Consider the following 55,272-nt stretch of genomic DNA (forward strand, 5'->3'; position numbering starts at 1 on the left):
GGCGTACTTCGATGCGAACGACCAGCCGGTGGGCGATCCCGCGCTCGACCGGTGCAGCAAACGGATCAGCGGCTGTGAATGCCGCTTCGGCGTCAACGAGCCGCTTAGTTTCGGCGGCTTCCTCAGCGACACCCTTTCCTGATGAACGAAGAGACGAAGAAAGCGATCGCGGATCACGCGCTCGCGGAACACCCGCGCGAGTCGTGCGGGCTCGTCGTGTTGCACGACGGGCTCGAGCGCTACGTTCCGTGTCGCAACCTTTCGGCCGCGCCCGGCGAGCACTTCGTGATGTCGCCCGAAGACTATGCGCTGGCCGAGGACATGGGTCCTATCGCCGCGGTCGTGCATTCGCATCCGGGCGCCCCGGCCCGGCCCAGCATGGCCGACAAGGCGATGGCCGAGAAGAGCGGCGTCAACACGTGGGTAATCGTTTCGGTGGGCGTCCAGCTTGACGGAACCATCGCCGTCGAAGGCTGGTGCGAGTTCGGTCCGAGCGGCTACGTCGCGCCGCTCATCGGCCGCGAGTGGGCGCACGGAACGCTCGACTGCTACAGCATCGTGCGGGACTGGTACCGGCTCGAGCGCGGCATCGACCTCCCGGACTTCGAGCGGGCGGATCGCTGGTGGGAGGACGGCGCGTCGAGCCTCTACATGGATCACTTCGCCGAGGCGGGCTTCGTCGACGTCGGTCAGGACGCCGACCTACAGCCGGGCGACGTGTTGCTGATGCAGATCCGCAGCAAGAACGATGTCCCGAACCACGCGGGCGTCTATCTCGGCGGCGGGGTGATGCTGCACCACATGCACGGCCGTCTGTCGGGACGCACGGTGTGGGGCGGCATGTGGGCGCACGCGCTGCGCACGGTGCTTCGTTACAAGGGAGAAGCGGCATGACCGAGAAGCTCCGCACGATTCGGCTGTATGGCGTGCTCGGCGCTCGCTTCGGCCGCGTGCATACGCTCGCGGTGTCGTCGACGGCCGAGGCGGTGCGCGCCCTCGGCGTGCTGCTGCCGGGCTTCCGCAAATTCATGCTGTGCGCGAAGGACAGTGGCCTGACGTTCGCTGTCTTCAACGGGCGCCGAAACCTGGCAGAGGAAGCACTCGAGCATCCTGTTGGCGATGAGGAAATTCGCATCGCGCCGGTCCTCATCGGCAGCAAGTCGGGCGGCCTGTTTCAGACCATCCTCGGCGCCGCGCTTATTGCTGTCGCGGTCGTCAACCCTGCCAGTTTCTTGACCGCGCCCGCGGCGGCGTCGCTGCTCGGATTGGGCGCGTCGATGGCGCTTGGGGGCGTCGTGCAGATGCTCAGCCCGCAGACGAGCGGGCTCGCGAGTTCGAGCGGCGACAACGGCACATCCTATTACTTCAACGGCCCAGTCAACAGCACTGCGCAAGGCGACGCGGTTCCGATCGTCTACGGTCGCATGCGGGTCGGGTCGAAGCGCATCAGCGGTGGAATTTACGCAGAGGATCAGGCCTGACATGCGCATTCAAGGTGCAAAAGGTGGCGGATCGGCAAGCACGCCGACGGAGTCGCCGGACAGTCTGCACTCGACCGCCTATGCGAAAGTGCTCGACGTCGTCTCTGAGGGTCCCATTGTCGGACTGGTCAACGGCCTGCAGTCCGTCTTCCTCGATGACACGCCCATCCAGAACAGCGACGGATCGACCAACTTCACGAACTACACCGTCGACTCGCGTCTGGGCACGCAGGATCAGACCTATATGGCCGGCTTCCCGGCCGTCGAGAACGAAGTAGCCGTTAGCGTCGCGCTCACGTCGGATACGCCGTGGGTCCATCAGATCAAGAACACGCAGCTGACGGCCGCGAGAATTCGCTTCGGCGTTCCAGCGCTTCAGCAGTCAAATGCAACGACCGGCGACGTCACCGGTTACCGGATCGAATACGCAATCGACGTAGCGACGGACGGCGGGGCATACGCGCAGGTGCTTGACGGCGCATTCGACGGCAAGACGACGTCGCTTTACGAGCGCAGTGTGCGCATCGAGCTTCCGGCTGCGACGACAGGCTGGCTCGTGCGAGTCCGGCGCATCACGCCGAACGCACACAGTTCGCTGATCGCTGATACGGTGAACATCGAGGCGATCACCGAGATCATTGACCGCAAACTGCGCTATCCGATGAGCGCGCTCGTTGGTCTCTCGTTCGATGCGCAGTCGTTCAGTTCCGTGCCGACCTGCTCATACGACATCAAGGGCGTCATCGTGCGGGTGCCGACGAATTACGACGCCGACCTTCGGACGTACGCCGGCACGTGGGACGGAACCTTCAAGACGGCGTGGACTGACAACCCGGCGTGGATCTTCTACGACCTGGTGCTGAACGGCCGCTACGGGCTCGGCAAGCTCGTCGATGCGTCGATGCTCGACAAGTGGAACCTGTATCAGATCTCGCAGTATTGCGACGTGATGGTATCGGACGGGAAGGGCGGGCAGGAGCCGCGATTCACCTGCAATGCCGTGATCCAGTCGCGCGCGGATGCCTACAAGGTCCTGCAGGATCTCGCGACGGTATTCCGTGGCATTGCCTACTGGGGGCCGGGTCAGGTCGTCGCGAACGCTGACATGCCGCAGGATCCCGAGTACGTCTACACGGCTGCGAACGTCGTCAATGGCGCCTTCGAATACGTTGGCTCCGCGCGCAAGACGCGCTACACCACCGCGTTGATCAGTTGGAACGACCCGGCAAACAGCTATCAGCAGGCCGTCGAGTACGTGCCAGACGAAGACGGCATGGCGCGCTATGGCGTGATGAAGGCCGAGATCACGGCGTTCGGCACGACTTCACAGGGGCAGGCGCATCGGCTCGGCCTGTGGACGCTCTTGACGAGCCGGTACGAAACGAACACGGTCTCCTTCCAGGTCGGTCTCGATGGCACGCTCTGTCCGCCAGGCACGGTTATCGCCGTGGCCGACCCGGCGAAGGCAGGGCGGCGCACCGGTGGCCGGATCCGCGCGGCAGCCGGGCGCGTCGTCACGCTCGACAAGGCGCCGTCGATCGCCGCCGGCGACACGCTGACCGTCATCCTGCCGACCGGGCTGGCGCAGAAACGGACCGTTCAGAGCGTGGCAGGCGATGCCGTCACTGTTTCCGATGTCTTCACGACGCCGCCGACAGCGGGCGCCATCTGGATGGTGGAGAGCGCTGACCTCGCGTCGCAGCTGTTCCGCGTCGTGAGCGTGCAGGAATCGGACGACGACGGCCAGATCACCTACACGATCAACGCGACGCAGTACGAGCCCGGAAAGTACGCGGCGATCGACAACGGCGCTGCCATTCAGGTACGCCCGATCACCGTCATCCCGCCGTCGGTGCAGCCGCCGCCGGCGAACGTGCGCGTGTCGACCTACTCGGTGGTCGATCAAGGCATCTCGAAGACCATCATGGTCATCGCGTGGGACGCCGCCTCGAATGCAGTGAACTACCTCCCCGAGTGGCGCAAGGACAACGGCGACTGGGTCTCGGCAAACCAGACTGGCGGCCTGCAGGTTGAGGTGAGCGGCATCTACCAGGGCACGTATCTGGCGCGCGTGCGCGCGCAGAACGCCCTGGGCGTGACGTCCATCCCGGCGTACGGCGTCGAAACCCAGTTGACGGGGAAGACGAGCCCGCCGCCGGCGCTGGTGTCGCTCACGACGACCACGCAGGTCTTCGCCATCCAACTGGACTGGGCTTTCCCGGCCGACGGCTCCGCGGGGGACACGGCATACACGGACGTCTGGTACAGCAAGACGAACGATCGCGACACCGCGACCCGCCTTTCGCTCTATCCGTATCCGCAGGCTCGCGCGAATCTGATGGGGCTCGCTGCGGGCCAGTCGTTCTATTTCTGGGCGCGCCTGGTCGACACGACAGGCAACATCGGGCCGTGGTATCCGACCACGGCGCAGGGCGTGCTGGGGCAAAGCAGCAGCGACGCGACGGAGATCCTCTCGTATCTGACTGGCCAGATCACGGCCACGCAGCTCGCACAGGATCTGCTGTCCGACATCCAGGCAATTCCTGATCTTCAGCAGACTGTCGAGGAGACCGCGGCCGCGATCACGCAGGAGTCGCAGACCCGCTCGGATGCGGATAGCGCGCTGTCCGAGCGCCTCGACGTCGTCAGCGCGCAGGTGCTGTTGCCCCCGCTGGCGGGAAGCACCGGTGACTACGCAGGTTCGACGCAGATCTACGCAGGCGTGTGGTCCGAGCAGAGCGCGCGCGCTGAGGCGGACCTTGCCCTTGCGAAGAACGTCGAGACAGTAACGGCGCAAATCACGTCGAACAATTCGACGCTGATCGCCGCAATTCAAACAGAGACACAGGCGCGCGTCGACGCTGACAGTGCGCAAGCGTCGCAGATCACGACGATCCAGTCGACGGCGAACGGTGCGCAGGCGCTCGCGCAGACCGCATCGAACTCGTACGCGGACATCAACGGCCGCGTTGCGGCGTCGTATCAGATCAAGACGCAGATCACCGCGAATGGCCGCACGTACATCGCCGGAATCGGCGTGGGCGTCGACAACACGAGCGGCACCGTCGAATCGCAGGTGCTCGTCGCTGCGAGCCGCTTCGCAGTGCTCGACCCGAACGGATCGGCGGTCAGCGCGCCGTTTGTGATCCAAGGCGGCCAGACGTTCCTCAATCAGGCGTTCATCGGCACCGGCTGGATCACCAACGCGATGATTGGCGACACAATCCAGAGCAACAACTTCGTGTCCGGGCAGCAGGGCTGGCAGATTAACAAGGCGGGCTCGTTCGAGATCAACGGCACCGGCGGCGGCGGCCGCAATCTGCTCAACGCGAACGGCCAACAGGTCTATGACCCGGCAGGCACGCTGCGCGTGCGGCTTGGATACATCCCCTGATGGCCTACGGACTTGAGTGCTACGACTCAGCCGGTAACCCCGTGCTGAAGGTCACGGATCGCATCACGCGGTTCGCTGGGCAGTTCGACACCGGCACGGCGTCAGGATCGCTCTCTGTGCCGGTGTTCTCGAACGGAACGCCCTGGTTCACCGTTCGCGACATTGATCCGTTCTCGCAGTCGACCGTGCCGCCGTCCGTGTCGATCAGCGGAAGCACGATCAGTTGGACGTTTCCGGCGACCTCCTATCCGAACCGGTCGGTCCGTGTGCTGTATGGGGTGTTTTGATGGCTGACTTCGGCCTGCAGGTGCTGAATGCGTCGGGCAACGTCCAGATCGACAGCACCTTCAAGAATCTGGGTCTGCGCGAGAAGGGCACGGTTGTTTCCGGCGGTTCGCCGTCGGGTGGCACTGGTTGGTATCTCGCGACGCTCACCGTGAGCGCGGGCATCAGCCCGCTGATCGCGTGGCGCTCGTCCGGCAAGTGCTATCTCCGCTACTCGACGGTCTCTGGAAGCAGCATCACCTACTACTTCCATTGCCAGGGCGCCGGTGTGAGCGTGCAGTACTGGATCTTCGACGATCTGGCGACTGCAACGCTGTCCGGGAACTATGGGCTGCAGGTCTTCAACAGCGCGGGCGGGCTCGTCTTCGACTCGCGCACGAAGTACATGCGGGTGGTTGATACGCTGAGTTCGCCCGGCGGCCTATCGGGTGAGCCGATGGACACGGGCATCACGCGCAGCTACGCGGGGACGCCGGCTGTGGTGCAAGGACAGCTGCGCTACATCGTCCAGAACAACGGCACGGGAACGGGCAATCCCGTCACTGTCATCAGCGTTTTGACCCTGCCGGCGGTGTCGTTCTCGGGGTCCAGTGTCACGTGGAAAACAGACAACCCAGCGACATCAACCTTCACCGGGCAAACGGTCCCTGAGAGCCAGATGCACCTGCCATACGATTATCTGGTTCTCGACGTCTCGAACATCTAGGAGAGCAGCACATGGCAATCATCATCGACTACGTCACGCCCGGCACTGGCGCGACGGCGGCCTATCACGTCGTGCAACAGGTGACCATCGACTATCGCAATGCGCGCAGCGCCGCGCAGCTCGAGTCGTTCGTGAGCAAGGAGACGTACGACGACGGTAAGCAACCGGTGTTCAGCCAGTCGATCGAGTTCGCTGAACTGCCGACGGATGGCGTCGCCCCGCGCGCGTATGCCGAGCAGAAGATCGTCGCGGCAGCCGATGACAAGACGTCGCCGACCGCGGCGCGGCAGTACTTCATCGGCGCCCAGATCGCCGAGTAAGAGCAGGCCAAATAGGAGCGAGCCGCCTTCGGGCGGCTTTTTTATGCCCGGACGACCGGCGTGAGTACGAGGAACGACATGTCTTTGCCTGAATGGTCACAGAACACGGGAATGGGCGCGCTTGGCGCGCTGGCGTTCCGGTGGATCTGGCAGGAGGTGCGGAGCCGCCGCAAAGACATTCAGATCGATCAGTCAGAGGCGCTCGCCCTCAAAAACATGAGGGACGAAATCGCGCGTCTGACGGAGCGTATCGATTCGCTGGAGAAGAAGCTCGACGAGCGCGATGTGGAAGTCGAAGCCGAGCGGAAGCTCCGGCGCATCGCGGAGAACGAGCTCGACCAGGAGAAGCGGCGCAGTGCCGCGCTCGAGGATCGAATCGCTGAACTGGAGAGCGAAATTGCCAAATCTTAGTCAGTGGTGGCGCGCGAGCAAACTGCTCATCGCCGTTTGCCTGCTGGTGCTCGTCGCCGGCTTCGCGGGCGCGCAATGGCAGTCACGCGCGGATGCGGACGAGCGGGCCGTGCTGATCAGTCGGTTTCCGACCGTTCGCGCGGACGAACGCAGGGCATGCGAGCGCGAGTTCACTGCCAAGGTTGCCGGGCTCGAAGGGATGAATCAGCAGGCGACCCAGGCGCTGAGCGACATCCGCGCCCAGATGGAAGACACGCACGAGGTCGTCGCGTACACGCTGCGCTTCCTCGGCGACCGCGCGAAGGTGACCGACGCGCGGCAGGCGGCGCTAATCAAGCAGGCCCGGCAGGCCGCGGCGGCCGCCACGGTTGCGGCACAGAAAACCGAAGCCGTCGAGCAGAAGGTCACGGTCGCGACCGCGAAGGCTGTCGAGGCCGCGAGCACGGCGAAGGCCGTCGACAAGAAGCTGGACACCGCCGTGCAGCCGCCGCTGCCGCCGCAGCCGTGGGTAGGAAACCGCCGCTGATCTTCTCGTTATCGGTATTTCGATAACGGCAACAGTTACCACTCCGCCCGGCCGCGCGCCGGGCTTTTTCATTTCTGGAGGGCACATGCCTCTCATCCCATTCACCCGCTGGCGGCTGACGCTGGCCACCGGGTGGCAGAAGCTGCACACGAAGGGAACCGTCATCGCGGGCGCCGCGTTCACTGCGCTCGCCGGCGCAGGCCCGCTCATCTCGCAGGCGTGGTCCGGCATGCCGCGCGAACTGCGCGACGTGATCCCGCAGAACGTGCAGCAGTGGATCGCATACACGATCTTCGGGCTGACGTTCATCGCCATCCGTTACACGTCGGTGCATCGCGCGCCGAAGGAGGCCGGCGATGGAACTCAGTGACGTCATCCGCGCGGCGGTCGCGCCGGCACTCGCGATCTTGCCGTATCAGATGGACACCGGCGAAGCGCGCGTCATGCTGCTGAGCATCGGGCTGCAGGAATCGCGCTTCGCGACGCGGCAGCAGATGGGCGGCGGCCCGGCGCGCGGCTTCTGGCAGTGCGAGCAGGGCACGCAGGCGAGCCGCGGCGGAATCTGGGGCTTCTATCTGCATCCGTCGAGCCGGTATTGGCTGAGCGTGCTCTGCAAGGCGCGCGGCGTTGCCTTCGATCCGGTTGCGATCTACGGCGCGCTCGACAAGGACGACGTGCTCGCCGCCGGCGTCGCGCGGCTCGGCCTCTTTACTGATCCGAAACGGCTGCCGGAGATCGACGACGCAGTCGGATCGTGGGCGCTGTACCAGCGCGTCTGGCGCCCTGGCAAACCGAAGCCCGAAACGTGGCCCGCGCTCCACGCGCAGGCCGTCGTGGCTGTCACCGGAGAAATCGCATGATCGAACTCGTGATGAAGCTTGGGCCGTGGATCGGCATGGGCCTCGCCGCGGCGTGGGCGTTGTTCACGCACATGAGCGCCAAGACGAAGGTGGTGGACGCTCAGCTGCAGGCGCAGGCCGGCGTGGCGGCCGCGAAGGCGATGCAACAGGTGGCAGAAGACAACCTCAACGCGCGCAAGACGGCCGATGTACAGGCGGACGCCGATGTGGCAAAGACTGCGGCCACGGCCGCGCAGGAGCGAACCGATGTGGAAAACTCTCAAGCTGCTCTCGACGACGCTGCTGCTCGCGCTGAGCTTCTCAAGCTGCTCCACGGCTCCGGCGCCGACAACCCCGGTTCAGGTCAAGGAAGTGCCGGGACCGACCCGGGTCGTGGATAACTCCTGCCTGTACTTCAAGCCAGAGACGCCGAGCGATGCCGACGTCATGGCGATGTCGCGGCCTTTTCTCGACCAGGTGACCGCGAACCTGAAGATGGGCGCCAAACACTGCGGCTGGAAGCTGGGCGAGAAATGAAAAAGCCCGGCGCGCGGCTGGGCAAGCCGTAAAAAAGGGCCCGCCACGAGGGCGGGCGTTAGTTCCCGCGAGCTCAGGGACAAGTGAGCCCACCTGCAGTCTCCGACAAGAGATATGTGCGGTATGTTTGGATGGCCGCAGATAGCGCGAGGCGAACTGCCAATAAAGTTTGTAGGTCGCGGACCTGCGTCTTTTTGGCGAAGCAGCTCCTGCTTCAACCTTCGAACCGATCCAGTACTGGCCCCGACCGTCCGGCCTAACAATGATGTCGGTCCGATCATAGATAACAGCCGTTGACGTCTCTGTGGGTGGACAGAATCTAGACTATGATTCTGTTTCCCAAGGCGAATGGAGCGGGTATGTCTAAAGCACCAGCTGGACCGTGCGAGGCTGCACTCGTCGCTGAGACAACGGCGGACGGCATGCTGTTCTTCCTGACGAATCGAGACAAAGAGTTTTTTGCTCGCTTTGTGCGGTCAGAATCTGACGGCCTATGGACGTTTATGTTGATGAGCCGAGGTGGGAAAGTCGGGACGTTTGGCTACCGGCCTCCCTCGCTCGTCCTTTCCGTCGAGGGCGTTGTAAGAGTTTTCAATAAAACCCCGCACGGGCAGGAATTTCTTCATAAGGCGTCGCGGGAAGCGTTGGCGGCATCGCTTCGGGCTGCGCCAGGCAGTCTGGACCTGTCGCGGCACGACAGCGCTCCTTGATCGCCCCGTCGGGCCCACCAGTGCGCTCGGGCGAATAGTCACGGCAGATGGAATTTGTGAGATGCGGAATTTGTAATGGCTTATGGACGTTCAAGCACGGATTACGTCATATCACCCCGGGGACGACGGGCCACAGGGCAAACATCGGTTCGAGTTCGAAGTCAGCGATTCTCAAAACGAGCCATTTCTGAATTCGATTACTCTCCAAACAGCGCAAATGCTGGCGACGGAGTTGATTTTAACGACAGCGTTCGGGCAGATGCTTGCGGCGATAGTGAATACCGGAGAGGGATACTTCGAAGCGTTGGTTGGGCGGATATTCAGGCACCTCTAGGGAACGCGTAGGAGGGTGAATTTGTCGCTGCCTAATGCTGTTGGGCATGGATCGCATAGCTCGTACGAATCTTGCGGAGTCGTATGCAGACCATGACCGCCTGTACAGGCTACTTCAAAATGCCTACCCGCTCTCGTTATCGCCGAAATCGCCGACCGAAACCGGCCTCGCTGAATTATGAAAATATGATGGAGGCTACAGTCCTCAATCGACAGAGGGTCTTCGAGGAGCGGACGCAAATGTATGACGTGTTAATCATCATCGGTGTTGGGATTGCCATGCTGGGCTTGCCATCGGTCTTCCTGATGTTTTGGATTCTCGGTACGTGAAGCCGAAACGTAATCGAAAATAGGCATTCAGAGGCGTAGGGGAGCGCGTTGCTATGCCGACAACGCGGTCACAAGAACGTGACGATACTCGCAGCGACATCCGAGCCCTTCCTTAACTGGCATCGATGAGACGAGGGTCGCCGCAAAAATCGACTGATAGCTTGTGGCCCGCGTTGGCGAGAAAGTCGCTAGTGCAGTCCACCAAAATTATTCAGTTATAAACACCTCCACTCTCGGAGGGCCAGCGAGTTGGAACGAGTGGATGCGGCAAGCACGAACATCCATCAATAGCTGTTCGATCACGTCGGACTGATCCAGTCGCCCCTCAACTTCGACAACGCGCCGGCCTTGCGCCTCTTTGCGCAACTCACGCTGCAATTGCAGCAGCCGACTGAGCGCGCGACGGCGCGTCATGAAGATCCGTTCCATTTAAGCGAATCCTTACAATTCGCTAAGATATTATCATTGATGTATCCCCTTTAATGTAGCCCCGTCAGAGGTCAGCAAAGCCGCACAGCCCTGCCGTGCGTTCGCGCTTTGCGTTGAGCCTAACAAGTCTAAATTTAAAAAGCGCTCTCGTAAGATCGTACAATTCTTGCTATGAAGGGAGTACTGACAACAATCGCCCATCCAGGCCGCACGGATATGGCTGTTCGTTCTCGCTATCGTCGCTTCCGTCGATCGAAGCCAGCGTCCATGAATTACGACAACATTGTTGAGGCCTCGGTCCTCGCCCGCCAACAGGCTTTCGAAGCAAAGATGCAGAAGTACGACCTATTCATTCTTTCGGGAGTCGGCATTGCCATACTGGGACTTCCAGCCGCGCTCTTTCTGGTCTGGCTTGTGACGGAGTAGGGCAGATGCAACTTTACGAAGTGCACGAGGGGGCAACTACATGGTGACGAAATTCCGCCGCCGTGAAGCGGACCGTGCCTCTCTTACCTACGACCGCCTCGTGATGGATCCGACGCTGGAACGATGGAAAGCGTTCGAGCAGCGACTACATGGATTCGATGTTGCAATCATCATCGGCTTAGGGATCGCTGTGCTTGGTTTGCCGGCCGTGTTTTTGATCCTGTGGGTTCTCCGTACCTAACGTAGGTGGAGAGAAACGTGGCTCAAGCGTCAGCGGCTCAGCGCCAACTCCAGTTCGTCCCGATGCTTCTCGACATACTCTCGAGCCCATCTCACGGACTCATACTCCACCGCCAGGCTGGAGCCCGCGATGATGGGGCTAACGAGTGAAGTCCTTGGTATCTCGCCGGAGTGCTGATAATCATTGATGCGCGAGAAGTGAAGGATGCAATGCCATCCGTAGGCTTTTTGCTCCGGAACGCATTCGACAAAGTAGGCACCGGCTTTATACATGGACGGTCTCCGATGTAAGTGGAGTGCGTCCAGCAATCGTCGCACCGAAGCTACGCTTCGTCGCGATGCCTACGATTTGGCACGTCGCCGACCGCCGGCTGGAAGACGCCGAGCTCGGGCCGCCCCGCGTAGAGCGGGCACCACGTCGACGTCGCCGCCATCCCTACCCCTTCCGAATTACTGTATGGATGTACAGTATTGCGCTAAGCGCTACAAAAGCGCTTCGGCCGTTATCCTAATGGTTTCCGTCGTGGATCGCGTGTTTAAAACTACACGTAAGTATCTGATTCTATTCGAACGAAACGGTCATATTTTGTTCCTTTAGAAACGAGCAAAAGGGTCGGTAAATGCCTAATTGAATTGCTTTTTTCTTCGATTGTGAGGACATACACCGGCGGCACGACGATCAACGCGGGCGGCATTGCACTGGGCGCTACCGGCAGTCTCGCTCCGACAGGCGCGATCGATCTCGCGGGAACGGGCGCATCGCTCGATCTGAGCAACGCAGGCGGTGCGCAGACAATCGGCGCGTTGAGCGGCGTCGGCGGGACGTCGGTGCTGCTGGGCGCGAACCCGTTGACCTTCGGCGACGCCACCAACGCCACCTTCGGCGGCACGATCAGCGGCACGGCCGGCGTGACCAAGAACGGCACAGGCACCGAAACGCTGACCGGCGCCAACACCTTCACCGGCGGCACGACGATCAACGCCGGAACACTCGCGCTGGGCGCAGGCGGCAGTCTGGCCGCGACCGGCGCGCTGAATCTCGCCGCGAACACCGGCTTCGACATCAGCGGCGCCAGCGGACCGCAGACCGTCGGCGCGTTGAACGGCGCGGCGGGTTCGGCTATCGGCCTGGGCAACAACACACTCGCATTCGGCGACGTCGCCAACGGCACCTTCGCGGGCACGATCAACGGCGCGGGCGGCATCGTCAAGAACGGCGCGGGCACCGAAACGCTCACCGCCGCCAACACCTTCACCGGCGGCACGACCATCAACGCCGGAACGCTCGCACTGGGCGCGGGCGGCAGCCTGTCGCCGACCGGCATCGTCGATCTGGTGAACGCGGGCGCGGCGCTCGACGTGAGCGGCGCCACGACGGCGCCGGCAATCGGCTCGCTCGCGGGCGCGGCCGGCACCAACGTGACGCTCGGCGCCAACACGCTGCAACTCGGCGACGCGAACAACGCCACCTTCGGCGGCACGATCTCCGGCACCGGCGGCCTGGTCAAGACGGGCGCGGGCACCGAAACCCTCACCGGCGCCAACACCTTCACCGGCGGCGCGACGATCAATGCAGGCACGCTCGCGCTGGGCGCGGGCGGCAGCCTCACGCCGACAACCTCGGTGACGCTGACCGGCCCCGGCGCGGGCTTCGACATCGGCGGGGCGAGCGGACCGCAGACGATCGGCGCGCTGAACGGCGTGAGCGGCTCCGTCGTGGGCCTCGGCAACAACACGCTCACGTTCGGCACCGCCGCCGACGGCACCTTCGCCGGAGCAATCGACGGCGCGGGCGGCATCGTCAAGAACGGCGCGGGCACGCAGACGCTGACCGGCGCGAACACCTTCACCGGCGGCACGACGGTCAATGCCGGCACCATCGCGGTCGGCGCGGGCGGCAGCCTGGCATCGACCGGCGCGGTGAATCTCGCGAACGCCGGCACCGCGCTCGATGTGAGCGGCGCAGGCGCGCCGCAGACCATCGGCGCGCTGAGCGGCGTCGGCGGCACCTCGGTCGCACTCGGCGGCAATACGCTGACCTTCGGCGATGCCGGCGACGCCACCTTCAACGGCACGATCGGCGGGACGGGCGGCATCGTCAAGCAAGGCACGGGCACGGAAACGCTCACCGCGGCGCAGACCTTCACGGGCGGCGCCAACATCGGCGCAGGCAGGCTGGTGCTCGCGGGCGCGGGCGACCTCGCCGCGGGCAGCGCGGTCAATCTGTCGGGTACCGGCGCCGATCTCGACCTGAGCGCCGCGAACGGCCCGCGTACGATCGGCGCGCTGAGCGGCGTCGGCGGCACTGCGGTCACGCTCGGCAACACCGCGCTGACGCTCGGCGACGCCAACAGCACCACTTTCGGCGGCGCGATCAACGGCACCGGCGGCGTCACCAAGGACGGGAGCGGCACGCTCACGCTCACCGGCGGCAACACCTTCACCGGCGGCACCACCGTGAACGCGGGCACCATTGCGGTCGGCGCGGGCGGCAGCCTGGCATCGACCGGCGCGGTCAACCTCGCGAACGCCGGCACCGCGCTCGATGTCAGCGGCGCGGACACGCCGCAAACCATCGGCGCGCTGAGCGGCGTGGGCGGCACCTCGGTCGCGCTGGGCGGCAACACGCTGGCCTTCGGCGATGCGGGCAACACCACCTTCGGCGGCACGATCGGCGGGACGGGCGGCATCGTCAAGCAAGGCAGCGGCACGCAGACGCTCACGGGCGCGCAGACCTTCACCGGCAACACGACGATCAACGCCGGCACGCTCGCACTCGGCGCAGGCGGCTCGCTGGACAGCGCGAGCATCGTCGATATCGGCCAGCCCGGCGCAACGCTCGACGTAAGCGGCGCCAGCACGAATCCGACGCTCGGCGGGCTCTCGGGCGTCGCGGGCGGCAGCGTGCTGTTGGGCTCGCACAGCCTGAATCTCGCGGTCAACGGCAATTCGGTCTACGGCGGCACCATCAGCGGCACGGGCGGCATCGTGAAGACAGGCACGGGCTCGCAGACGCTCGACGGCGCCAATACCTTCACCGGCGGCACCTCTCTCGCGGGCGGCACGCTCGTGCTCGGCAATACCGGCGCGCTCGGCTCCGGCGGCCTCAGCGTCGATGCCCCGTCGACGCTGGATACCTCCACGGCGCTCACCATCGGCAACGCGGTCACGCTGAACACGGGCGCGACCTTCGGCGGCAGCAACGATCTCACGCTGACCTCGCCGGTGACGGGCGGCGGCGGCATCACCAAGGACGGCGCCGCCAACCTGACCCTCGCCGGCAACAACAGCTACGGCGGCGGCACCACGCTCAACAGCGGCTCGATCACCGCGAACACCGGCACCGCGCTCGGCAGCGGCATTGTCACGCTCAACGGCGGCACGCTCAACACGGGCACCACGCAAGTAGCGATCTCGACCCTCAACGGCGTGTCCGGATCGGCGGTCAACGTGGGCACGGGTGGCATCGCGGTGGGCGGCGGCGACTACGGCGGCACCATCGGCGGCGCGGGCGGCGTGACCAAGACGAGTCCCGGCACGCTCACGCTCACCGGCGAGAACACCTACACGGGCGGCACGACCATCAACAGCGGCACGCTGCAAGTGGGCAACGGCGGCACCAGCGGCAGCATCACCGGTCCAATCAACAACAACGGTTCGCTGGTGTTCAACAGCTCGGGCAACGTGACCTATGGCGGCAGCATCAGCGGCAGCGGCACGGTGACGAAGGTCGGCGACGGCACGCTGTCGCTGACCGGCAACAACACGAGCACTGGCCCGGTGGCGGTGGGCGGCGGCACGCTCGACGTCGCCGGCGCGATGCCCGCCGCACCCGTGACGGTCGGTTCGGGCGGCACGGTGTCGGGCAGCGGCACGGTCGGCAGCGTCGTGGTCCACGACGGCGGCACGGCTGCCGCGACGACGCCCGGACAGGCGCTCAACGTCGCCGGCAACGTCACCTTCGAACCCGGCTCGAACTACAACGTCGGCGCGAATCCGCAGCAGCAGAGCGGCAAGATCCTGGCGGGCGGCACGACGACGATCCAGGGCGGCACCGTCAACGTGCAGGCAGGCGGCGGCAAGTGGGGGCTCGACAACAACTACACCATCCTCACCTCGCAGGGCGGCGTGAACGGGACCTTCACCAACGCGACGTCGAACCTGGTGTTCCTCACGCCGACGCTCGGCTACGACGCCAACAACGTGTATCTGTCGCTGGTGCCGAACGGCGTGCTGTTCCCGTCGATCGCGGCGACGCCGAACCAGCGCGCGGCGGCCACGGCCATCGCCCAGCTCGGCGTCGGCAATCCGGTGTTCGACGCCATCTTCCTGTCCGATGCGCCGAGCGCCCGCTGGGGCTTCGCGACGCTCGCGGGCGAGATCTACGCAAGCACGCGCAGCATGCTGGTCGACGACAGCCGCCTCTTGCGCGACGCCGTCACCGACCGTCTGCGCCGCGGCCTCTCGCCGGAGGACGGACCGCTGGCGGCGCTGTCGTCATCGCAAGGCGCGATGTGCGACGACACCTCGACGAACGCGGCCGGCACGACGCATCGCGGCTCCAGCGCGGCCTGCGCCGAGCGCGCGCCGTGGCGGCCGACGGTCTGGGCGCAGGGCTATGGCGCGCATGACCGGCTGAACGGCCCGAGCGGCGTATCCGATGTGACGCAGACCACCAGCGGCTTCTTCGCCGGCGTCGATACGGCGGTGAACGATCACTGGCGCGTGGGCGCGGCGGCGGGCTTCGGTCACGGCTCGATCAGCGACGACCTCAACGCCAGCGCTTCGGTGGACAGCTATCACCTTGCGCTGTACGGCGGTGCGCAGTACGGCCCGCTGGGCGTGCGCATGGGTGGCGGCTACTCGTGGAATCATGCGGACACGGATCGCACGATCGGCTTCTCGGGCTTCAACGCGAAGGAAAGCTCGGGTCAGACGACCAGGATCGGACAGGTCTTCGGCGAGGTGGGTTATGGCATCGCGGCGGGACCGGTCGCGGTGGAACCGTTCGCCGCGCTCGCTTACGTGAACGTGTCTTCGGACGGCTTCGAAGAGAGCGGGCCGGCCGCGCTCAAGGGCGACTCCGACAATCAGGGCATCACCTATTCGACGCTCGGCGCACGGGCCGCATGGCGCTTCTATCCCGGCGCACGCGGCATGCTGACTGCACGTGCGATGGCCGGCTGGCGGCATGCGATGGGCGATACCACGCCGGTCTCGCGTGTGGCGTTCGTCGCGGGCGGCAGCGCGTTCGACGTGACTGGCGTGCCGATCGCGCGGGATGCCGCTGTGGTGGAACTGGGCGTGGATGCCGCGATCACGAAGAACCTGAGCTTTGGCGTGCAGTACTCCGGCCAGTATGGCGGCGGTGCGCAGGATCACACGCTGACGGGGAATTTGCAGTGGAAGTTCTGATGAGCGGCGCGCCCTGGGTCTCGCGAGGGCGCGCTGTGTCGAGCCTGGCTTTTCTTCGGGAAGCCCAGCTGGCAGGCGCGCTTGCCCTACAGCGCCACTTCCGGCGGCGCCTGCCGGAAGAACTTCGTGATCCAGCACAGGTAAGCGATCCCCACCACGAACCAGACTGCGCCGAGCACGAGCGCCCGCGTTTCCAGGCTCGCGAGCAGCCAGATATCGGCGATGGCGCCAATGGCCGGAAACACCAGTCCGCCCAGCATGCCGATACGGCGTTCGCCATGATTCCCTGACAGCCAGATGCGGATCACGCAGAGATTGACGGCCGTGAACGCGAGGAACGCGCCGAAGTTGATGAACGACGTCGATGTCGCGACATCCATCTTCAACGCGATCAAGCCGACCACGCCCGCAATCGCGATGTTGAACGCCGGCGTCTTGAAGCGCGGATGCACGAACCCGAAGATGCGTCGTGGCAGGATCTCGTCGCGTCCCATCGCATACAGCAGGCGGCCGACGCTCGCTTGCGCCGAAATGCCCGAAGCGAACTGCGCGAGAATCAGCCCTGCGAGGAACACGCTCACGAAGAGATCGCCGCCGATCATCTTCGCGACCTCGAACGCCGCCGAATCCGTATCCTTGAATTCGACGCCGGGGTGCGCGAGCTGCATCGTCCAGGCGGCAATCACGAAGATGGCGCCGCCGATCAACGCAATCAGCACGATGGCGCGCGGCATGTTCTTCTTCGGTTCGATGGTTTCCTCCGTGAGCGTGGACACCGCGTCGAAGCCGAGATACGAATAGGCGGCAATCGCGGCGCCCGCCATCGTCACGCCGAGCGGCACATGCGGCTTGAAGAACGGCTCGGCCATCGCGATGCCGCCCGGCCCGGCAACCGCTGCGGCGTAATGCCAGCAGAGCGCGACGAACAGCGCGACGATCACGAGCTGCACGATCATCAGCACGATGTTGAAGCGCGCCGCCAGTTCGATGCCGACGATGTTCAGTCCGCTCGTCAGCACGATGAACGCGACGATCCACACCCACGACGGCACATGCGGGAACGCGGCGTTGAGATAGGCCGCGCCGATCAGCCAGATCACCATCGGCAGGAAGAAATAGTCGAGCAGCGTCGCCCAGCCGATCATGAAGCCGAGATGCGCGTTGAAGGTCTTGCGCGTGTAGGTGTAGGCCGAGCCCGCCACCGGAAAGAGCCGTGCGAGCTTGCCATAGCTCAGGGCCGTGAAGACGATCGCGATGAGTGCGAGCAGATAGGCGAGGGCGGCCGTGTCGCCGCTGGCTTTGGCGAGCACGCCATAGGTGCCGTACACGATCAGCGGCGCCATGTAGGCCAGGCCGAACAGCAGCACCGACGGCAAGCCGAGCGTGCGTTTCAGATGCGTGGGTTCGGAAGATGAAGTCTGCATGGTGTCTCCTGGCCGCGGCGGCGGCCGGTGGTGTTGTGATTCTGTGATTCGACCAGCGTGTCGTGCGGTCAGCCTGCTTTGCGGGCGCGCGCGTCGATCAACAGCGAACGGGTGCCGTCGGCTTCCTGGACGGCTGTCAGACCAAGCGCAACGCGCGCGTCATGGTGGTAGTTGTAGTGCTCGCGGCTGGCTTCGAGTCGCTTCAGGTCGATGTCCGTTTTCGTCACGGTCTCCGCGCCGCCCAGTTCGACGACGGTTTCGCCGAAAGGATCGATGAGCGCGGACAAGCCGGGGAACGTCAACGCTTCATCGCCCGAGCCGCAGCGATTGACCATGAGCGCGAACATCTGGTTTTCCATCGCGCGCGCGGCGATGGCGCGGCGATGCACCGGACCGAACGGATCCATGTTGCCGTTCGTCACGAGCAACAGGTCCGCATCCAGCGCGCCAATCGCACGCGCGGTCTCGGGAAACTCGATGTCGTAGCAGATCAGCAGGCCCACTGTGAGGCCGTTCCACATGCAGGTGGAGAAGCGGTCGCCCGGCGTGTAGATGCCAATGTCCGACGCCCACAAATGCGTCTTGCGATAACGCAGCGCAATCTCGCCGTGTTCGTCGATGAGGACTGTCGTGTTGTGCAAACGCGCGCCTTCGCGCTCTGTGAATCCCACCGCTGCGGCCACGCGGCGTTGACGTGCGGCGTCGCGCACCGCGGTCAACGCGGGGCCGTCGAGCGCCTGCGCCAATTGCGCCACGTTCTCGCGCACCGGAAAGCCCGACAGCGTGGTCTCGGGAAACACGATCAGCTTCGTGCCGCCGGAGGTGTCGGCGTTCGAGATCGTCTGCACGACCTTGCGCGTGTTGTGCGCGAGATCGCCGTCGATCAGTTGCAGTTGCGCCAGCTCCACTTGCATTGCCCGTCTCCTTTCATATCCCTTTCAGACGCGCTGAACACGCCGGATGCGTCGCGCCATGTGATGATTCGCGCCTGGACTGCCGGCGTCACGGCCGATTATCAAGGTAATATTTTTGGCGAGAAATTACCCATCCGGGGTACCCCACAGGAGCACTGCATGGAGCTGGAATGGCGGGATCTCGCCTTTCACCGGGAGATCGGCTCGGCCATCGAGGCCCTCGACGGCCCGCAATTCTGGGCGCGTCTAACACGCGTGCTGGAACGGCACGTAGCCTTCGACAGCTGGGTCGCATTGCGCTTCCTGCGCGATGACTTGCCGCACGTGCTGGCCGAGCAGGCCTTGCCCGACGGCAAGATCGACGTATTGTTCCAGCACTATCTGTCGGCGATGTATCAGCTCGATCCGTTCTATCTCGCCGCCTTCGAGATGCGTCAGTCGGGCTTCTACACGCTCGCCGACGTCGCGCCCGACAACTTCCGCATGACCGAGTATTACCAGCGCTACTTCAAGCGCAATATCGTCGGCGATGAAGTGCATTTCAACGTGTACATCGGGCAGAACGAGACGATGGGTCTGTCGCTGGGCAAGACGAGCCGGTATGACGATCGCGAGACCGCGCTGCTCACGCTCTATGCGCCGTGGGTGCTGGCGCTGATGCAGCAGCGCGTGCGCTTCGAGCGAGAAGCGGCGCACGAGGCGCATGCGCCCGTGGAAGGCGATGACCAGCACATGGCCGCGCGCTTCGGCACGCTGGGCAGCCGGAGTGGGCGAAGCGTGCTGACGGCGCGCGAGACTGAAGTGGCGATGCTGATCCTGCGCGGCTTTTCCTCACGCGCGATCTCCGAGAAACTGGCGATCTCGTTTGAAACCGTGCGGGCGCACAAGAAGCATATCTACGCGAAGCTCGGCGTGAATTCACAGTCCGAGCTCTTTGCGATGTTCTACGAGTCCGACATGGATGCGAAGTGAGTCTCGATGAATAACCCCTTGCACACGACACCCGTCGCGCAGGCGCAGTTGCGCCTGCAACAGGCGCGCCGCCTGCTCGCGATTGCCCAGACGGGACTTCACTATGCCACCGGCGATTTCGACCGCGAGCGCTATGAGGAAATCGCGCAGATCGCGCATGCGCAACTCGCGGAGCTGGCGTCGATGGACACGCAGCACGTCGCGCAACTCTTCGCCTTCGCGTCTGGTTATGCCAATCCGAAGCTCGACGTGCGCTGTGCCGTATTCGATGACGAAGGGCGCATTCTGTTGGTGCGCGAGCTTGCGGATGGCAGGTGGTCTCTGCCGGGCGGATGGGCTGATATCGGTGTATCGCCGGCTGCGAACGCGGCCAAGGAAGCGCGCGAGGAGAGCGGCTTCACCGTCGATATCGTGCGCCTGCTTGCCGTGTGGGACATGAATGCGCATGCGCACCCGCCGTCCGTGTTCCATATCTGGAAGCTGGTGTTTCTCGGGCGGATTGCGCAGGCCGGCGACATCATCGGCAGCGAGACGAACGAGACCGGGTTCTTCCCGCTCGATGCCCTGCCGCCGCTCTCGCTGGGTCGCATCCTGCCCGAGCAGATCAGGCGGCTCGATGCATTGCGCCGCAGCGATCAGGTGGACTTCGACTGAAGCGCCTGCGCGCCCGGACCCACTCTGTGGATGTTGGCGGCGTACACCCAGTCGCGGGCGTGGTGCGCGATGAAATCAATGAATGCGGGCGGGCCGCTGCAATAGATCTGCGTGTTGGCGCGTGCGGGACTGAGCGCATGCGTACACGCTTGTTCGAAGAGCGCATGAGGCAGATCCACATGACGATGCACCTTGCCGTGATGACGCAGGGCGTCGATCTCGTCGTGCTGCGCGCTGCGGTCCGCGGACTGCAGGAAATGATGCAGCTCGAAGCGTTGTCCGGCCACGGCGAGCCGCCGTGCAATGCCCGCTATCGTCCGGGTGCTCGTGCCGCCCGCAAACAGGATGGAGCGCGTGTGCTGCTCCGGAATTGCGGATGTGCCTGCCGGACCGGCGATGACGGGACTGAGGTTGTCGCGCATGTCTTCTCCATGAATCGTTCGTTGGTGTGCCACGAATCGAGGCGGCATCGACGGCAATGCGCCTTCTGACCGAGAGTAGGTGCAGGCCGCGACGGCAACAAGGCGCTCGGCCGAATGTCTGTCATATAGGCATGCTGATAAGCGGACCCCGCGTTTCATCTGACCGAATAGGTCCAGTGCGGCGTCCGGTCAAGCGCTAAAAACCGTGCGTTTTCGCTTCATCGGTCCGTGAAGTCTGCCTACACTACGTGCTTAGGCTCACGTCCAGGGGAAGCGATCATGTCTCTTCAGACACATGGCTATGACGTCCTGCACAATCCGCGCTTGAATCACGGGACGGCGTTCACGCTCGAAGAACGCAAGACCTGGCGCATCGAAGGGCTGTTGCCGCCCGGAGTCAGCTCGCTCGAATTGCAGATTGCGCGCACGCATGCCGAGCTGTCGCAACTCGATAGCGACCTGCAGCGCTACCTGTTTCTCTCCGACATGCAGGCCCGCAACGAAACACTCTTCTATGCGTTGCTGATGTCCGATCCGGCCAGCTACATGCCGATCGTCTACACGCCGACAGTCGGGGAAGCATGTCAGAAGTTCGATCAGATCTTCAGGGCTACGCGCGGCCTCTACCTTCCGATCCATGCGCGCGGCCGCGTGAGGGAGTTGCTGGGCAACTGGCCGGAAACGGACGTTCGGTTCATCGTCGTGACGGATGGCGAGCGCATCCTGGGGCTCGGCGATCTGGGTGTCGGCGGCATGGGCATTCCGATCGGCAAGCTGGCGCTGTACACCGCCTGCGCAGGCGTGCCGCCGATGCATTGCCTGCCCGTCATGCTGGATGTCGGCACGAACAACCAGACATTGCTCGAAGACCCGCTTTATCTCGGCCTGCGGCAGGAACGCGTACGTGGCGCCGACTACGATGCGTTTCTTGACGAATTTGTGAACGCGGTCCAGGACGCGTATCCGAAGTGCTGCATCCAGTGGGAGGACTTCGCGAACTTCAACGCCGTGCCGTTGCTGGCGCGCTACAAGGACCGGGTCTGCACCTATAACGACGACATCCAGGGCACCGCGGCCGTCGCGCTGGCCGGCATCTATGGCGCACTGCGCATCTCCGGACAGAAGCTGACCGAACAGCGCTTCCTGTTCCTCGGCGGCGGATCGGCGGCGACAGGTATTGCCGAACTCGTCAGCGAAGCCATGGCGCTCGAAGGCCTGGACATCGACGCGGCCCGGGCGCGCAACAGCCTCTTCGACATCAACGGACTGATGGTCCGCTCGCGCACGGATCTCGCGGCGTTCCAGCAGCCCTTCGCGATCGATCACGAACCGCTCGACAGCTTCGTCGACGCAGTGCGCGCGCTCAAACCTACCGGCATCATCGGCGTGAGCACGGTGCCCAAACTGTTCAACCAGCCGGTTATCGAAGCAATGAGCGAGATCAACGAACGCCCGATCATCTTCCCCTATTCGAATCCGACTTCGCGTTCCGAGTGCACTGCCGAGGAAGCGTATCGCTGGTCGAAAGGGCAGGCGATTTTCGCGAGCGGCAGCCCGTTCGGACCGGTCGAGATCGAAGGACGGCAGTTCGTGCCGGGACAGGGCAACAACGTGTACATCTTTCCCGCGATGGGCATGGCGGTCTTCGCCACCGAAGCGACGCGGGTGACCGAAGACATGTTCATCGTCGCGGCGAAGGCGGTCGCCGAGCAGGTCAGCGATGAAAGTCTCGGCAAGGGCTTGATCTACCCGCCGCAGAGCGGAATCTTCGAGGCGTCGATGCACGTGGCCGCCAAGGTGGCGGAATACATCTTCGAGCAGGGACTCGCGCGTGTGAAGCGGCCGGACGATCTGCTGGCCCACATGAAAGCGGTTGCCTATGTGCCGGCGTATCGGCCGCTGTTGTAGGGATTCACCGCGCCGCAAACGCAACGAGCGACCGCCAGGGTCGCTCGTTGCGTTTCGAACTACGCGGGATCTGCGGATCCCGCGTCATGCATTACATCGGGTGGGATGCAACGAAGTTCTTGTAGGCCGTGTAAGCCGGCTTTTGCGTCTTGCCGTCGCCGCGCAGCAGGCCGAAGTTGCCTTCGCTGTCGTCATACAGTTCGAACTGCTGGATCGACTGGATGTTGTACTTCGACGCCACGCTCTGGAACTGCGCCATCATCGTGTTGCCCGACATGTAGTTCGCGATCTGCTGATCCGAGCCGTAGTTCGGACGGACGCCGAACTCGTTGATCCAGATGGGACGGCCAAGCGACTTGAGCACGGCCAGCATGTCGTAGCAACCCGAACCGCCGCATGCGTGCGTCATGTCGCCCTGATCCGAGTACCAGTGCCACGCGGTGATGTCCCAGCTGACGGTCGGGTGACCGTGCGTGCCGTCCGGCTGCGAACCGTCGAGCAGCATCTGGAAGAACGAGTAGTGCAGCCAGGTGCCGTTGATGATGATCTTCGCCGAGCTGTTCACCGACTTCACACCTGCGATCAGGCCGCGATACACGCCACGCGCGACGACGAACGGCTGGTTCTTGTAGTGCTTCCAGTTGGTGCCGTCGACATTGCCGTTGAGCGCCTGCGCTTCGAGTTCGTTGGCGACTTCGTAGTATTGCCAGTTGTAGGTCTGCGCGACCTGGCGGCCCAGCGTATAGCCCGCGTTGTAGGCGTCCTGCTCGTTGTTGTAGTTGGCGCCGAGCATCAGCACCGGATAGACCGTCACGCCGCCGGCGGCCATCGTCTGCGTCATCTTCGCGACGACTGCGGCCGATGCCACGTTGTACACGTCGTTACGATAGATCTTCGCGCCGAGGTCCTTCAGCTGTGCAAGCTGGGTTGCGACCGGCGTGCCGTCGTAGGCGCCGCCGTTGGTGTTGCGGCCATTCACGCCGTAGAAGATGGACGAGCTGGTCGCAGCCTTTGCGGTGGATTCAGGCAGGTCGCTGGCCTTGGCGGTGGCGGCTGCGTCGAGGGCGGAATCACCGCCGCCGCCGCATGCGGCGAGCAGAACGCTGGTGAGGACGGCGGTCGCGACGGCCGTGATCTTGCGTGCGGAGAAAACGTTGAAGCGGCGAACGGAGGTTTGGTTACGAGTCGTCATTGCGATCAGCAGGGCTAATGGGTGAGCGCAACGATCGTGAATTCATACACGCTTGATGGACCTGTCTGTGCGCAATTCGAAACTGCTTTGAATCGCATCCATCCGTTCTCATCGTTGAGATGACATTGATTAGTCATCCGGAAGATAAGCGCACCAGTCCTGTCAGCCGCGCTCATTGCGCTGGCGGACGGTGGGGTGCGACACGGATTTTTTACCGACAAGATCCAGTGCGTGACACGACTAGCGCTCTGGATGGCAGAGTCGAGCAAATGAAAGGGTCATTCGCCCGGTTAAGCCTCGTGAAATAACATCAGATCATTTTCAAGGCTACGTCGACGGAACTGGTACAACGTTTGCGCGTGTCCGGTAAAAAAAGCCGATTTCTCGGAGGTTCTGTCCCGGTTCAGCAAGCATTGCCGAAAACCTGATCAACGGAACGAACTTTATCTTCTTATGAGATGAATGTAAACGCTTGTCTCAGTAAAAAAATCTTTTGTCGTACTTGGGATGCAGCAAGAATTGCAGTGACATGCAAAACGTTCACCGTAGAAACCCTGATCGCGAACGCGCGTGCGAAATGCAAGGAGTATTGAATAAAATTTACCGGGTAGAAATTGCGACCAGCCTCTCTCGCTATCGGCGTCGTTGGTTATCGCATAACAGGTATTCGAGCATCCCCAACACGCCAGTACTAAGCTCGGAATTCGTCGTTTCGCAAACCGCGAATCGACTACGGCAGCGCCATCGAAACTGGCGTGCTCAGCATGATCTCCCTCCTGCTCGAAAGCTCCGGCATGGCCGAATTCATCTCGGCCGTGTGCCGGGTCGCGTTCGTCCGTCCGGGTGACATCAACGCTGAATCCGCTTGCCTCGCGGCGCAGACAATAACGAAGAAATGGCGGGAGACAGGAATGGTCGATAACAAGGATATCCGGCGCGTCGCATGGTCGAGCGCGATCGGCGCGACGCTCGAGTGGTACGACTTCTTCATATTCGGATCGGCGGCGGCGCTGATCTTCAACAAGCTGTTCTTCCCGGCCTTCGACCCCGTCGCGGGCACCATCGCTTCGCTGGCGACCTTTGCGGTCGGCTTCATTGCGCGTCCGCTGGGCGGTATCGTGTTCGGTCATTTCGGCGATCGCATCGGCCGCAAGGCGATGCTCGTCATGAGCCTCACGATGATGGGCGGCGTGACCTTCCTCATCGGCCTGTTGCCGACGTATGCGCAAGTCGGCGTTGCCGCGCCGATCCTGCTGACGGTGATGCGCTTCCTGCAAGGCTTCGCCGTCGGCGGCGAATGGGGCGGCGCCACGCTGATGGTGATCGAACATGCGCCGGCGAAGAAGCGGGGTGCGTTCGGCAGCTGGCCTCAGTGCGGCATTCCCGCCGCGTTGTTGTTGTCGACAGGCGTCATGGCCCTCACCACGGCGATGTTCTCGAGCGAGCAATTCGCCGCGTGGGGATGGCGCATTCCATTTCTCGTGAGCGGTGTGCTGGTGGTGTTCGGCATCGTGCTCCGGCGCAGCGTCTCCGAATCACCCAGCTTCAGGAAGCTGCAGAAGGCCAATGCGAAGGATCGTCTGCCCATCGCAACCGTGCTCCGGACCGAGAAGCGCAAGACGCTTTGCCTGCTGGCCGCGCAAGCAGCGGAGAACACGAGTTTCTATGCCATCGCGGTCTACTCGCTGGTGTATCTGACGCAGGATCTGCACGTGCCGCGACCGCTCGCCTTGCGCGCGCTGATGATCGGCGCGTTACTGCAAACCGTCACGCAACCGATCTTCGGCGCGCTCTCGGATCGCATCGGCCGCAAGCGGGTTTATATGGGCGGCATGATTTTCATCGGCCTGTTCATCTTTCCCTTCTATGCCATGCTTCATACGGCCAGCTATCCGATGATCGTCGCGGCCATTTCGATTGCGCTGATCGGACAGGGCAGCACGCAAGCCACGCAGCCCAGCCTGATGGGCGAACAGTTCCACGCGGCGATCCGCTATAGCGGCGTGTCGGTGGCGTATCAGTTCGCCACCGTCGTGTGGAGCGGTCCCACGCCGATTCTCGCCGCGTTGATGGTGGGCTGGGCGGGCAGCTACTGGCCGCTTGCGGCGTATATCGCGCTGGCTTCCGTCATCTCGGTGATCGGCATCACGCAACTGCGCGAGGCCGCCGGTCAGGAACTGGGCGCGGCGGAACCCGCGGCCGTCGAGGACGACGCCGTGCAACGCGAAGCCGCCGCTGCGTGAGCACAACCTTCATCAGGAGACAACCCACATGATTCGATTCAGGATCGGCAAGATCACGGCGACGCTCGTCGAAGAGATGGTGGATCACTCGTTCAACTTCCTGAAGTTCTTTCCGCTGGCGACCGAAGAGGCGCTCGCCGAAAATCTCTCGTGGATGACGCCGGGCCACTATGACGCGGCCTCGGGGCGCCTGTTGCTCAGCATGCATTCATGGCTCCTCGATACCGGCAAGCACAAGATCCTCATCGACGGCTGCGTCGGCAATGGCAAGGACCGGCCCGGCCGGCCCGACTGGTGCGGACTCGACACGCCGTTTCTCGATCGGCTCGCTGCCGCCGGCGCGACGCCCGAAGAGATCGACTATGTGCTCTGCACGCATCTGCATGCCGATCACATCGGCTGGAACACGCGGCTCGTCGGCGGGCGCTGGGTGCCTACGTTCGCGAACGCGAAGTATGTGTTCTCGCGGCGCGAGCACGCCTTCTGGGAAGCGAAGTGCGCAGCCGACGCAGGCAAGGGCGGCCCGCATCTGATCGCGTATCAGGACAGCGTGCTGCCGGTGATCGAAGCGGGGCAGGCGATGATCGTCGACGACTACGCCGAGCTCGCCGGTTGCCTCACGCTCGAACCGGCGCCGGGACACACGCCGGGGCATGTGGCGATCTGGGTCAAGTCTGACGATGCACGCGCCGTGATGACTGGCGACATCATCCATCACCCGGTGCAGGTCCGGTATCCGCAATGGAGCTGCTTTGGCTGTATCGATCCGGTGCAGTCGGCGCAGACACGCGAGCGGGTCTTGCAGGCAACCTGCGAGCATCGCGCATTGCTATTGCCCGGGCATTTCATGGCGCCGCATGCGGGCTATATCGACGAGGCGCGCAACGGCTTCGCGCTGCGCTGGGCCGAACCGGAAGCCTGATGAATGCTAATGCGCGTCGATGAACGCGACGACATCGGCCAGCACCGGAGAGGGCTTGCCCGGTTTGGCCGAGAATGACTCGACGATCGTCACGTGCCCGAGCCCCGGGTACTTCTTCAACTCCACCTTGTCGTGATGCGCGCGCAGGACATCGGCGAAGCGGTCGCTGTTGCGCGGATCGACATCCTTGTCGTCGGTGCCGGCAGCGAGGAACATCGGCGGCTCGTTGCCGTCGACGAAGGCAATCGGAAGCGCCTGTGAACGCAACGCGGCAGGGAAGATCTCGTCCATGTGCGGGTCCGTCGTCGGAATGACGGCGTACGGTCCCGCCAGTCCGATCATGCCGGCAAGCGAGCGATTCGAGAGCCCATGCGCCGCCAGATAGCGCGGATCGGTTGCGAGCATCGACGCCATGTGTGCGCCGGACGAATGTCCCATGACGAACAGGCGCTGCGGATCGCCGCCGAATTCATGCGCGTGATCGTGCGCCCAGCGTACAGCCGTGGCGGGATCATCGAGGAAGCTGGGAAAGACCGTGTCCGGATACAGGCGATAGTCCGCCGCGACGGTCACGACGCCATGTGCGGCGAGCGCCTGCGCCACGCCATGCGAGTCCGAGCGATGGCCGCTCTGCCACGCGCCGCCATAGAAGTACACGACGATGGGCCGCTTTGAACCGGCATCGGCGGCCGGGGCGTATAGATCGAGCCGCTGGCGGCGCGCGGCGCCATAAGGGATGCCGCCCGCTTCGTCGTGTTCGCGCGCACGCGGGGCGATGACGCCCACTGCGCAGGCGGCCAATGCCGCGGAGATGAATCGTCGTCTGGTGATGACACGCATGGTGCTGTCGACCCGCAATGGTTCCGGTACAGCCGTCATTAGACGATGTCTCGCGCGGCGCTGTACGTGCGCAAGACATCGCTCACACAATATGTCCGGATCGGAAGGAGGATCGAAGCGCCCGATACGCGCACAGTGTTAGGTATCGCACCGAAGCGTGGCGCGTGAGGCAAAAAACGACAAGTCCCGGTGGACGGCTGCGCGCCGTGCACCGGGACTCTGCTCACATGAAGCTCAGGCTTAGTGCGATGCCTGAACAGCCGCCTTCATGGTCGCGTAGATGGCCTTCTTCTGGCCGCTGTTGGTGAGGATGCCGTAGTCGCCGGTGGGATCGTCATAGAGCTCGTACCACTGGAAGCCCACCACGCCATACGTGTTACGCGCCGCGTACAGCTCAGGAATCGTCTTCGTGATGTAGGCCTGCGCCTGCTGTGTCGTGAAGTCGAAGTTCACGCCGATTTCCGTAAACATGATCGGCAGGTTATAGGCGTCGTGAAGGATCTTCAGCACGTTGTAGTTGGTGCCGTCCTTGCCCCAGGTGTTCTGCGGATCAAGGCCGTCCGAATACCAGTGCAGCTGGATGATGTCGGTCTTCACCTTCGGATGCCCGGTTGAACCGTCCGGCTGAACGCCCGTCAGCATGCCCTTGTACCAGCCCAGATAGAGGAAACCCGCCGATGCCGTCGCGATGACCTTCGTCTGTCCCGCCGTATCGACCGAACGCCAGCCGTCGTAGTAACCACGCAGCGCGCCGCGCCAGATCGGCCAGGTCGTGTTGTCGTAGTCGGAGACATTGACGCCGTCGTTCGCGATGCGCTTGTTGTGAACGTCGAGATCGTATTCGTTACCGAACTCCACCACCGGCACGCCCTTCAGCTTCGTCGCCGCGTAGGCCGCCATGTTGTAGGCGTAGGTGTAGGCGCTCGATTCCGTCGGCGTCTTGCCGTTCAAGGTCGGATCGTCCCAAGGGTAGGCGTCGATCAGCGGCATCACCGTGACACTCGAACCGAGACCGGGGATGACTTTCTCCGCCAGCGTATCGATCTGATCGTAGCCGTGCACGTCCTGACGAATGCCGGTGAGACCGAGGTCGACCATCGTCGCTGCCTGGGTGCTCAGCGGAGTCTGCGAATAGACGCCGCCGTAAGCGTAATGCTCGTTGACGCCGAAGAAGGGCATGCCCGGCGCGCCCGACGTGGACGTGCCCGTGGACGCCGCGGTTGTCGACGATGCGCTCGACGGCGCCGATGCGGCCGTCGAAGACGATGCAGGCGAAGAGGCTGCGGTCGAACCCGAGGCCGAGCCCGTAGTGGTGCCTGACGTGGTGCCCGTCGATGAACCCGTGGACGTGGCGGGACGCGGGTCCGCCGACACGACCCAGGTGTTGTTCTGCCAGACCCACCATAGCTTGTTCACGTTCTGCTGATAGATCTTGCCCGCGTACCAGAGCAGCGCGATCACGTCCTGCGAGAAGCCGGCTTTCACATTCGCGCGATAGATGACGCCGCTTTTCACGGTCCACACGGCGCCGCTGGAGTCATTGAGCGACGTGGCGGGCGGAATGACGGTGCCGCTCACGGAAGCGGGATGCCGGTTGATATCGATGACCGTGGCGGGATCAGCGCTGTTGGCGACGCTCGACGGACCACCGTTGTCACTCCCGCCACCGCAGGCTGACAAGATAAGCGCACCTAAGCAGTACGCATAAGCACTCGTACGGAGATTTTTCATTTCTTTTAGATCCGGAAATCGTTGATTGGAATCGCCGGAGAAAAATGTCCCCACTGCTTTCGAATGGCCATTCGAAGCAGTCGGAAAAGTGGCGATCGGGCTAGACGTTCGCGGGAGAAATGCGATGCGAAACGCGCTTCAGTCGGTTTGTTGGCGACTTGAAGAAATGTTACACAGCTGAATCAAGATGAGTATGACGTAAGAAGTAACTTCTTGTAACCAAAATGGACGACGCGAAAAAATTGCATGTCATTCCATAATATGAATGCAATTGGATGCCGCGCAGGGGCTTGCAATACGGCTTTTGAGTCGTCCCCGATATCTTTTATATTGGTTATACAAAAGAGGATGAGCGAATGCGGTAAATCTGGCAATGGCGGTTTTGTATCGCCGAAGAAACATGCTTGTGAAACTTTGACGACAACCATCACTTCTTTTGGCAGGTAATCGCGCCAGGCCAATATGCTGGCCATCTGTCGATTTACCCTTCGATGAAACGTCGTCGATATATCTCCAACCTGTCCTGAGAAGAGGAAATCACCATGGCTACCGGAACCGTTCAATTGCACCGCGTCTTGCGCACTCCGCCGGAACGCGTTTATCGCGCGTTTCTTGAACCCGACGCCATCGCGAAATGGCTGCCGCCCTATGGCTTCACCTGCCGGGTTCATCAACTGGATGCGCGTGTCGGCGGGACGCACAAGATGTCGTTTCATCAATTCGGCACGAGCAACGGCCATTCATTCGGCGGCGAGTATCTGGAACTCGTGCCGAACGAAAAGCTTTGCTATACCGACCGTTTCGACGACGCCAACCTGCCTGGCGAAATGCGCGTCACGGTGACCTTGCGACAGGTGTCGTGCGGGACCGAACTGAGGATCGTGCAGGAGGGCATTCCGGAAGCGATCCCGGTGGAGATGTGTTATCTCGGCTGGCAGGAATCGCTGCTGCAACTGGCGAGACTGGTCGAGCCGCAGATTCCGGAGTGACAAGCGCGTATTCCGATTGATGTCGCGGGTGGCGGTTTTTATTCGAGGGCGTCAGCGGGTTACGATGCGTGAACCTGTCAAAGGTGAACGCAGGCAGGCCCGCCTGTGGCACAACGAGAAACCGCAGCCATGCAAACGAACCGGATCGTCCTGACGCTGTACATGGACGAAGAAACCGCGGCCGCATCGGTCACGGCGAGTCTCTTGCACCGGCTCCAGCGTTCGGTCGATCACATCGTGATCGAGCGAAGCGTTGCGACAGGCGAGCCGTCGCGCACGGCAACCATGCTCGTTGCCGTGCTCGGCCCGCGGGACATCATGGAGTTCGCTCATCAGCTGCACGACTGGCTCGCCCGCAACGGGTCCGCCGAAATCGCGATCGGCGCGAATCCGATCACGCCATGCCGGGGGCTGACCACCGGGCAATTGCACATGCTTCTCGCGAGTGCCGTCGAGGACGAGCACGCGCCGCGCTAAGGCATCCGGCATTCATCTCCAGTAGCCGACACCATAGCGCGGTCCCCACCAGCCCGGATGTCCCCAGTACCCGACCGCGACAGGCGGCGCATAGACAGGCGGCGGCGCGTAATAGGCGGGTGGCGGCGCATATACGGTCGCCGGAGCGTAGGGCGCATAGGGAACGTAAGGAGACACGGGCACGACCGCCGGCGCCATCACGACAGGCGCGACTGGCATGCCGATACTCATCCCGACGAAGACATGCGCCTGAGCCGCGCTGATGCACCCAAGGCTCAGCACCGTGGCGGCGATCACATAACCGGTCTTCTTCATGATGGTTCTCCTCAGAACGCGGTGCGGCTTGAGTGCGCATCGGTTGAGGATGATTCTCGGCGTCGTGAATGAGCGGCGAATTAGGGCAGTGCGCGGCCTTCGCGCAGCCTGTGCGGCATCGTGCAGTCAAGCCGAAAGCCTGTTTCGATGGCGCGCATCGCATTTGACGAGTCAGCTTTCCTACTATGACCAAGCAGGCCTGAAGTGCATGAAGAAGCGTATTCAACACAACAACCTCTTCCAAGGAAAGCCATGAAGCCAGCCTATGTTCTGATGACCCTGACGTGTGCCCTTGCCGCTCAATCGGTGTTTGCGGACGACCAACCCGTCGCGCCCATGAAGATGACCTGCGAGCAATTCACCCAGCTCGATGACGCCTATCGCCCCGCGCTCGTCTACTGGGTCGCGGGCGTGGACAAGCTCGGCATCAAGGAAACGGACAGAGTCGTGGTCGATACGGCGCATCCGGTCGGCGAGATCGTCGCCACGGAATGCAAGAAGGATCCGAACGCGCCGTTCGTGAAAAAAGTGCGGTCGATGATCAAATCCAACCAGATCTCGCTCTTCGACCATCACTGAAGATCTGCGGCGGGCATCGCGGCATGGCCGCGATGCCTTTGCACTTCATGACTCGAGCGGCACGGCACTGACGCACTTGAGTTCGTCGAGACAGACGCTGGACTTGACGCCGCTCACGCCGGGAATGCGCATCAACGTGTCGAGCAGGAATTCCGACAGTCCCTTGAGATCCCGCGCGATCACCTTCAGCATGTAGTCCACGTCGCCGGCCACGGCGAAGCACTCCTGGATCTCGGCCAGCCGGCTGACCACGCCTTTGAATTTGGCCAGATCGCGCACGTGGCCACGCTCCATCGTCACCTGAATGAAGGCCACCACGCCGAAGCCGAGCATCTGGGCATCCAGACGCGTTTCATAGCCCCTGATGACGCCCAGCTCCTCGAGGCGTCGATGTCGCCTGAGTGTCTGCGCGGGTGAGAGACTGATGGCTTCGGCCAGTTCGAGATTGGAAATGCGCCCGCGCGCCTGGAGCATGGCGAGCAGGCGCAGGTCGATGCGATCGATCTCGATGGTCTGCAATTTTCTTTCTCCCCTGGAGCAAACGATGAAACGTGCATGCACGAAAACCGGCTGCGACGCTGCAAATGCGAAATCATAGCGTGCCGCCGCCCGGCGCCGGACCCACGCCGCTCGATGCCCTGCTGAATGAAATCGTGCGGCGCTACCGGCTGACGGAGATCGGTCCGACGTCGTGGCCGCTCGACGCAGCGCAACCGGCGACGACGCTCGCCCTCGACATCGAGCGCGCGCGTGAGGCGAGCGCACGCGGCGAGGCGCCCGACGCCGCCTGTCGTCTGCGTTTCCTGCATACGCTTGCGCGCCTGATCGGCGATGCCATGCATCCCGATTCCGGCGATGCCGCATTCCAGGCCCTGGTGCTGCGCCATTGCTCGGCCTGGGTGGGCGAATACGCGTCGCTTTCGGCGCAGGCCGCTCAGGACCGCAGACGGATCCGCACGGAAGTGGCGGCAATCGCGCATCCGGCGAAGCTGGACCGTACGCCGGCGGGTGTCCGGCGAACCTTGCTGGCGCACCTGCATGCGGCAGCTTCAGTCGCGCGTCCAGCCGAATTGCAGGACGCCGTGAAGGCGTTGCTGGACCTTCCCGACGTCGCCGCCGACGCTTCCTTGCACGAGGCGCTGGCGCGTCTCCAGCGTGGTGCCCCGCTCGAACGGCTCTTCCGTCTCGAAACGCTGGAGCAGGATGAGCGCGTGCGCCGCTACCGCGCGCTGTGGGACCGCCAGGGGCCGGCGCCGGGCAGCGACGAGGCGGCCGCACGCGGCGCGCGATCGCGAGCGCGCGGGGCGAGCGCGGAGGCGTCGGCGGCGGACGCCCTGCGCGCGCTGGCACGGCGGCTCAATCATCTGGAAGCGGGGAGGGCGGAGTATGGCGTCGTGACCTCCCTGCGCGTGCCGGCCACGATTCCCGGCAGCGCGGCGCACGCCAAGAGCGAGTGGGATGCCGTGCTGTTGCGGCGCGCAGCGCCGGGCGCGGCGGCTTCGGCCTGGGATGTGTGTCTGCTGGTGGAGGCGAAATCCTCCGTCGATGCCGCCGCGACCGATTTCCCGCGGCTGCTGCGCGGCGTGCGGCTGCTCGCGTGCGCCGAAGCGGACATCGAGTACGCCTTTGGTGCGCGGGAGGGCGAAGTGCGCCTGCGCGGCGCGTCGCTGGCAGCGTTGCGCACGGATGAAGCCGCATTGAGGCGTTCAATCCTGTATTGTTGCGATGCGCCCGCGGAGCCTGCGCCGCGCCTGCTGAACGCGGCGGGCCGCATGCAACTCCTGACCGCTCCGGCGAGTCTGAGCTTTGCGGCGCGGCTGGACGAAGGCTTCCTGGCGGAACCCGCCGAACTGGAACCTGTATGGAAGGAGTTGCTGTCCTCGCCCCGCTGGGCTACCGTGCTGAATCAGTACCCGATACTGCGTCAGGTCCGGGAGTTGATGGTTCATCCGCATGATCTGCTTGCCGTGGCAGGCGCTGCGGCCGGCGGCCGCTGATTGCGGCACGCCGGGCGGCGATAATGCCGTATTGCCGATGAACCGGCCACCCGATACGCACCAACTGAAGGCATGTGGACTGCTGGGCTTCATGTATTTCACCGTAAGCGCCAGCAAGGCCATTCCTGTTTAATTACCGATCGAGCTTGCCATGTCAGAAGCTGTTACAAATCCGCAAAATGATTTCCTGAACGCGTTGCGCAAAGAGCGCAAGCGCGTCGCTATTTTTCTTGTCAACGGGATCAAGCTGACGGGCCACATCCAGTCGTTCGATCCTTACATGGTCTATCTCAGCTCGACAGCCGGCGCGCAATCCATCTACAAGCACGCCATTTCCACCATCAGCGAAGATCACGACCGTCCGCATCGCACGGATCGCCCCGAGCGCCGTCCGCACGGGCCGGCCCGCTGAGCGGCGCGGCTGCTTCCTGGCTTTGCATCCCTTCCCGTTGCGCTGACCGCGTCGCGAGCCCCGATTGCCGGGGCTCGACCGAACGCGCGTTCCAGTGCACGATCTCGCGCCGGATCCGGCGCGATACAATTTCCTTTCTCGAAACAGGCCGCGGATGAAATTCTGATCGCTGAGTCAGGGTTTGTCTGTGTCCGTTAGGAAATCATATTGTGCGGCAGGAAATCTACACTGATTCCCCTGAAACGGACGGCGCGCGCTTCGGCATCGCCGTGTCAGGTTCAACCGCATAACGAGGGAGAGGGCACGTGGCATTGCAAGAAGACGGCACGCTCAAACGCGGCCTGAAAAATCGTCATATTCAGTTGATCGCGCTCGGCGGGGCGATCGGCACCGGATTGTTTCTCGGCATTGCGCAGACCATCAGGACGGCGGGTCCGTCGGTGCTGCTCGGTTATGCCATTGCCGGCATCGTTGCGTTTTTCATCATGCGCCAGCTGGGAGAAATGGTGGTCGAGGAACCCGTCGCCGGTTCGTTCAGCCATTTCGCCGACAAGTACTGCGGCCAGTACGCAGGCTTCCTGTCAGGCTGGAACTACTGGGTGCTCTACATTCTCGTGTCGATGGCCGAGCTTTCCGCCGTCGGCATCTACGTCCAGTACTGGTGGCCGGGCATGCCCACGTGGATCTCGGCGCTCGTCTGCTTCTGCGTCATCAACGCCATCAACCTCACGAGCGTGAAGTCGTACGGGGAACTGGAGTTCTGGTTCGCGATCGTGAAGGTGGTCGCGATCGTCGGGATGATCGGCTTCGGCGGCTATCTGCTGCTTTCCGGCAGCGCAGGCCCGGAGGCCAGTGTGTCGAACCTGTGGCGCCACGGCGGTTTCTTCCCGAACGGCGTCTCGGGGCTCGTGATGGCGATGGCCGTCATCATGTTCTCGTTCGGCGGACTGGAACTCGTGGGCATCACGGCGGCGGAGGCGGACGATCCGTCGCACACCATTCCGCGCGCCACCAATCAGGTCATCTACCGCATTCTCATTTTCTACGTGGGCGCACTCGGCGTGCTGCTGTCGCTATATCCGTGGCAGAAGGTGGTGACCGGCGGCAGCCCGTTCGTGCTGATCTTCCACGCGATGAACAGCAATCTCGTCGCGCACGTGCTCAATGCCGTTGTGCTGACGGCGGCGCTCTCGGTCTACAACAGCGGCGTGTACTGCAACAGCCGGATGCTCTACGGCCTCGCGCAGCAGGGCAATGCGCCGCGCGCGCTGCTGCGGGTCAACGCGCGCGGCATTCCGCTCGCCGCGCTCGGCGTCTCGGCGCTCGCGACGGCCGTCTGCGTGCTGATCAACTACCTGATGCCGGGCAAGGCGTTCGAACTGCTGATGGGCCTCGTGGTGTCCGCGCTGATCATCAACTGGGCGATGATCAGCCTGATTCACCTGCGGTTCCGTCGTGCGAAGGCGCGCGCCGGCGAAACGACCACGTTCCGCAGCCTCGGCTATCCGCTGACCAATTATCTGTGTCTCGCGTTCCTCGCCGGGATTCTCGTCGTGATGTGCATGATTCCCGACTTGCGCATGTCGGTTTATCTGATTCCCGTGTGGCTCGCGGCGCTCGGCGTGGGCTATGTCGTGCGGAACCGGCGGACGCGGACGGGGCTGGCGGTGTCGCGCTGAAGCTTCATTCGCGCAGGCCCATGGCGCGCAGCAGCGCGTCGATCTGCCCGAACGCGTCCTGCTGCCACTGGTCCGGCGTGCGGTCGCCCAGCGCTCGCGTATCTTCGACGAAGCGCCTCACGCAGGTCGGGCCGTGCGCCTCGAAGGACGCGAATTTGTCGGCGATGTGAGCGAAGCCCCGCGCGCCGCTCGCATGCTCCAGCAGCGGCCGGCACTCGGCTGCCAGCGCCTCGATGCCGCCGGCATAGTTGCGCACGCAATAGTAGATGTCGTACGCATCCTTCTGCTTGTAGCGGCCCGCGAGCGCATGGCCTTTCATGGCCAGCAACGCCGGGATGGAACAGACGGCAATCTCCACGCGGTTCGTGCCGCCGTTCGGCATCGGTCCCGCCACCGCCACCAGTTGATAGAAGCGCATGGCCAGGTCGGCGCCGTCGGCGCGCTGCACGGCGAAGTCGCTGATCAGCGGCGGCACGTTCTTGACGATCTCGGCATCGCGCGGCATCAGAAAATCGACGATGACGTCGATCGCTTCCCCGCCGTCGCGCACGGCAACCTGCCGCACCAGCTGGAAGCGCCGCAGCCCGGCGCGCTGGCTGTAGCCATGACCTTGCAGCGTGCCGACGAGCGTGGCGTATTCGCCGTCGCCGAGCGCTTCCGCATCGAGCCCGACATCCACGTCGAGCGTGCCGACGTGCGGCATGTCCTCGTTGGCCAGCAGCAGCCACGGCACTGCGCCGCCGATGATGGCGAATTTGCCCTTGAAGCTGCCGAGGATCTGACCCATTTCGATCAGCACGGACTTGACGGCGGCGGTGGTGCGGTCGTCGTAGTCGGCGGCCGATTGCGGTTCTTGGGGAGGTGTCATCGGGACCATGGAAGTTTTTCCTGGCGCAGGTGGTCGGCGGCCTCCGCGCCGCGTTCGCCGGCAATGGAGAGGTCGAGCCAGGTCTGGACGGGGCTGGTGCAGATGGCGCCCGGCGCGGGCTCGATGGTATCGGCCAGCAGCGCCGGATCCTTCGGCAGAAGGATGCTCACGTTTTCGCCCTTCAGGACCGGCGCCAGCTTGAGCGCGGCTTGCAGCGTGCGCAGGCCGTCGTCATCGGCGAAAAAATAATGGGTGCCGGTGCGGCCGTAGGGCGCCAGCCATTGCGCCGCCGAGAAGGAGGCGAAGGCCGCATGCCCGGAAGCGTCCGGGGCGCGCAGTGCATTGCGGGCTGCGTCTTCGAGCGCGCTGCCGTGCAGCGGCGTATAGAAGCGCAGCAGTTCGCCGGCCGGCGCGGTGTAGCTGTCGCGCCATGCGTCCAGCAGGGCGGCCGGCGCACAGAGCACGAGTCCGTCGTCCGAGGTGCGCGCCCATTCGCGGTCGAGCAGGCCGTTGCGGACATTGCTGACATGCCCGAGGCTGACGCCCGACAGGTCCGCCAGGTCGCTGACGCGCCACGCTCGCTCCGGCTCGCGCAGCATGACCCGCAACACTTGCGCGGATTTCGGCCTGAACAGGGACTTGAGTTCGCGTTGTTCCGCCTGCGGCTTGTCCGCCACGATGCGTTCGATGAAGACGTTGCCGAACGCTATCCGGGTGTTGCCCTGCAGGTCCAGATAGCCTGCGTGTTCCTCGCTGCACATCTGCCTGACTGCGGGCGAAATATACGGGGCGATGAACACAGGTGTGGCGCCCGGCGGATGGCGCGCGACATGACGGCGCAACTCCAGCAGCGCGGCGCGCGCGTAGCGCGGTTGACCGCTCGGCTTGAGCACGCAGATGAGCGAGTGCCGTTGGTCATTCGCCGTGATCCGGAAGATGAGGTCCGGTTTCCAGTCGTCGAACTCGGAAACCGTGTCGATGCCTTCAACCCTGAGCACGGGGACGCGCGCGAGCACGTCCCGCAAGGCCGATTCGGCTTGCTGCAGACTGGGAGCGGATTCTCCGGTGGGAAGGGGGTCTTTCATCAAATAGCTTGGTTTCAGCATTTGTTGAAAGTACCATATTTACTGAAAATCAGCCAGTTTTCACTGTTTTGGCTAGTTTCAACATTTGCTGAAATCAGCCAATTTACTGAAATTCAGGTGCAAGGCCTATTGTCGCTCGTGGGTGGGTTGGCCTGACACGCGCCGTTTCGCCCGCACGAAGCCGCGGCGCGCGCACTCAATGAATCGACGAAGGGTGTTTCGCGAGCGCGGTCACCTTGACTGTCATGTACGGAAACAGCGGCAGCGCCGAAAGCAGGGTGTGCAGCTCGTCGTGCGAGTCGACGTCGAAGACACTGTAGTTCGCGTACTCGCCCACCACGCGGTGCAGTTGCTGCCACTTTCCGGAGCGCTGCAGTTCCTGCGAGTATTCCTTCTCGCGCGCCTTGATGGAATCGGCCGTGGCTGCGGGCATGTCGTGCGGCAGGTGCACGTCCATTCGTACCAGATAAAGCATGTCGTTTCTCCGGATGGTTGAAGACATCCCCGCCGGTCGGGCCGCGCGCGGATGCCGTGGTGATGGAGCCGTGTTCAGGCGCGCTTGTCGCGGCGATAGAACGCGAGCTTGTCTTCGTCGATCTGCAAGCCGAGGCCCGGTCCTTCCGGCAGATGCAGGTCGAAGTCGCGGTAGTGCGGGCGCGCGGTGACGATGTCGTCCTTCAGCAGCAGCGGTCCGAAGAGTTCGGTGCCCCACGCAAGCTGCGGCAACGCGCTGAAGCCGTGCGCCGAAGCAATCGAGCCGATGCTGCCTTCGAGCATCGTGCCGCCGTACAGCGAGACGCCGGCCGCGTCCGCGATGGCGGCGGTGCGCAACATGCCGTAGATGCCGCCCGATTTCGCGATCTTCAGCGCGAACACATCGGCGCAGGCGTTGCGTACCAGTTCGAGCGCGTCTTCCGGCCCGGTCACGGCTTCGTCGGCCATGATGGGCACGATGAAGCGCGCCGCAAGCCGCGCCAGCGTGTCGCGCTGTTCGCGCGGCGTCGGCTGTTCGATCAGGTCGATGCCCGCCGCCTGCAGCGCTTCGATGCCGAGCGCCGCGTCGGTCTCGTTCCAGGCCTGGTTCACATCCACCGTGACCTTCGCGCGATCGCCGAGCGCCGCCTTGATCTTCGACACGTGCGCCACGTCGTCACGCACGCCGCGCCGGCCGATCTTCAGCTTGAACGTGTGATGGCGGCGCTCGGCGAGCAGCATCTCGGCTTCCTCGATGTCGCGCCCGGTGTCGCCGCTCGCGAGCGTCCAGAGCACCGGCAGCGTCTTGCGCACCGCGCCGCCGAGCAGTTCATTCAGCGGCACGCCGAGGCGCTTGCCCTGCGCATCGAGCAGCGCGGTTTCCAGCGCGCACTTGGCGAAGCGGTTGCCGCGCGCGACCTTGTTCAGCCGGAGCATCGCCGCGTTGATGTTGGTCGCGTCCTGACCGACGAGCGCCGGCGCCAGATAGGTATCGATGGTCAGCTTGATGCCTTCGGGACTCTCGTCGCCATAAGACAGCCCGCCGATCGTCGTGGCCTCGCCGATGCCTTCGATGCCGTCGCTCGAACGCAGGCGCACGATGACGAGGGTTTGCTGCTGCATCGTCGCCATGGCGAGCTGATGCGCGCGGATAGTCGGGAGATCGACCAGGATCGCTGAGACGGACGTGATGTGGGCGTTCATACCTGAAATGTCGGGAAGGGAGGGTTGCTGAAGTATTGCGCGCCCGATATTCGCCTGTCCAAGACCATCGACGTCTAGTCTCATACCCTCGAGGTATGAGCGTGTCACGTACCCCGGTCGGTGCGCGGGGTGTAGTCGATGCGTTCCTCCTCATACAGCCGGTAGATGAGTTCGAGCATCTCGCGGATGTCGCGCGACTCGTCGAGCGCGCGCATGCTCATGATGATTGGCGAGACGAGCGTCGGATCGTCGAGTTCCTGATAGCTGACGTCGTCGCGCTTGAGACCGTAGACGCTGCTCGGCACCACGGAAATGCCTTCGCCCGCCGCGACCAGACCCAGCGCGATCTGCAACTCGCGCACTTCGTAGGTCTTGCGCGGCGCGAGCCCGCGGTCCTGAAACGCGGACAGCACCTGATCCGCGTAACTGGGACGCGGCGCCTTCGGAAAGATGATGAGCGTTTCGTTGATGAGGTCGCGCAGTGCGAGCACCGGTTTGACCAGCGACAGCGGATGACCCACCGGCAGCGCGACGATCATCTTTTCCTCGCGCAGGATCACGCGGCGAATGTTGGCGTCTTCATGCCGGATCCGGCCGAACCCGACGTCGATGCGCCCGTCCTTCAGCGCGCGGATCTGGTCCATCGTCGACATCTCGTGAAGACTCAGTTCGACGGTGGCGTTTTCGTCGCGGAACCGGCGGATGATCTTCGGCAGCATGCCGTACAGCGTCGAACCCACGAACCCAACCGAAAGACTGCGTTCGATATTGCCCACGCGCCGCGTCATCGATTCCAGCTCGGAGGTCTGCGCCAGCAACTGCACTGCGTGGGAATAGAAGAACTTTCCCGTCTCGGTCAGCTTGAGCGGACGCGACGCGCGTTCGAACAGCTGCACGCCGAGCGTTTCTTCGAGCTGCTGGATCTGCCGGCTCAACGGCGGCTGGGCGATATGCAGCCGCTGCGCCGCGCGCGTGAAGTTGCGCTCTTCCGCCACCGCGACGAAATAACGAAGATGCCGCAATTCCATTTCGATACCTCCTGGATATAGCCCAATACTAAATCAGTGTTGGACCGGGCGTTCTGGCGTCGACTATTCTGCCTTCACGCTCTGTTTCAGCACCCGATCATACCTTCCGAGCATATCTGTGTCGGCGCTGGAGCAGGGGTTAACCCCACTAAAAACAGCGAGACACAGGAGCAGACATGAACGTCAAAGTGTTCGATACGAAGGAAGTGCAGGACCTGCTGAAGGCCGCTTCCAATCTCGGCGGTGAGGACGGCAATGCCCGCGCGAAGCTGATTACGCATCGCTTGCTGGGCGACCTGTTCAAGGCCATCGACGACCTCGACATGACGCCCGATGAAATCTGGGCCGGCGTCACCTACTTCAACAAGCTGGGCCAGGATGGCGAAGCCGCCTTGCTGGCTGCCGGCCTCGGCCTGGAGAAGTTCCTCGACATCCGCATGGATGCGGCGGACCGCGAAGCCGACATCCACGGCGGCACGCCGCGCACGATCGAAGGCCCGCTGTACGTGGCCGGCGCGCCGGTGCGCGACGGCGTGTCGAAGATCGATCTCGACGCCGATGCCGACGCCGGCCCGCTCGTGATCCGCGGCAAGGTGACGGGTCCCGACGGCAAGCCGGTGGCGCACGCGGTAGTGGAATGCTGGCACGCGAACTCGCACGGCTTCTACTCGCACTTCGACCCGACCGGCGCGCAAAGCGACTTCAACCTGCGCGGCGCGGTCAGGACCGGCGCCGACGGCGTCTATGAGTTCCGCACGCTGATGCCGGTGGGCTACGGCTGTCCGCCGCAGGGCGCGACGCAGCAACTGCTCGATGCCCTTGCACGTCATGGCAACCGTCCGGCGCACGTGCATTTCTTCGTCTCCAGCGACCAGCATCGCAAGCTGACGACGCAGATCAACATCGAAGGCGATCCGCTGATCTGGGACGACTTCGCCTACGCGACCCGCGAAGAACTGGTGCCGCACGTGGTCGAGAAGAGCGGCGGCGCGGCGCTCGGACTGAAGGACGATGCGTACCGCGAGATTGACTTCGACATCCAGCTCACCTCGCTCGTGCAGGGCAAGGACAACCAGCTGGTGGAGCGTCCGCGCGCAAGCGTCGCGGCTTGAGCGCCTCGTCTTGACGCGGCGGCGCGCGGACTGCGCGGCCGCCTTCCTACCCCGAATCAAACTTCACCGATGCAAGGGCTTCGTTCACTGAAGCCCGCATAGGGAGAGCACTCATGTCCGCCATCAACGACCGCGCCCGGCAACTGGACGATCTGCTGCAGACCGCCGTTCAGGACGACAAGGAAAGCGGCGTCTACCGCTGCCGCCGCGACATCTTCACGAACGCCGACCTGTTCGATCTCGAGATGAAGCACATCTTCGAGAGCAACTGGGTTTATCTGGCGCACGAAAGCCAGATTCCCGCGAACAACGACTACTACACGACATGGATCGGCCGGCAGCCGGTGGTCGTGACGCGCGACAAGACCGGCGAACTGCATGCGGTCATCAACGCCTGTGCCCACAAGGGCGCGATGCTCTGCCGCCGCAAGCACGGCAACAAGGGCAGCTTCACGTGCCCGTTCCACGGCTGGACCTTCTCCAACACCGGCAAGTTGCTGAAGGTGAAGGACGAGAAGACCACTGAATATCCGGTGCAGTTCAACAAGCAGGGCTCGCACGATCTGCGCCGCGTGCCGCGCTTCGAGAACTATCGCGGGTTCCTGTTCGGCAGCCTGAACCCGGATTCGATGCCGCTCGAAGACTATCTCGGCGAGACTCGCGTGATCATCGACCAGATCGTCGATCAGGCGCCGGACGGGCTCGAAGTGCTGCGCGGCAACTCGTCCTATATCTACGACGGCAACTGGAAGATGCAGATGGAAAACGGCTGCGACGGCTATCACGTCAGCACCGTGCACTGGAACTATGCCGCGACGATGGGCCGCCGCAAGGTCGAAGGCACCAAGGCCGTCGATGCCAACAGCTGGAGCAAGTCGGTGGCGGGCGTGTACGGCTTCGAGCACGGCCACATCCTGCTGTGGACCCGGACGATGAATCCGGAAGTGCGGCCGGTGTACCGGCATCGCGAGGAACTCAAGGCGCGGGTTGGCGAAGTAAAGGCGGACTTCATCGTCAACCAGACCCGCAACCTGTGCCTGTATCCGAACGTGTTCCTGATGGACCAGTTCAGCACGCAGATCCGCGTGGTGCGTCCGCTCGGCGTCGACAAGACCGAGGTCAGCATCTTCTGCTTCGCGCCGAAGGGCGAAAGCGCGGAGCAGCGGGCACTGCGCATCCGTCAGTACGAGGACTTCTTCAACGTCACCGGCATGGGCACGAGCGACGACCTCGAGGAATTCCGCGCATGCCAGGCCGGTTATGCGGGCACGACTGCGCTGTGGAACGACCTGTCGCGCGGCGCGCCGCTGTGGATTGAAGGCGCGGACGAGAACGCCAGGCACATGGGCCTCAAGCCGCTCATCTCGGGCGAGCGCAGCGAGGACGAAGGGCTGTTCGTCTGTCAGCACGAGTACTGGGTCGAGGTGATGCGCGACGCGCTGAAGAAGGAGCAAGCGGAGGTGCCGGCATGAGCTTCGATTACCAGACCATCTGTGCCGCGCTGTATCGCGAGGCGCGCTTTCTCGATGACCGCCAGTGGGACGAATGGCTCGGCTGTTATGCGGAAGACGTGACTTACTGGATGCCCGCGTGGGACGACGACGACCAGCTCACCGACGATCACGAAAGCCAGATCTCGCTGATGTACTACCCCGACCGGGGCGGACTCGAAGACCGCGTGTTCCGCATCAAGACGGAACGCAGCGGCGCCTCGTTGCCCGAGCCGCGCACGAGCCATAACGTGACGAACGTGGAAGTGCTGGCCGAGCGCGGCAACGAAGTGGACGTCCGCTATAACTTCGACACGCTGAATCACCGCTACAAGATCACCGACCATTTCTTCGGCACGATCTTCGTCACGTTCCGCAAGGTCGACGACATTCTCTTGATCGCGAGAAAGAAGATCGTGCTCAAGAACGACACCATTCGCCAGGTGCTCGACGTGTATCACGTCTGAGTTCCGCGATGAGAGACAGCACGCAGGAGGCAACATGACCAGCTTCAACATTGCACTGAATTTCGAGGACGGCGTGACGCGCTTTGTCGAATGCAAGGCGGGCGAGAAAGTGCTCGACGCCGCATTCCGCGCCCGGATCAACCTGCCGATGGACTGCTCCGACGGCGTCTGCGGCACCTGCAAATGCCGCGCCGAAAGCGGCCGCTACGATCTCGGCGACGAGTACATCGACGACGCGCTCACCGAAGACGAAAAGGACAGCGGTCTCGTGCTCACCTGCCAGATGATTCCGGAGAGCGATTGCGTGATCGCGGTGCCGGCATCGTCGACGGCCTGCAAGACCGGACAGAGCACGTTCGCGGCGACGGTCACGAAGATCGAACCGCATAACGACGCCGCCGTCGTGCTCGAACTCGATGTGGACGCCGCAGCGCCCGTGTTTCTCGCGGGCCAGTATGTGAACATCGACGTGCCTGGCAGCGGCCAGCATCGTTCGTATTCGTTCTCGTCGGCGCCGGGTGAAACGAAGATCAGCTTTCTCATCAAGAAGATTCCGGGCGGCGTGATGAGCACCTGGCTCGAATCCGCGCAGGCAGGCCACAAGGTCGAACTCACCGGACCGCTCGGCAGCTTCTACTTGCGCGCGGTAGAGCGGCCGCTGTTGTTCCTCGCGGGCGGCACCGGGCTGGCGCCGTTCCTGTCGATGCTGGAAGTGCTGGCGCGCGCGGAGTCGCAGCAGAAAGTGCATCTGATCTACGGCGTGACGCGCGATCTGGATCTGGTGCAAGTCGAAGCGATCGAGGCCTTCACCGCGAAGCTGCCGAACTTTACCTTCAGCACCGTGGTCGCCGACGCGGCGTCGGCGCATCCGCGCAAGGGCTGGGTCACGCAGCACATGCCGGCCGAGTCGCTCAACGACGGCGATGTGGACGTGTACCTGTGCGGTCCGCCGCCGATGGTCGATGCCGTGCGCAAGCATTTCGACGACAACGGCGTGAAGCCGAACAGCTTCCACTACGAGAAGTTCACGCCCAACGCCGCGCCGGTGACCGCATGAGCACGCCACGTTTCGACGGCAAGGTGATGGTCGTGACGGGTGCGGCGCAGGGCATCGGGCGCGGTGTGGCGTTGCGCGCGGCGGCGGAGGGCGCGAAGGTGCTGTTCGTCGATCGCGCGGATTTCGTCGCCGAGGTAGCAGCCGAGGCGCGGGGCGCGCAGACCGCGGGCTTCGTCGCGGATCTCGAAACCTACGAAGGCGCTGCCGCCGCGATGGCGTTCGCGGTGCGCGCGTTCGGCCGTATCGACATTCTGATCAACGGTGTGGGCGGCGCGATCCGCATGCGCCCTTTTGGTGAATTCGAGCCGGCGCAGATCGACGCGGAGATTCGCCGTTCGCTGATGCCGACGCTTTACGCCTGCCACGCGGTCCTGCCGTATCTGCTCGATAACGGCGGCGGCACCATCGTCAACGTATCGTCCAACGCTACGCGCGGGATTCGCCGCGTGCCGTATTCGGCGGCGAAGGGCGGCGTGAATGCAATGACGCAGGCGCTCGCGATGGAATACGGCGAGCACAACATCCGCGTGGTGGCCGCCGCGCCGGGCGGAACCGAGGCGCCGCCGCGTCGCGTGCCGCGCAATGCCGCCGGCGATAGCGAGCAGGAGAAGACCTGGATGAACGAAGCGGTGCGGCAGGTCAAGGAATCGACCTTCTTCAAACGCTACGGCACGCTGGACGAACAGATCGCTCCGATCCTGTTTCTCGCGTCCGATGAAGCCAGCTATATCACCGGGGCCGTGCTGCCGGTGGCGGGCGGCGACAACGGCTGAATATCCCGAGCCGATAAGCTTGCAGCCGCTTAAGCAAAAGCACTACAAGAACACTAAAACTTTGCTTAGCCGCGCTCAGCCGCTTCGCTTGGAATTCCGTCAAGCAAGGCAAGTTCGTCTTAGCGCAGGATATCGCCGGCGCGATGCCCTGCCTTGACACCCTCTATGAGAATGACCGCGCCGCGCGAATGGTTGGTCCTGAGCGGCAGGATGACCCGATAGGCATCCGATCCGTACCACGCGCGCGCCTCGGCCAGCGACGGAAACTCGATGATGACCAGATCGCCTCGCCACTGCCCTTCGCGCACATCGGGCGGCGCGCCATGCACGATGAAGCGGCCTTCGAACGGTGCGAGCGTGGCATCGATCTCGTCGAGATAACGAATGATGTCGTCGTTCATGACGACGTCATGAAGATGCGCAACGGCATAAGCGGACATGATGGACACTCCATTAAGCGGGTATGTCCATGTTCGCGGTAAGACTGAGCGATGTCGATTACCTGACAGGTAAAAAGCGCTCTTTCGAAATGCGGCATTCCTCATACCATGCACAAGATTTTTGAATCCCTTCGACAAACAGTAGCGGAGTCCCGATCATCTTTATTATTCTTTAGCCTTCGCAGGCAATAATCGCGAAAGCATCGAGCTTGACTTCTCAAGAACCGGAGGTTCGCAGATGAAAGGGCACTCGACGTTTGGCGTGATGGCAATCGCTTTCGCACTATTGCTTGCCGGATGTAGCGGCGGCAGTTCAAGTTCCGATTCGGGATCTTCCACGGGCGGTGCATCGCCGGCATCGAATCCCTCTTCCGCGTCGAGCCCGACGGGTGCGTCCACTCCGTCCGGCGCCAGTTCGCCTTCGGGCGCGAGTACGCCTTCCGGCGCCAGCACGCCCTCCGGTGCCAGTTCGCCTTCCGGCGCCAGTACGCCGACAACGACGCAGCCATCAGCATCCACCCCCGCCGACGTCACTACCTATCACAACGACAACCTCCGCACTGCCCAGCAATTGAACGAAACCCGGCTGGCGCCCGCCAACGTCAACGCCAACACCTTCGGCAAGATCGGCTTCTATACCGTGGACGGCGCCGTCGACGCGCAACCGCTCGTCCTCGGCAGCGTGCCGATTGCAGGCGGCACGCACAACGTGCTCTACGTCGCCACCGAGGCGGGCAGCGTGTATGCGTTCGATGCCGACACCGGCACCGTGCTGTGGCGCGTGACGACCTTGCCGACGGGCGAAGTGCCCAGCGACGACCACGGCTGCAACCAGACCACGCCGACCATCGGCATCACGTCGACGCCGGTCATCGACCGCACGCGTGGACCGAATGGGACGATGTATGTGGTCGCGATGTCGAAGGACACGGGCGGTGCATATCATCAGCGGCTCCATGCGCTCGATATCGCCACGGGCGCCGAACTCTTCAACGGCCCCGCGGAAATCACCGCTTCCTATCCGGGCACGGGTTCGGGAAGCGTCAATGGCGTCGTGCCGTTCACGCCGGGACAGTACATCGAGCGGGCTTCGCTGTTGCTGCTCAATGGCGTGGTCTACACGGCCTGGAGTTCGCATTGCGATGCGCTGCCGTACACCGGCTGGGTCATCAGCTATAACGCGGACACGTTGAAGCAAGCCGGAGTATTGAACGTCACGCCGAACGGCGAAATGGGCGGCATCTGGATGAGCGGCGCCGGTCTTGCATCGGATGGCACGTCGGTCTATTTCCTCGACGGCAACGGCACCTTCGATCCCACCACCAACGCGCAGGACATGCCCAACAAGGGCGACTTCGGCAATGGCTTCCTCAAGGTCTCGCCGACGCCGACCCTGCACGTCGCGGATTACTTCGAGCCTTCGGATACGGTGGCGCAGTCGAACGCCGACCTCGACCTCGGCTCGGGCGGCGTGCTGCTCCTGCCGGACCTCAAGGACATCAACGGCAACGTGCGGCATCTCGCGGTGGGCGGCGGCAAGACGCGCGCGCTGTTCATCGTCAACCGTGATTCGATGGGCAACTTCGACTCCAACGGCGACCATATCTACCAGGAGCTGTTCTCGACCATCTTCGGCCCGATGTTCAGCGCGCCCGCGTTCTACAACAACACGGTGTACGTGGGTCCGGCCGGCGATCATCTGAAGGCGATCCCGGTGGTCAACGCGGTGTTCGCGACCACGGCGTCGAGCCAGAGCTCGCAGACCTGGAGCTTCCCGGGCCTCGCGCCGGTGATCTCGGCGAACGGCAATACGAACGGCATCGTGTGGGGCGTGGAGAACGGCACGGCCATCGGCATCCTGCATGCCTATGACGCGGGCAATCTCGCCACGGAGCTCTACAACAGCAATCAGTCGGGTACGCGCGATCAGTTCGGCAGCAACAAGTTCATCTCGCCGATGATCGCGAACGGCAAGGTCTATGTCGGCACCAAGACGGGCGTGGCCGTGTTCGGCCCGCGTTGATGATGGCGCGATGAACACAGGCGGGGGCTGCATCGATATAAGATCGCAGTTTTCCCACCTGTGGAGCGCTTCATGCAATTGACCCGTCTTCTGGTCCCGACCTTCGTGCAGACGCTGAAGAACTTGTCCGCATGGCTGGACAAGGCCGCCGGGCCCGACAAGGACAAGAGTGGCGAAGCGGCCGCCGGCCTCGACATGCTGATCACGCTGCGTCTCGCGCCCGACATGTTTCCGCTCGCCGCGCAGGTTCGTTTCGCGTGCTTTCAGGCCCAGGAACCGGTGTATCGCTTGCGCGGCGAAGACGTGCCGCAGGCGTTGCGGCAGGTGCGGGAGGAAGGCGTGAAGTCGAACGAAGCGCCGGGCACCTTCGCCGACGCCAAGGCGCGCATTCAGGAGGCGGTGTCGTTCCTGTCGCTGCTGACCCCGGATGCGCTCGATGACGCCGCGAACCGCCCGATCGCGCTGGATCTGCCGAACGGCGTCATCTTCGACATGACCGGCGAGGAATATGCGCGCGACTGGTCGCTCCCGCAGTTCTATTTTCATGCGGTGACTGCTTATTCGATCTTGCGCAGTCACGGCGTCGTCCTTGGCAAGCCGGATTACGTCGCGCACATGTTCCCGTATATCCGGCCCGGTACGTTGCCGCAGTCTTGACGCCTCGGCCGTTTCGATATCACGCGTACGCCGAAGATTGGGCACAATGCTTGCCTCTGAGCCTGTGCTTTGATTGAGCCCGATCCCTCCGCATGAAACCCGCCGACCCCGACGTCTCTCCCGCCCTCGAATGCCGCCGCCTGACCAAGACCTACGAAGGCGGGCGCGTGGTGCTCGATGCGCTCGACTTCGCGCTCGGCGCGGGCGAATTCGTCGCGGTGATGGGCGATTCCGGCGTGGGCAAGTCGACCTTGCTGAACCTGATCGCGGGACTGGATCACGCGGACCGCGGCGAGGTGCTGATCGACGGCTCGGTGATCTCCAGTCTCCCCGACGACGCCGCCACGCGCCTGCGCCGGCAGAAGCTGGGCTTCGTGTTCCAGGCGTTCCACGTGTTGCCGCATTTGACGCTGTTCCAGAACGTCGCGGTGCCGTTGCTGCTGAACGGCGCATCGCCCGATGCGGCGCATGCGATGCTCGCGGCGGTCGGTCTGGCGGGCCGCGACGGCGACATGCCGCGTCAGCTGTCCGGCGGCGAACTGCAACGTGTGGCGATTGCACGGGCGCTGGTGCATCGGCCACGTTTGTTGTTGGCCGACGAACCCACCGGCAATCTCGATCCGCAGACGGCGCATGAAGTGCTCGGGCTGTTGCGTGCCGAAACGCAATCGACCGGCGCGGCGACCGTGATGGTCACGCACTCGGAAGCGGCGGCGGCCTTCGCCGACCGCGTGGTGATCCTGCGCGACGGCGCATTGCACGCTGCAACGCTGCAGCGATGAGCGGCGCCAGGATGAAGCACGGCTTCGACACGCTCGCGCGCTGGCTGCTCGCCGCGCAATGGCGCAGTCATCGTGGCCGCGCGCTGGTCGCGGTGCTGACGATCGCGCTGGGCGTCGGCCTGGGCTATGCGGTGCAACTGATCAACGGCGCGGCCTTCAACGAGTTCTCGGCCGCCGCGCGCAGTCTCTCGGGGCAGGCGGACTTGCAAGTGCGCGGCGCACAGCCTTTCATCGACGAGCAGATCTATCCGCGGCTGGCGACGCATGCGGGTGTGGCGGTCGCGAGCCCGGTGCTCGAAGTCGATGCCGCCGTGCCCGGCAAGAGCGCGCCGCTCAAGCTGCTGGGCGCGGACGTGTTTCGCGCGCGGCGCATTGCGCCTGATCTTGTCGGTGTGCCGTCGCCGCAAGCGCCGCTCGATGTGCTCGCCGGCGACGCCATCTTCCTCTCTTCCGCCGCGCAGACCTGGCTCGGCGCACGCAATGGCGCGCCCGTCGAATTGCAGAACGGCACCGCGCCCGTGACGCTGCGCATGGCGGGCGGGATCGCGCGGACGCGGCCCGGCCAGCGCATCGCCGTGATGGACATCGCCGCTGTGCAGACGCATTTCGCGCTCGAAGGCAAGCTCTCGCGCGTGGATCTGCAACTGGCGCGCGGCGTGGACCGCGAGGCATTCCGGCAGACACTGCAACGCGAACTCGGCGCGCGCTTCGTCGTGACGGAAACGAGCGATGTCGAAAGCCGCACGGACCGGCTCTCGCGCGCGTATCGCATCAACATGAACGTGCTCGCTCTCGTCGCGCTGTTCACCGGTGCATTCCTCGTCTTCTCGACCCAGGCGGCGGGTGTCGTGCGCCGTCGCGCGCAATTTGCGTTGCTGCGCGTGCTCGGCATGACGCGCGCGGCGCTCGTGCGGCAGATCATGGTCGAAGGCGCCTTGCTCGGTGTTGCGGGCGGCGTGCTCGGCATTGCGCTCGGCTTCACCGTCGCGGCGCTCGCGCTGCGCTTCTTCGGCAGCGATCTCGGCGGCGGATACTTCCCGGGCGTCGAGCCGCGCGTCGCGTTCGAACCGGTCGCGAGCGGGATTTTCCTGGCGCTCGGCATCGGCGTCGCGCTGGCGGGCACGCTCGCGCCGGCGCTCGAAGCGGCGCGCACGCGGCCCGCGCCCGCGCTCAAGGCCGGCAGCGAGGAAGCCGCGCTGACGCCGCTCGGCACGCCGTGGCCCGCGCTCGCCTGCCTCGTGCTCGGCGCGGCGCTCACGCAGGCGCCGCCGCTGTTCGAGACGCCCGTCGCCGGTTATGTGGCGGTCGCGCTGCTGCTCGTCGGCGGCATTGCGCTGATGCCGCGTCTCACCGCCAGCGCCTTCCGTCGCGCGCCGCGTTCCCGCAGCGCCGTCGCGACGCTCGCGCTCGCGCGCCTCGCGAATGCGCCAGGACAGGCGTCCATCGCGATGGGCGGTGTGCTGTCGAGCTTCACGCTGATCGTCGCAATGGCGATCATGGTGACGAGTTTTCGCGTGTCGGTAGAAGACTGGCTGGCGCATCTGCTTTCCGCCGATCTCTACGTGCGCATGGCCTCTGGCGGCGACACCGGCGGCCTCGATCCCGCGCAGCAGGCACAACTGGCGGCGGCGGACGGCGTCGCGCATGCGGCGTTCACGCGCACGTCGAAACTGACGCTCGACGCCGCGAAGCCGCCGGTCGTGTTGATCGCACGCGAACTCGATGCCGCCGATCCCGGCGCGACGCTGCAAATGACCGGCGCCGTGTTGCCGACGTCCGCGTGGCGTGCCGACGAAACGCCGGTGTGGGCCTCGGAGGCGATGGTGGATCTGTATGGATATCGCGTCGGCGAACGTGTGACGTTACCGGTCGGCGGGAAGGACGCGCGTTTTGTCGTCGCGGGAATCTGGCGCGACTACGTGCGCCAGACGGGCGCATTGCAGATGCGCATCGGCGACTATCGCAAGCTGACGGGCGACCTGACCGCGACGGATATCGCCATCACGCTGCACGCCGGTTCGAGCGCCGCGCAGGTGATCGGCGCGCTCAAGCGGCTGCCGTTCGGCGGCACGCTCGAGTTCTCCCAGCCCGGCGAGATTCGCGCGCGCACGCTCACCATCTTCGATCGCAGCTTCGCGGTGACCTATTTGCTCGAGGCGGTGGCGATCGTGATCGGCCTGTTCGGCGTCGGCGCAACCTTTTCGATGCAGACGCTCGCGCGGGCACGCGAGTTCGGCATGCTGCGCCACGTAGGCGTGACGCGCGCGCAAATCCTGGCGCTGCTCGCCTCCGAGGCCGGCTGGCTGACGCTGCTCGGCATCGCGCTGGGTTGTCTGCTCGGCTTCGCGATCAGCCTGATTCTCGTGTTCGTCGTGAATCCGCAGTCGTTCCACTGGAGCATGTCGCTGCATGTGCCGTGGACGCCGATTGCGGTCATCGCGTGCGTGATGCTGGCGTCTTCCTGCGCGACGGCTGTGCTGTCCGGTCGACGGGCGGTGTCGGTCGATGCCGTGCGCGCCGTGCGGGAGGACTGGTGATGCGCGCGTGGATCGCCGGAGGGTTGCTCGTCGTGTCGAGCGTATGCGCCGGGCAAGCGGCGTTCGCACCCGTCGTGCCGGGGCAAGGGATCGACTGGCCGCGCGACAGCGGCGCGCATCCGCCGTATCGCACCGAATGGTGGTATGCAACGGGCTGGCTCGACACGCCGGAGCATCAGCCGCTCGGCTTCCAGATCACGTTCTTCCGCTCGAATACGGGCAAGGGCGGGACGGACAGCAAGAGCGCGTTCGATCCGGCGCAACTGATCGTCGCGCACGCGGCGCTGTCCGATCCGGCATACGGACGGCTCGTGCATGACCAGAACATCGCGCGGCAGGGCTTCGGTCTGGCGTATGCGCGTGAGGGCAACACCGACGTCAAGCTCGACGGCTGGCGCATGACGCGTGCGGCGGACGGCAGCTACGCGGTCGTCGCGGATGCCGCGAACTTCGCGCTCAAGCTCACCTTCACGCCGACACAGCCGCCGATGCTCCAGGGCGAGCGCGGCTATTCGCAGAAGGGGCCGTTGCCGGAGCAGGCGAGCGACTACTACAGCGAGCCGCAACTGAAGGTGACGGGCAGCGTGGTGCGGCCGTCCGCCGATGGCCGCGCGCGCGCGGCGACCGCTGTGACGGGGCGCGCGTGGCTGGATCACGAGTGGTCGAGCACGCTGTTGTCGCCGGATGCCGCGGGCTGGGACTGGCTCGGCGCGAATCTCGACGACGGCGCCGCGCTGATGGCGTTCAAGGTCCGCGCGCGCGACGGTCATGCGATCTGGGCGCATGCCGCGCTGCGCGACCGCGAGGGCCGCACGACGCAGTACGGGCCCGGCGACGTGGAATTCACGCCGCTGCGGCAGTGGCGTTCTCCGCGCACCAGCACCGTGTATCCGGTCGCGATGGACGTGCGTGTCGGTGCGCTGCACTGGCGGCTGAATCCGCTGCTCGACGATCAGGAACTGGACTCGCGTGAATCGACTGGCGCGCTTTATTGGGAAGGCGCGGTGACGCTCGACGGCAACCCGCACGGGCACGGGTATCTGGAGCTGACGGGCTATGCGGGGGCGATCGGGATGGAGAAGCGGTGAGGGCGGCTCGCTCGATGTGACAGGCCGGATCGAGCCGCCGTCGCTCACACGCCCGGACTTTTGTCCGGCCGCACGTCGAGCAGATGCATGGTCTGCGTGGCGATAGCGACGAACGGCGGCCCGGCCACCGCGCCGCCGAAGTGCGAGCCGCGCAGCGGCCGGTCGATCGATACCGCGATGACCACGCGCGGCGCCTTCGCCGGCACGATGCCGACGAACGACGCGCGATACTGATGCCGGTCATATCCCTTCGACGTCCACTTGTACGCGGTGCCGGTCTTGCCGGCGACCGTGTAGCCCGGCACGGCCGCCTGCGGCGCGGTGCCGTCCTTGCTGACGACGCTCTCCATCATCGTGCGCACTTCGCGCGCGACGCGCGCCGTGAACACGCGCCGGCCTTCCGGCGGTTGCTGGTTCGCGTCGCGAAGGTGGATCGACGCGCGCACGAGACGGCCATCGTTGGCAAAACTCGTATAGGCCTGCGCCAGTTGCAGCAGCGACGCCGACAGCCCGTAGCCATAGGACATCGTCGCCTGCTCGATGCGCCGCCAGTTGCGATACGGCCGCACGCGGCCCGACGAAACGCCCGGCAAACCCGCACGCGGCGCGTGCCCGAGTCCGAGCGCGCGGAAGTTGCGGTACATGTCACGCGCCGGAATCAGCAGCGCGATCTTGGTCGTGCCGACGTTGCTTGACTTCTGGATGACGCCCGCTGTCGTCAACGTGCCGAAGTTCTTGTCGTCGTGGATCGTGCGGCCGTCCAGGCGCAGGCGGCCGCCGTCGGTCGGCACGACGGTGTCGGGCGTGATGCGGTGCTGTTGCAACGCGAGCGCGATGGTGAGCGGTTTCATCACCGAGCCCGGTTCGAAGATGTCGGCGACCGCGCGATTGCGGACCGCCATGCCGGTGCGGCGCGTGCGCTGGTTCGGGTCGTAACTCGGCCAGTTTGCCATCGCGAGGATTTCGCCGGTGTGCGCGTCCAGCACGATCGCCGAACCCGAGCGCGCGTTGCTGCGCTCGACCGCGCTTTTCAGCGCCTTGAAAGCGGCATACTGGATCGGCCGGTCAATCGACAGTGTCAGGTCCCGGCCGTTCTGCGGCGGCGTGGTGTCGAGGGTATCGATGACCTGACCGCGCGCATTGCGCAGCACGCGGCGATGGCCGTCCGCGCCGCGCAAAGTCGTTTCGGCGAAGCGCTCCAGACCTTCCTGGCCGGTGCCTTCCGTGCCCGTGAAGCCGGTGATCTGCGCGGCAATTTCGCCTTCCGGGTAGTAACGCCGGTAATCCTCCTGCATCGACAGACCGGGAACGTCGAGACGCATCGCCCGGTCGGCGATATCGACGGGGACTTCGTGCTTCAGGTACGCGAAGCCGCGACGGGCCGCGTAGATCTTCTCGATGTCGGCCGGGGCGATGTCGAGCAGACGGGACAGCGCATCGATCTGCTGTTGCGACACATGCTCCTCCATGTTCGATGCGTCGACGAACAGCGTGCGGGTCGGCAGGCTCACGGCGAGCGGGCGGCCGTTGCGGTCCAGGATGCGTCCACGGGAGGCGTGCATCGGCCAGTCGCGCACTTGCCGCATGTCGCCCTGACGACGATAGAAAGCGTCATCCACGCCCTGCACCCAGAACGCCCGCACCGTCAGCGCCACAAACAAGGCGGCGAATGCACCGCTCAACGCCCGCGAGCGCCAGCGCGGCGGCGGTGTCAGGTTCGTGGTCTGGATGTCATGCCGCGCAATCCCGAGGTACTTCCGTACTTGTGGTTTCATGCCGCGATTATGCGGGATCGCGCTTTCGGGTGTCGAATTGAAAAGTCTGCATCCGGCGTCATCCGCCGGCAATTTCATGCAAACTTCGTGCAAAAGGTTTATTAAGGGGCAGCTTAAGTTTGGTTTAAGAAAGCTCTTTTAGTCTCGGCCGACCTGAACGTGCCGCGCAACGTGGCCGAACTCATCGCCTTTCATTTCATGCCCGCTTGCCGTTTCGCTGCGCTTTCCCCGACGATCCGCCTGTTTTCGCGGCAGATCGAATAACGCGCGCAAGCGTTCACGCCGCCCGCGGTCAAGACCGCGCCTTTTCGTTCCGGGTGATGCCCTTGCATCGCCCGTCCCCTTTTCCGCTGATGCCCTT

At 64.0% G+C, this 55,272-nt stretch carries 57 protein-coding genes and 1 pseudogene (1 of these 58 only partly in view); 39 read left to right on the forward strand and 19 right to left on the reverse strand.

The genetic code is table 11. From position 1 onward, the window contains the following. The 15 genes from QCE69_RS22820 to QCE69_RS22890 form a co-directional block, all read left to right on the forward strand. A protein-coding gene (locus tag QCE69_RS22820) for a phage minor tail protein L (protein WP_309933170.1) crosses the window boundary here: on the forward strand, positions 1-142 show its final stretch. It extends 539 nt beyond the left edge of the window; 142 of the gene's 681 nt are visible here — the last part of the coding sequence; the start codon falls outside the window, past its left edge; the stop codon is at positions 140-142. Further along, positions 142-894, forward strand: a complete 753-nt coding sequence (locus QCE69_RS22825) for a C40 family peptidase (RefSeq protein ID WP_309933171.1) — start codon at positions 142-144, stop codon at positions 892-894. The genes QCE69_RS22820 and QCE69_RS22825 overlap by 1 nt, the downstream gene beginning before the upstream one ends. Continuing rightward, positions 891-1,481, forward strand: a complete 591-nt coding sequence (locus QCE69_RS22830; RefSeq protein ID WP_309933172.1) for a tail assembly protein — start codon at positions 891-893, stop codon at positions 1,479-1,481. Before QCE69_RS22825 ends, QCE69_RS22830 begins: the two co-directional genes overlap by 4 nt. A gap of 1 nt (position 1,482) precedes the next feature. Beyond that, positions 1,483-4,875: a host specificity protein J gene (locus QCE69_RS22835; RefSeq protein WP_309933173.1), complete on the forward strand. Its 3,393-nt coding sequence runs from the start codon at positions 1,483-1,485 to the stop codon at positions 4,873-4,875. Continuing rightward, positions 4,875-5,162, forward strand: coding sequence for a hypothetical protein (locus QCE69_RS22840; RefSeq protein ID WP_309933175.1), 288 nt, complete (start codon positions 4,875-4,877; stop codon positions 5,160-5,162). The genes QCE69_RS22835 and QCE69_RS22840 overlap by 1 nt, the downstream gene beginning before the upstream one ends. Then, a complete protein-coding gene (locus QCE69_RS22845; RefSeq protein ID WP_309933176.1) occupies positions 5,162-5,866 on the forward strand; it encodes a hypothetical protein in 705 nt (234 codons plus the stop codon). Before QCE69_RS22840 ends, QCE69_RS22845 begins: the two co-directional genes overlap by 1 nt. Before the next feature lie 11 nt (positions 5,867-5,877). Next, a complete protein-coding gene (locus QCE69_RS22850; protein WP_309933177.1) occupies positions 5,878-6,186 on the forward strand; it encodes a hypothetical protein in 309 nt (102 codons plus the stop codon). A 78-nt stretch (positions 6,187-6,264) separates the two neighbouring features. After that, entirely contained in the window at positions 6,265-6,597 is a 333-nt protein-coding gene (locus tag QCE69_RS22855) for a hypothetical protein (protein ID WP_309933178.1), read from the forward strand. Further along, entirely contained in the window at positions 6,584-7,123 is a 540-nt protein-coding gene (locus QCE69_RS22860; RefSeq protein WP_309933179.1) for a hypothetical protein, read from the forward strand. Before QCE69_RS22855 ends, QCE69_RS22860 begins: the two co-directional genes overlap by 14 nt. A gap of 85 nt (positions 7,124-7,208) precedes the next feature. After that, positions 7,209-7,493: a hypothetical protein gene (locus tag QCE69_RS22865; protein ID WP_309933181.1), complete on the forward strand. Its 285-nt coding sequence runs from the start codon at positions 7,209-7,211 to the stop codon at positions 7,491-7,493. Beyond that, complete coding sequence (locus QCE69_RS22870) at positions 7,480-7,983, forward strand: hypothetical protein (RefSeq protein ID WP_309933182.1); 504 nt, start codon at positions 7,480-7,482, stop codon at positions 7,981-7,983. The genes QCE69_RS22865 and QCE69_RS22870 overlap by 14 nt, the downstream gene beginning before the upstream one ends. After that, the gene (locus QCE69_RS22875; protein ID WP_309933183.1) at positions 7,980-8,363 is read left to right on the forward strand and encodes a hypothetical protein; all 384 of its coding nucleotides are present in this window, start codon (positions 7,980-7,982) and stop codon (positions 8,361-8,363) included. Before QCE69_RS22870 ends, QCE69_RS22875 begins: the two co-directional genes overlap by 4 nt. Then, positions 8,356-8,499, forward strand: coding sequence for a hypothetical protein (locus tag QCE69_RS22880; protein ID WP_309933185.1), 144 nt, complete (start codon positions 8,356-8,358; stop codon positions 8,497-8,499). The genes QCE69_RS22875 and QCE69_RS22880 overlap by 8 nt, the downstream gene beginning before the upstream one ends. Positions 8,500-8,858: 359 nt before the next feature. Then, the gene (locus tag QCE69_RS22885) at positions 8,859-9,209 is read left to right on the forward strand and encodes a hypothetical protein (RefSeq protein WP_309933186.1); all 351 of its coding nucleotides are present in this window, start codon (positions 8,859-8,861) and stop codon (positions 9,207-9,209) included. Positions 9,210-9,626: 417 nt separating this feature from the next. Next, a complete protein-coding gene (locus QCE69_RS22890) occupies positions 9,627-9,872 on the forward strand; it encodes a hypothetical protein (RefSeq protein ID WP_309933188.1) in 246 nt (81 codons plus the stop codon). A gap of 207 nt (positions 9,873-10,079) precedes the next feature. On the opposite strand, the gene QCE69_RS22895 is transcribed toward QCE69_RS22890, so the two are convergent. Then, positions 10,080-10,301: a hypothetical protein gene (locus QCE69_RS22895; protein WP_309933189.1), complete on the reverse strand. Its 222-nt coding sequence runs from the start codon at positions 10,299-10,301 to the stop codon at positions 10,080-10,082. 267 nt (positions 10,302-10,568) lie between these two features. Here QCE69_RS22895 and QCE69_RS22900 point away from each other — a divergent pair, with 267 nt between their 5' ends. After that, positions 10,569-10,727 (forward strand): hypothetical protein, encoded by a 159-nt coding sequence (locus QCE69_RS22900; RefSeq protein ID WP_309933190.1) that lies wholly within the window; start codon positions 10,569-10,571, stop codon positions 10,725-10,727. Positions 10,728-10,767: 40 nt separating this feature from the next. Then, on the forward strand, positions 10,768-10,968 hold the full coding sequence (locus QCE69_RS22905; protein WP_309933192.1) for a hypothetical protein: 201 nt from the start codon (positions 10,768-10,770) through the stop codon (positions 10,966-10,968). A gap of 29 nt (positions 10,969-10,997) precedes the next feature. On the opposite strand, the gene QCE69_RS22910 is transcribed toward QCE69_RS22905, so the two are convergent. After that, positions 10,998-11,240, reverse strand: a complete 243-nt coding sequence (locus QCE69_RS22910; protein ID WP_309933194.1) for a hypothetical protein — start codon at positions 11,238-11,240, stop codon at positions 10,998-11,000. A gap of 384 nt (positions 11,241-11,624) precedes the next feature. On the opposite strand from QCE69_RS22910, the pseudogene QCE69_RS22915 reads away from it, so the two are divergent. Beyond that, positions 11,625-16,382: pseudogene (locus QCE69_RS22915) on the forward strand (autotransporter-associated beta strand repeat-containing protein); the annotation flags it as partial. 86 nt (positions 16,383-16,468) lie between these two features. Here QCE69_RS22915 and QCE69_RS22920 read toward each other — a convergent pair. Further along, entirely contained in the window at positions 16,469-17,806 is a 1,338-nt protein-coding gene (locus QCE69_RS22920) for an APC family permease (RefSeq protein WP_309933198.1), read from the reverse strand. Between the two features lie 68 nt (positions 17,807-17,874). Then, positions 17,875-18,720 (reverse strand): carbon-nitrogen hydrolase family protein, encoded by an 846-nt coding sequence (locus QCE69_RS22925; protein WP_309933199.1) that lies wholly within the window; start codon positions 18,718-18,720, stop codon positions 17,875-17,877. A 159-nt stretch (positions 18,721-18,879) separates the two neighbouring features. Between QCE69_RS22925 and QCE69_RS22930 the strand changes: the two genes are divergently transcribed. Then, positions 18,880-19,692: a helix-turn-helix transcriptional regulator gene (locus tag QCE69_RS22930; protein WP_309933200.1), complete on the forward strand. Its 813-nt coding sequence runs from the start codon at positions 18,880-18,882 to the stop codon at positions 19,690-19,692. Between the two features lie 6 nt (positions 19,693-19,698). After that, a complete protein-coding gene (locus QCE69_RS22935; RefSeq protein WP_309933201.1) occupies positions 19,699-20,346 on the forward strand; it encodes an NUDIX hydrolase in 648 nt (215 codons plus the stop codon). Here QCE69_RS22935 and QCE69_RS22940 read toward each other — a convergent pair. Then, entirely contained in the window at positions 20,328-20,768 is a 441-nt protein-coding gene (locus QCE69_RS22940; protein WP_309933202.1) for a hypothetical protein, read from the reverse strand. The genes QCE69_RS22935 and QCE69_RS22940 overlap by 19 nt on opposite strands. A gap of 279 nt (positions 20,769-21,047) precedes the next feature. Between QCE69_RS22940 and QCE69_RS22945 the strand changes: the two genes are divergently transcribed. Continuing rightward, complete coding sequence (locus QCE69_RS22945) at positions 21,048-22,676, forward strand: NAD-dependent malic enzyme (protein ID WP_309933204.1); 1,629 nt, start codon at positions 21,048-21,050, stop codon at positions 22,674-22,676. A gap of 91 nt (positions 22,677-22,767) precedes the next feature. Here QCE69_RS22945 and QCE69_RS22950 read toward each other — a convergent pair whose 3' ends face one another. Beyond that, complete coding sequence (locus tag QCE69_RS22950; RefSeq protein WP_309923332.1) at positions 22,768-23,868, reverse strand: lipopolysaccharide biosynthesis protein; 1,101 nt, start codon at positions 23,866-23,868, stop codon at positions 22,768-22,770. 764 nt (positions 23,869-24,632) lie between these two features. On the opposite strand from QCE69_RS22950, the gene QCE69_RS22955 reads away from it, so the two are divergent. Next, positions 24,633-26,111, forward strand: coding sequence for an MFS transporter (locus QCE69_RS22955; RefSeq protein WP_309923334.1), 1,479 nt, complete (start codon positions 24,633-24,635; stop codon positions 26,109-26,111). Positions 26,112-26,139: 28 nt separating this feature from the next. Beyond that, positions 26,140-27,033 carry an MBL fold metallo-hydrolase gene (locus QCE69_RS22960; RefSeq protein WP_309923336.1) on the forward strand — a complete coding sequence of 298 codons (894 nt, stop codon included), beginning with the start codon at positions 26,140-26,142 and terminating at the stop codon, positions 27,031-27,033. A gap of 6 nt (positions 27,034-27,039) precedes the next feature. On the opposite strand, the gene QCE69_RS22965 is transcribed toward QCE69_RS22960, so the two are convergent. From QCE69_RS22965 to QCE69_RS22975, 3 genes are all read right to left on the reverse strand, one after another. Next, a complete protein-coding gene (locus QCE69_RS22965; RefSeq protein WP_309923338.1) occupies positions 27,040-27,873 on the reverse strand; it encodes an alpha/beta hydrolase in 834 nt (277 codons plus the stop codon). Positions 27,874-28,113: 240 nt separating this feature from the next. Further along, positions 28,114-29,553 (reverse strand): beta-glucosidase, encoded by a 1,440-nt coding sequence (locus QCE69_RS22970; RefSeq protein WP_404987423.1) that lies wholly within the window; start codon positions 29,551-29,553, stop codon positions 28,114-28,116. A gap of 233 nt (positions 29,554-29,786) precedes the next feature. After that, on the reverse strand, positions 29,787-30,077 hold the full coding sequence (locus QCE69_RS22975; protein ID WP_309923340.1) for a hypothetical protein: 291 nt from the start codon (positions 30,075-30,077) through the stop codon (positions 29,787-29,789). Between the two features lie 69 nt (positions 30,078-30,146). Between QCE69_RS22975 and QCE69_RS22980 the strand changes: the two genes are divergently transcribed. Together QCE69_RS22980 and QCE69_RS22985 are read left to right on the forward strand one after the other, a co-directional pair. Continuing rightward, positions 30,147-30,593 (forward strand): SRPBCC family protein, encoded by a 447-nt coding sequence (locus QCE69_RS22980; protein WP_309933207.1) that lies wholly within the window; start codon positions 30,147-30,149, stop codon positions 30,591-30,593. A 129-nt stretch (positions 30,594-30,722) separates the two neighbouring features. Further along, positions 30,723-31,070, forward strand: coding sequence for a hypothetical protein (locus tag QCE69_RS22985; RefSeq protein ID WP_309933208.1), 348 nt, complete (start codon positions 30,723-30,725; stop codon positions 31,068-31,070). Positions 31,071-31,082: 12 nt separating this feature from the next. On the opposite strand, the gene QCE69_RS22990 is transcribed toward QCE69_RS22985, so the two are convergent. Then, positions 31,083-31,385, reverse strand: a complete 303-nt coding sequence (locus QCE69_RS22990) for a hypothetical protein (RefSeq protein WP_309923346.1) — start codon at positions 31,383-31,385, stop codon at positions 31,083-31,085. A 252-nt stretch (positions 31,386-31,637) separates the two neighbouring features. Here QCE69_RS22990 and QCE69_RS22995 point away from each other — a divergent pair, with 252 nt between their 5' ends. Then, positions 31,638-31,964 carry an HdeA/HdeB family chaperone gene (locus tag QCE69_RS22995; protein ID WP_309923348.1) on the forward strand — a complete coding sequence of 109 codons (327 nt, stop codon included), beginning with the start codon at positions 31,638-31,640 and terminating at the stop codon, positions 31,962-31,964. Positions 31,965-32,009: 45 nt separating this feature from the next. Here QCE69_RS22995 and QCE69_RS23000 read toward each other — a convergent pair whose 3' ends face one another. Next, positions 32,010-32,483 (reverse strand): Lrp/AsnC family transcriptional regulator, encoded by a 474-nt coding sequence (locus QCE69_RS23000; protein ID WP_309923349.1) that lies wholly within the window; start codon positions 32,481-32,483, stop codon positions 32,010-32,012. A 65-nt stretch (positions 32,484-32,548) separates the two neighbouring features. Here QCE69_RS23000 and QCE69_RS23005 point away from each other — a divergent pair, with 65 nt between their 5' ends. The 3 genes from QCE69_RS23005 to QCE69_RS23015 all read left to right on the forward strand — a co-directional run bounded on the left by QCE69_RS23005 (position 32,549) and on the right by QCE69_RS23015 (position 36,052). Further along, positions 32,549-33,961, forward strand: a complete 1,413-nt coding sequence (locus QCE69_RS23005; protein ID WP_309933210.1) for a 3-deoxy-D-arabino-heptulosonate 7-phosphate synthase — start codon at positions 32,549-32,551, stop codon at positions 33,959-33,961. A gap of 151 nt (positions 33,962-34,112) precedes the next feature. Then, positions 34,113-34,373 carry an RNA chaperone Hfq gene (hfq, locus tag QCE69_RS23010; protein WP_309818489.1) on the forward strand — a complete coding sequence of 87 codons (261 nt, stop codon included), beginning with the start codon at positions 34,113-34,115 and terminating at the stop codon, positions 34,371-34,373. A 305-nt stretch (positions 34,374-34,678) separates the two neighbouring features. Continuing rightward, positions 34,679-36,052 carry an amino acid permease gene (locus QCE69_RS23015; RefSeq protein ID WP_309933211.1) on the forward strand — a complete coding sequence of 458 codons (1,374 nt, stop codon included), beginning with the start codon at positions 34,679-34,681 and terminating at the stop codon, positions 36,050-36,052. Positions 36,053-36,056: 4 nt separating this feature from the next. On the opposite strand, the gene QCE69_RS23020 is transcribed toward QCE69_RS23015, so the two are convergent. The 5 genes from QCE69_RS23020 to QCE69_RS23040 all read right to left on the reverse strand — a co-directional run bounded on the left by QCE69_RS23020 (position 36,057) and on the right by QCE69_RS23040 (position 40,710). Next, positions 36,057-36,929: a nucleotidyl transferase AbiEii/AbiGii toxin family protein gene (locus tag QCE69_RS23020; RefSeq protein WP_309933212.1), complete on the reverse strand. Its 873-nt coding sequence runs from the start codon at positions 36,927-36,929 to the stop codon at positions 36,057-36,059. Next, positions 36,917-38,005 carry a hypothetical protein gene (locus QCE69_RS23025; RefSeq protein ID WP_309933214.1) on the reverse strand — a complete coding sequence of 363 codons (1,089 nt, stop codon included), beginning with the start codon at positions 38,003-38,005 and terminating at the stop codon, positions 36,917-36,919. The genes QCE69_RS23020 and QCE69_RS23025 overlap by 13 nt, the downstream gene beginning before the upstream one ends. Before the next feature lie 196 nt (positions 38,006-38,201). Continuing rightward, a complete protein-coding gene (gene catC / locus QCE69_RS23030) occupies positions 38,202-38,480 on the reverse strand; it encodes a muconolactone Delta-isomerase (RefSeq protein ID WP_309818499.1) in 279 nt (92 codons plus the stop codon). Positions 38,481-38,554: 74 nt separating this feature from the next. Continuing rightward, entirely contained in the window at positions 38,555-39,682 is a 1,128-nt protein-coding gene (locus QCE69_RS23035; protein WP_309818501.1) for a muconate/chloromuconate family cycloisomerase, read from the reverse strand. 104 nt (positions 39,683-39,786) lie between these two features. After that, entirely contained in the window at positions 39,787-40,710 is a 924-nt protein-coding gene (locus tag QCE69_RS23040; protein WP_309818503.1) for a LysR family transcriptional regulator, read from the reverse strand. 176 nt (positions 40,711-40,886) lie between these two features. Between QCE69_RS23040 and catA the strand changes: the two genes are divergently transcribed. The 5 genes from catA (at position 40,887) to benD (ending at position 45,609) form a co-directional block, all read left to right on the forward strand. Next, entirely contained in the window at positions 40,887-41,822 is a 936-nt protein-coding gene (gene catA, locus QCE69_RS23045; protein ID WP_309923359.1) for a catechol 1,2-dioxygenase, read from the forward strand. A gap of 113 nt (positions 41,823-41,935) precedes the next feature. Then, on the forward strand, positions 41,936-43,294 hold the full coding sequence (locus QCE69_RS23050) for a Rieske 2Fe-2S domain-containing protein (protein ID WP_309923361.1): 1,359 nt from the start codon (positions 41,936-41,938) through the stop codon (positions 43,292-43,294). Further along, positions 43,291-43,779 carry a benzoate 1,2-dioxygenase small subunit gene (gene benB / locus QCE69_RS23055; RefSeq protein WP_309923363.1) on the forward strand — a complete coding sequence of 163 codons (489 nt, stop codon included), beginning with the start codon at positions 43,291-43,293 and terminating at the stop codon, positions 43,777-43,779. Before QCE69_RS23050 ends, benB begins: the two co-directional genes overlap by 4 nt. A gap of 34 nt (positions 43,780-43,813) precedes the next feature. Next, on the forward strand, positions 43,814-44,836 hold the full coding sequence (benC, locus tag QCE69_RS23060; protein WP_309933215.1) for a benzoate 1,2-dioxygenase electron transfer component BenC: 1,023 nt from the start codon (positions 43,814-43,816) through the stop codon (positions 44,834-44,836). Next, entirely contained in the window at positions 44,833-45,609 is a 777-nt protein-coding gene (benD, locus tag QCE69_RS23065; RefSeq protein WP_309923366.1) for a benzoate diol dehydrogenase BenD, read from the forward strand. The genes benC and benD overlap by 4 nt, the downstream gene beginning before the upstream one ends. Before the next feature lie 119 nt (positions 45,610-45,728). Here the strand turns inward: benD and QCE69_RS23070 are convergent, their stop codons facing one another. Both QCE69_RS23070 and QCE69_RS23075 read right to left on the reverse strand, forming a co-directional pair. After that, positions 45,729-46,049 (reverse strand): DUF1330 domain-containing protein, encoded by a 321-nt coding sequence (locus tag QCE69_RS23070; RefSeq protein WP_309933217.1) that lies wholly within the window; start codon positions 46,047-46,049, stop codon positions 45,729-45,731. A gap of 165 nt (positions 46,050-46,214) precedes the next feature. Then, positions 46,215-46,568: a hypothetical protein gene (locus QCE69_RS23075; protein ID WP_309933219.1), complete on the reverse strand. Its 354-nt coding sequence runs from the start codon at positions 46,566-46,568 to the stop codon at positions 46,215-46,217. 52 nt (positions 46,569-46,620) lie between these two features. On the opposite strand from QCE69_RS23075, the gene QCE69_RS23080 reads away from it, so the two are divergent. The 5 genes from QCE69_RS23080 (at position 46,621) to QCE69_RS23100 (ending at position 53,136) form a co-directional block, all read left to right on the forward strand. Then, a complete protein-coding gene (locus QCE69_RS23080; protein ID WP_309933221.1) occupies positions 46,621-48,072 on the forward strand; it encodes a PQQ-binding-like beta-propeller repeat protein in 1,452 nt (483 codons plus the stop codon). 72 nt (positions 48,073-48,144) lie between these two features. Beyond that, the gene (locus QCE69_RS23085; protein ID WP_309933223.1) at positions 48,145-48,729 is read left to right on the forward strand and encodes a DUF1993 domain-containing protein; all 585 of its coding nucleotides are present in this window, start codon (positions 48,145-48,147) and stop codon (positions 48,727-48,729) included. A 92-nt stretch (positions 48,730-48,821) separates the two neighbouring features. Beyond that, the gene (locus QCE69_RS23090) at positions 48,822-49,511 is read left to right on the forward strand and encodes an ABC transporter ATP-binding protein (RefSeq protein WP_309933224.1); all 690 of its coding nucleotides are present in this window, start codon (positions 48,822-48,824) and stop codon (positions 49,509-49,511) included. Further along, positions 49,508-52,048, forward strand: coding sequence for an FtsX-like permease family protein (locus tag QCE69_RS23095; RefSeq protein ID WP_309933227.1), 2,541 nt, complete (start codon positions 49,508-49,510; stop codon positions 52,046-52,048). The genes QCE69_RS23090 and QCE69_RS23095 overlap by 4 nt, the downstream gene beginning before the upstream one ends. Next, on the forward strand, positions 52,048-53,136 hold the full coding sequence (locus QCE69_RS23100; RefSeq protein ID WP_309933230.1) for a carotenoid 1,2-hydratase: 1,089 nt from the start codon (positions 52,048-52,050) through the stop codon (positions 53,134-53,136). Before QCE69_RS23095 ends, QCE69_RS23100 begins: the two co-directional genes overlap by 1 nt. A 44-nt stretch (positions 53,137-53,180) precedes the next feature. Here the strand turns inward: QCE69_RS23100 and QCE69_RS23105 are convergent, their stop codons facing one another. Beyond that, positions 53,181-54,911: a penicillin-binding protein 2 gene (locus QCE69_RS23105; protein WP_309933232.1), complete on the reverse strand. Its 1,731-nt coding sequence runs from the start codon at positions 54,909-54,911 to the stop codon at positions 53,181-53,183. Positions 54,912-55,272 lie beyond the last annotated feature (361 nt).

The sequence above is a fragment of the Caballeronia sp. LZ032 genome, from assembly GCF_031451315.1.
GTDB lineage: Bacteria > Pseudomonadota > Gammaproteobacteria > Burkholderiales > Burkholderiaceae > Caballeronia.

Bases quoted from the DNA above. Each gene is read 5' to 3' on its own strand.
- QCE69_RS22930 (WP_309933200.1), top strand. From the start codon at position 18,880: ATGGAGCTGGAATGGCGGGATCTCGCCTTTCACCGGGAGATCGGCTCG.
- benD (WP_309923366.1), top strand. From the start codon at position 44,833: ATGAGCACGCCACGTTTCGACGGCAAGGTGATGGTCGTGACGGGTGCG.
- QCE69_RS22850 (WP_309933177.1), top strand. From the start codon at position 5,878: ATGGCAATCATCATCGACTACGTCACGCCCGGCACTGGCGCGACGGCG.
- QCE69_RS22975 (WP_309923340.1), bottom strand. From the start codon at position 30,077: ATGGCCAGCATATTGGCCTGGCGCGATTACCTGCCAAAAGAAGTGATG.
- QCE69_RS22900 (WP_309933190.1), top strand. From the start codon at position 10,569: ATGAATTACGACAACATTGTTGAGGCCTCGGTCCTCGCCCGCCAACAG.
- QCE69_RS23005 (WP_309933210.1), top strand. From the start codon at position 32,549: ATGCGAAATCATAGCGTGCCGCCGCCCGGCGCCGGACCCACGCCGCTC.
- QCE69_RS22840 (WP_309933175.1), top strand. From the start codon at position 4,875: ATGGCCTACGGACTTGAGTGCTACGACTCAGCCGGTAACCCCGTGCTG.
- hfq (WP_309818489.1), top strand. From the start codon at position 34,113: ATGTCAGAAGCTGTTACAAATCCGCAAAATGATTTCCTGAACGCGTTG.
- QCE69_RS22895 (WP_309933189.1), bottom strand. From the start codon at position 10,301: ATGGAACGGATCTTCATGACGCGCCGTCGCGCGCTCAGTCGGCTGCTG.
- QCE69_RS22965 (WP_309923338.1), bottom strand. From the start codon at position 27,873: ATGCGTGTCATCACCAGACGACGATTCATCTCCGCGGCATTGGCCGCC.
- QCE69_RS23095 (WP_309933227.1), top strand. From the start codon at position 49,508: ATGAGCGGCGCCAGGATGAAGCACGGCTTCGACACGCTCGCGCGCTGG.
- QCE69_RS22835 (WP_309933173.1), top strand. From the start codon at position 1,483: ATGCGCATTCAAGGTGCAAAAGGTGGCGGATCGGCAAGCACGCCGACG.
- QCE69_RS22950 (WP_309923332.1), bottom strand. From the start codon at position 23,868: ATGACGACTCGTAACCAAACCTCCGTTCGCCGCTTCAACGTTTTCTCC.
- QCE69_RS22870 (WP_309933182.1), top strand. From the start codon at position 7,480: ATGGAACTCAGTGACGTCATCCGCGCGGCGGTCGCGCCGGCACTCGCG.
- QCE69_RS22890 (WP_309933188.1), top strand. From the start codon at position 9,627: ATGCAGACCATGACCGCCTGTACAGGCTACTTCAAAATGCCTACCCGC.
- QCE69_RS22995 (WP_309923348.1), top strand. From the start codon at position 31,638: ATGAAGCCAGCCTATGTTCTGATGACCCTGACGTGTGCCCTTGCCGCT.
- QCE69_RS22905 (WP_309933192.1), top strand. From the start codon at position 10,768: ATGGTGACGAAATTCCGCCGCCGTGAAGCGGACCGTGCCTCTCTTACC.
- QCE69_RS23090 (WP_309933224.1), top strand. From the start codon at position 48,822: ATGAAACCCGCCGACCCCGACGTCTCTCCCGCCCTCGAATGCCGCCGC.
- benC (WP_309933215.1), top strand. From the start codon at position 43,814: ATGACCAGCTTCAACATTGCACTGAATTTCGAGGACGGCGTGACGCGC.
- catA (WP_309923359.1), top strand. From the start codon at position 40,887: ATGAACGTCAAAGTGTTCGATACGAAGGAAGTGCAGGACCTGCTGAAG.
- catC (WP_309818499.1), bottom strand. From the start codon at position 38,480: ATGCTTTATCTGGTACGAATGGACGTGCACCTGCCGCACGACATGCCC.
- QCE69_RS22885 (WP_309933186.1), top strand. From the start codon at position 8,859: ATGTCTAAAGCACCAGCTGGACCGTGCGAGGCTGCACTCGTCGCTGAG.
- QCE69_RS22960 (WP_309923336.1), top strand. From the start codon at position 26,140: ATGATTCGATTCAGGATCGGCAAGATCACGGCGACGCTCGTCGAAGAG.
- QCE69_RS22865 (WP_309933181.1), top strand. From the start codon at position 7,209: ATGCCTCTCATCCCATTCACCCGCTGGCGGCTGACGCTGGCCACCGGG.
- QCE69_RS22935 (WP_309933201.1), top strand. From the start codon at position 19,699: ATGAATAACCCCTTGCACACGACACCCGTCGCGCAGGCGCAGTTGCGC.
- QCE69_RS22940 (WP_309933202.1), bottom strand. From the start codon at position 20,768: ATGCGCGACAACCTCAGTCCCGTCATCGCCGGTCCGGCAGGCACATCC.
- QCE69_RS23085 (WP_309933223.1), top strand. From the start codon at position 48,145: ATGCAATTGACCCGTCTTCTGGTCCCGACCTTCGTGCAGACGCTGAAG.
- QCE69_RS23020 (WP_309933212.1), bottom strand. From the start codon at position 36,929: ATGGTCCCGATGACACCTCCCCAAGAACCGCAATCGGCCGCCGACTAC.
- QCE69_RS22920 (WP_309933198.1), bottom strand. From the start codon at position 17,806: ATGCAGACTTCATCTTCCGAACCCACGCATCTGAAACGCACGCTCGGC.
- QCE69_RS23050 (WP_309923361.1), top strand. From the start codon at position 41,936: ATGTCCGCCATCAACGACCGCGCCCGGCAACTGGACGATCTGCTGCAG.
- QCE69_RS22990 (WP_309923346.1), bottom strand. From the start codon at position 31,385: ATGAAGAAGACCGGTTATGTGATCGCCGCCACGGTGCTGAGCCTTGGG.
- QCE69_RS22855 (WP_309933178.1), top strand. From the start codon at position 6,265: ATGTCTTTGCCTGAATGGTCACAGAACACGGGAATGGGCGCGCTTGGC.
- QCE69_RS22955 (WP_309923334.1), top strand. From the start codon at position 24,633: ATGATCTCCCTCCTGCTCGAAAGCTCCGGCATGGCCGAATTCATCTCG.
- QCE69_RS23070 (WP_309933217.1), bottom strand. From the start codon at position 46,049: ATGTCCGCTTATGCCGTTGCGCATCTTCATGACGTCGTCATGAACGAC.
- QCE69_RS23040 (WP_309818503.1), bottom strand. From the start codon at position 40,710: ATGGAATTGCGGCATCTTCGTTATTTCGTCGCGGTGGCGGAAGAGCGC.
- QCE69_RS22945 (WP_309933204.1), top strand. From the start codon at position 21,048: ATGTCTCTTCAGACACATGGCTATGACGTCCTGCACAATCCGCGCTTG.
- QCE69_RS22875 (WP_309933183.1), top strand. From the start codon at position 7,980: ATGATCGAACTCGTGATGAAGCTTGGGCCGTGGATCGGCATGGGCCTC.
- QCE69_RS22925 (WP_309933199.1), bottom strand. From the start codon at position 18,720: ATGCAAGTGGAGCTGGCGCAACTGCAACTGATCGACGGCGATCTCGCG.
- QCE69_RS22830 (WP_309933172.1), top strand. From the start codon at position 891: ATGACCGAGAAGCTCCGCACGATTCGGCTGTATGGCGTGCTCGGCGCT.
- QCE69_RS22910 (WP_309933194.1), bottom strand. From the start codon at position 11,240: ATGTATAAAGCCGGTGCCTACTTTGTCGAATGCGTTCCGGAGCAAAAA.
- QCE69_RS22985 (WP_309933208.1), top strand. From the start codon at position 30,723: ATGCAAACGAACCGGATCGTCCTGACGCTGTACATGGACGAAGAAACC.
- QCE69_RS22845 (WP_309933176.1), top strand. From the start codon at position 5,162: ATGGCTGACTTCGGCCTGCAGGTGCTGAATGCGTCGGGCAACGTCCAG.
- QCE69_RS23035 (WP_309818501.1), bottom strand. From the start codon at position 39,682: ATGAACGCCCACATCACGTCCGTCTCAGCGATCCTGGTCGATCTCCCG.
- QCE69_RS22825 (WP_309933171.1), top strand. From the start codon at position 142: ATGAACGAAGAGACGAAGAAAGCGATCGCGGATCACGCGCTCGCGGAA.
- QCE69_RS23100 (WP_309933230.1), top strand. From the start codon at position 52,048: ATGCGCGCGTGGATCGCCGGAGGGTTGCTCGTCGTGTCGAGCGTATGC.
- QCE69_RS22980 (WP_309933207.1), top strand. From the start codon at position 30,147: ATGGCTACCGGAACCGTTCAATTGCACCGCGTCTTGCGCACTCCGCCG.
- QCE69_RS23025 (WP_309933214.1), bottom strand. From the start codon at position 38,005: ATGAAAGACCCCCTTCCCACCGGAGAATCCGCTCCCAGTCTGCAGCAA.
- benB (WP_309923363.1), top strand. From the start codon at position 43,291: ATGAGCTTCGATTACCAGACCATCTGTGCCGCGCTGTATCGCGAGGCG.
- QCE69_RS23105 (WP_309933232.1), bottom strand. From the start codon at position 54,911: ATGAAACCACAAGTACGGAAGTACCTCGGGATTGCGCGGCATGACATC.